Raw genomic sequence first — 57671 nt, 5'->3', positions numbered from 1 at the left:
GCGCGCATCGCTTGGGACTCACTCACCCCATAGAACCACTATGGAGTTCGCTCCGTCCGGGCGCGCTGCACGTCCTCGACGTACGGCCATCACTCGATCCCCCTGTGAGAAATGCGGGCTAGTGCGCGCCCAGGTGCCGGTGCCGGAGCACCGGGAAGCTGGCGCGCAGCTCGGTCGCACGCGCGCGATCCACTTCGGCGGCGACTACCGCGTCGCCCTGCGCCTGGCAGGCCAGCACCTCGCCCCACGGCCCCACCACCATCGAGTGGCCCCAGGTGGAGCGGCCGCCCGGGTGCCCGCCGAACTGGCCCGGAGCAATGACATGACACTGGTTTTCCACGGCGCGGGCGCGCAGCAGCAGTTCCCAATGCGCCTCGCCGGTGCGGGCGGTGAAGGCGGCCGGCACGCTCAACAGGTCCACCTCCCGTTCGGCCAGCGCGCGATAAAGCTCGGGAAAGCGCAGGTCGTAGCACACCGACAAGCCGAGCCGGCCTGCGGGTGTCGCCACCACCACCGGATTCCAGCGGCCGGGCGCGATGCTGGCGGATTCGCGATAACGTTCGGCGCCGCCGCTGCCGGCGACCTCCACGTCGAACAGATGGATCTTGTCGTAGCGCGCCGCCCGCGCGCCGCTCGCGTCGTAGACCAGACAAGCGGCGGCAACGCGACCCGGATCGTCGGCCAGCGCCAGGGGCACGGTCCCGGCCACCAGCCAGATGCGGTGGCGCTGCGCGGCCTGCGCCAGCGCATCCTGGATCGGTCCGGCGCCATCGGCCTCGGCATGCGCCAGCTTGTCGCGCTCGCGTGCGCCCATGAAGGCAAAATTCTCGGGCAGTATTGCCAGTGACACCCCCTGTTCCGCGGCCTGCCCGACCAGGCGTGCGGCGGTGGCGAGGTTGCGCGCGACGTCGTCGCCGGAGTTCATCTGCAAGGCGGCAATGATCGGATTCATTGGGTTCCCTGAGGATTGAACGGCCGCCCCCCGACCGCGGGTTCGGAGGCAGTGCGATTGACGCTGGCTACTTGCGGATCGTCCCAGCTTCCGGTGAGGTGGTAGCGCAACTGGCCGACCTGGTCCAGCGGCTGGTCCAGCACTTCCTGCGCAATCAGCGCCAATACGCCCGCCGCCGGACCGCCCAGCAGCAGCGCACCCAGCGTGACGCCCGCAGACACGTCGGGAATGACCTTGACCCGCTGGTCGTAGTTGCGCGCCAGCAAGCCCACCTGGCCGCGCACTTCCATGTTCAGCGACGGCGCGTCGAGGTCGAGATCGTCGGTGCTGGCGACGCCCTCGGCAATCTGGAAGCTCCCCTGCATGCGGTCGAAGCTCAGGCCCTTGGACAGCACATCGCCGAAATCCAGGTTCAGGCGTCGCGGGATCGCCCAGAAGTTGATGAGCCCCAGCACGCGGCCGGCGCCGGGCTCCACCGTGCGCAGCGCGCCGTCTTCCAGGTCCAGATCGAGCCGCCCCCGGGCCAGCGCCCAGTTCAAACCCTGGATCGCGGTGGGCGCCTGTTCCGGCCACGTCAGGGCGGCGGTGAAGCGGCTGTCGTGCGCGCTGACGCTGGGCGCATAACCCAGCCCTTTGAGCAGATCGTCCACCCCCTTGCTCTGCAGATCGAAGTTCAGCTCGGCGGAGGAGCGCGCATCGCGACGACGCCAATGACCTTGAGCTTCGAACTGGCCGTCGGGGCCGGCGCTGCGCAGTGCCGCCAGGCGCTGACCGTGGTCGATGCGCTCGGTGCGCAGTTCCAAGGCGCCCAGTTCGGCCTCGCCGACGCGCAGATCGTCGATCCGCAGAATCACCTGCGGCAACGCCGCGGGGTCGATCCGCTGCGTCGTCGGTGGCTTGGGTGCAGCTTCGGCAGCCCCGTTGCCGCGCGCGCGCCACGCGATCTGCGCGCGCGCCAGGCGCGCCTCGATCGCGCCACCGCTGGCATCGTTACGAAAATCGATATTGCCCTGGGCGCCTTCACCGCTGATCCGCGTCGACCAGCCACCCGCGGCAGGCATATGTTGCAGACGCAGGTTTTCGCTCGACAGATTGCCCAGCCACAGCCGCCCGACATCCAGATCGACAGTCAGGGGCAGTGCGCCTGCTGCTGCCATCGACCCGTCGACGTCGGCACCCTCTTCGACCGGCGGCTTGATCGCGGCCAGCCAGCGCAGCGGATCCAGCTCTTCTGCCCTGCCGTCCACCTGGATGCCGTAATCCTCGGCGTCAGGCTGCGCCCCCGGCCCGGTCCGGAAGTGGGCACGCTCCAGCAACAGCGGGCTCCGATCGTCGCCCTGGCGCAGAAATGCCAGATCGGCGCCCAGGCGATCGGAAACCTGCAGCGACAGGCGCAGCGGAAACTGCGCGCCCGTCGTCACCGTCAGCGTCGTCGGCCAGGGCTCGTCCGCCGCTTTCTGCAGCGGTGGCGGCAGGCTCACCGCGGTGCCCTGCAGGTCCGAAGCCAGGCTCAGGCGGCCGCTGTCGGCACCGCGCAACGGCAGTTCGGCGCGCCACTGGCTGGCCCCCTGCAAATGGCTGCGCAGGAATCGCGGCAGCAACCGGTTGACGCCCTTGCCGGACGCATCGGGCTGGAATTGGAACCGGCCTAGCAGACGCATCCGGTCGGTGGCATCGCGTTCGATCGAGGCCAGCACCTGGGTGTTGTAGACCTCGCCATGCAGTTCTTGCGCCTCCGCGCCGCGATTGTCGAACCTGAGATCCCCGTAGACCCCGACCACCGGCTCGGGCACGCCGACGATATCGATGCGCGCGTCGCGCAGCCGCACCTGCCCACGCGCCTGGGTCTGCTTGACGTCGCGCAGCGGCACGTCCAGGCCCAGCTGTACCACCGCCTCGCCCGTGGCCGCGGTGCGCGTGAGCAGGTCCGCAAGGCGCGGCGCCAGCGGCGAAGCGCGCAGATAGTCGTAGAACCGCGCGATTTCGCCCTCGGCCTCGCCTTCCACCCGCAGGTCGGCCTGCCGGAAACTTTCCAGCCGCGCGCTTCCAGTCTCGATGCGGTTGCCCATGATCTGGCCGCCGGTGGCAGTCGCCGACAGGCCCTTGCCGCTGATCTCGATGCGGCCGGCCAGGTCGGTCAGCGGCGGCCAATCCGGCGCGAAAGCCAACTGCCCACCCGCAGCATCGAGATTCAGGACCAGCGTGCCGGGCGCATCGGTAAACGGAAATCCGGCCAGATCGCCCTTGATCCGCAGGCGACCGTCGGGGATGCGCCCTCGCACCACCGCGCGGTCCAGCCATTGGCGCAGAGGATCAGGCCAGAACCGCGGGATATAGGGCTTGAAGCGGGTGACGTCCTGAGCGCTCAAACGCAGGTCCAGATCGATCTGGGGGGCGCGGTCGAACTGCGGCGGCAGGCGCAGCGACAATGCCCCCTCAGCGCGCCCATCGAGCAGCGTGGCCACCACCTCCGGCGCTTGCAACTGCCAGCCTTGATCGGCCGCCAGACGTGTCCATTCGATCTCGGCGTCGACACCGTCCAGTCTCACCGGCGCGGCAAACGCGTGCGGATAGTCGATGACCAGCGGCGCCTGAACCACACTCAGGCGGCCGCCGGCCTCGGTGGCAGACAAGGCCCCGGACAGGCCGGCAACGCCCGGCCGGCGGGCCTCGCCCCGCATCGACACCGCGTCCAGGTCGGCGCGCAGGCTGTAGCGGGCGCCGTCGTCGGCCGGATCCCAGCGCAGCACCAGGCCGCGTACGGCGCCGTCGAGCCCCTGCAACAGCGGTCGCTCGGGCGCGGCGCCCCGGGCCAGACCGGCCCAGGGCGCGAGGTCGCCGATGCGCAGGTACCCGGCGTCCGCCTGCAGGCGCGACGCGGCACCGGGTTCGCGCAGCAGGCGGATGCGCGCGCTCGATTGCGGCCAGGCGCCATGGGCACCGGAGAGGGCGATGCGACGCATCTCCAGCAACCAACCGTTTGCCTGCGGCGTCAGCAGGGCCTGTACCTCGATGTTCTGCAGGCGGGTGTCCAACTCGCCGCGCCGTCCGCTGATGGCGCCGGCGTCGAGCTGCACGCCGATGGTTGCCAGGGCGCCGCCGCTGACACGTCCGTCCAGATGCAGGAGGGTGTCGTCGAACACCACCTGTGCGTCGTCGGCCAGGTAGGTCTGCAGCCAGGGCAGGCTGCGCAGATCGTCCACCTGGGCCTGCCAGCGGCCCTTCCAGGTGTCGGGCTCTTCGAGGTCGCCTTCGATCTGCGCTTCCAGACCGACCGTGGACCCGATCTCCGGCGGCAGACTCAATTCGGCGGTGGCCTGGCCGCGGCCGTCGGCGAAGCGCACTTCGGCCTCGCGCAGACGGAACAGCGGATCGGGACCGGGCAGGCGCGCGTCGTCCAGCCGCAACTCGCAACGGCTCAGGCGCACGCTCTCGAAACGACCCAGCTGTCGCAGCCATTCCTGGCGGCCCCGCGCGGGGCCGCCGGCGGTATCCAGCCCGCGCAGGCTGAAGCGACCATCGGCATCGATGCGCGCGAACAGCGCCAGGCCGGACAGCTCCACCCGCTGCGGCGTGGTGTCGCCGCGCAACAGGCGCATCAGCCCGAAGCCCAGACGCAGACGATCAGCGATCAGCGCCGGGTTGTTGCCATCCTCGCCGTAAAGGGTGATGTCGGTCAGGTCCAGCCGTGGGGCCAGGCCGCGCCAGCCCAGGCCGACGCCGCCGATGTCGACCGGCTGGCGCGCCACCCGCGACACGTACTCCGCCAGATCCTGCCGATAGCCGGGCGCCATCAGCATCACCACCTGGAACAGGCCGGTCAGCAATGCGCCCAGCACCAGCACGCTGGCCACCAGCGTCACTGCCGCCGTCCACCAGCGACGTTTTACGCGCTCCATGCGCGCCCTCGCGGCATCGCGGCTGAGTTGAGAGGTAAAAAGGGCATAAGAACCGGCATTTTAGGCGCGGCGTCCGGCGTCGTGCTGAACGCGGCCAGAGCACCATTGAAACGCGTCACAACGGCACGACGTCGAAGCTCTCCGGGTGATAGGCCGCTTCGACCTGCAGCCGGATCGGCCGGTGCAGGCTGGCTTCCAGTTCGGCCAGGCCCATCGAGGCGTCCTCGGTCAGGCGCTGGATCACCGCCGCCGGCCCCAGCACCAGGAACTGCTTGGCCTCGAACTGCCGCGCGGCACGGCTGACCTCGCGCACAATGTCGTGGCACAGCGTCTCCACCGACTTGATCGATCCGCGCCCCTCGCAGGTCGGACAGGGCATGCACAGAATGTGTCCGAGCGACTCGCGCACTCGTTTGCGCGTCATCTCCACCAGACCCAGCGGCGAAAAATCGTAGGCGTGCGTGCGCGCGGTATCGCGCTTGAGTTCCTTTTCCAGCGCGCGCAGCACCTGCGCGCGGTGGTCGGCATTCCGCATGTCGATGAAGTCCAGCACGATGATGCCGCCCAGGTTGCGCAGGCGCAGTTGCCGCGCGATGGCCTGCGCCGCTTCCAGGTTGGTCTTGAGGATGGTCTCCTCCAGGGTGCGATGCCCGGTGAAGCCGCCGGTGTTGACGTCGATGGTGGTCATCGCCTCGGTCTGATCGATCACCACGTGCCCGCCGGACTTGAGGTCCACCTTGCGGCTCAGCGCACGGTCGATGTCGTCCTCCACACCGTACAGATCGAAGATCGGCGCGGCGCCGGTGTAATGCTCGATCAGCGCCGCCGCGTGGGGCACGAACACGCGGGCGAACTGCTGCACGCGCTTGAACTCCTCGGCGCTGTCGATGCGGATGCGCTCCACATCGGTACCGAGCAGATCGCGCAGGATGCGCATCGATAGCGGCAGATCGCCGTGGATCAGCGTCCGCGGCGGCGACACCCGCGCCTGTTCGCTGATCGCCGTCCACAGCCGCAGCAGGAAGCGCAGGTCATTGGCCAGCGGCTCGCCCTCCTGGCCCTCGGCGGCAGTGCGCGCGATCACCCCGAACGCGGGACTCAGTTCGGCGGCGATACGCGTCACTTCCTGCTTCAGCCTTGCGCGTTCGGCCTCGTCCTCGATGCGTGCCGAGGCGCCGCAGTGCGGCTCGAACGGCAGCAGGACCAAATAGCGCGAGGGCACCGACAACAGCGTGGTCAGGCGCGCACCCTTGCTGCCGAGCGGATCCTTGAGAATCTGCACCAGCACGTCCTGGCCTTCGCGCAGCAGCGTCTGGATTGGCGGCAGTTCGCGCGGGGCATCGCCGTTGACCGGCAGCGGCACCATGTCCGCCACGTGCAGGAACGCCGTACGTTCCAGTCCGACCTCCACGAACGCCGCCTGCATGCCCGGCAGCACCCGCTGCACCACGCCCTTGTAGATGTTGCCGACCAGCCCGTGCCGGGACGCACGTTGAACATAGATTTCCTGCGCCGCGCCGCCCTCCACCAGCGCCACCCGGGTCTCCTGCTGCCCGATGTTGACCAGGATTTCCGTGCTCATGCGGCCACCCTGCGAAGTGCAACCAGCAGGCAGAACGCACGAGTAAAGCGCGTGCGAGTAAGTCCCTTCGCCATCAACCCTTCAGCGAAACACGCGCTCATGCGGCCGCCCCGCGAAGTGCAAGGCAGGCCGTGCGAGCGGGGGGCGCGCCCGAGCGCGGCGGACCGGGCGACGCGGAACCGAACGGGGCGCTCATCGACGCGCGCAGATGCCGTGCCGCGCCAGCAGCTCCAGCGTCTCGTACAGCGGCAAGCCCACCACGCCGCTGTAGCTACCGCGAATCTCGCGCACCCAGCGGCCCGCCAGACCCTGGATGGCATAGGCACCGGCCTTGTCGGCGGGCTCTCCGCTGTCCCAGTAGGCTTCGGCTTCGGTCCGGCAGATGCGTCCGAACAAAACCTCGGTGCGGGTGGCGATCACCTCGCACTGGCCCCTGCGCACCAGCGCCACCGCGCTGTGCACCTCATGGATGCGACCGGACAGTTGCAGCAGCATGTCGATGGCCTCCATGCGGTTGCTCGGCTTGCCCAGGATGCGCTCGCCCAGCGCCACGTCGGTGTCGGCACCCAGTGCCGGCAACCCACCGCCCTCGGCGAACACTGTGCACGCCTTTTCCAGCGCCATGCGCTGCGCGAAGGCGGCCGGGGCTTCCTGCGCCCGCGCCTGCTCGTCCAGGTCTGCCGGCGCACTGGCAAAGCGCAGCCCGGCCTCGCGCAGCATCTGCATGCGGCGGGGCGAACGCGAGGCGAGGTAGAAATCCGGTTCCATGTCGTCGATGCGCCAGCGGGCTCTTATGTGAATGACTGTGTCCGCCGACAGTAGGCGGCATGCTAGCAGCCCGCCACCGGCTTGCCGCCTTGCGACGATTCGCCTAGAAACAGAACTGATCGGTACACTAAATGCCCGGCCCGTCCCTCGGAGCTTCCTTGCGCACCTTGGCCCCGCACGAATTTCGCACCTTGATGCAGCAGCCGCAGGCCTATCTGCTCGATGTGCGCCTGCCCGACGAGGTGGCGCACGTCGCCTTGCCCAACGCCGTCAACATTCTCTTGCACGAGCTGGCGGCGCACGCCGGAGAAATCCCGCAGAACCGCGCCATCGCCATCTACTGTCATCACGGGGTACGCAGCGCCCAGGCCGGATGGATGCTGGAACGCCTCGGTCATCGCGATGTCTCGCATCTCGAAGGCGGCATCCACGCCTGGGCCGATACCATCGACCCTACCCTGCCGCGCTACTGAACCCCTCGTCCGACCATGATCACGCGCCGACTCCTAGCCGCCTGCCTGCTCGTCACCGCAATGCCGGTGGCCTCCGCCAACGAACTGCTGCGGGTCTACGAACTGGCGCTGCAGCAGGACATGCGTCTGCAGGCCGCGCGCCATGCGCGCGATGCCGCGATCGAGGCGCGGCCGCAGGCCCGCGCCGCGCTGCTGCCGCAGATCAATGCCAGCTACGGTTACGAGGATTCCAGCGAAACCGGCACCGAAGGTTTCGCTGGTCAGCCCGAGGCACGGGTGGATCGCGACAGCACCGCACGCGCACTCACGGTGCGGCTGGACCAGACCCTGTTCGACTGGGCCGCCTTCAAGCGCTACGACCAGGCCGGCGACGAGGCGGCGCTGGCACAGGCCGATTTCCGCCGCGCCGAACAGGATCTGGTGCTGCGCATCACGCAGGCCTATTTCGGTGCGCTGTCGGCGGCCGACAACCTGCGCTTCTCGCAATCGGAAAAAGCTGCGGTGGAGCGCCAGCTGGAACAGGCGCAGCGCCGCTTCGACGTGGGGCTGTCGGCCATCACCGACGTGCAGGAAGCACAGGCGCGCTTCGACCTCACCGTGGCTCAGGAGATCACCGCCGAACAGCAGCTCGCCGCCGCACGCGAGGCGCTGCGGGAGATCACCGGCGCCGGCCCCAATCGCGAAGTACCGCTGCAGGAGGAAATTCCGCTGCGCCTGCCCGAACCGGCCGACAGCGAGCGCTGGCTGGATACCGCCCGCGACCACAACCTGGATCTGGTGATCGCCAACCTGCAGGCGGAAATCGCGCGCACCGGGATCGACATCGCGCGCGCCGGGCACCTGCCGCGCGTTGGCGCGCTGGCGCAGTACCAGGACCTGCAAACCGATGGTGGCCGCTTCACCGGCGAATCCGAGATCGAGACCGTCGGCGTGGAAGTGAGCCTGCCCATCTTCGCCGGTCTGGCCACCCGCTCGCGGGTATCCCAGGCACGCTCGACCCACGAGCAGTTCGAATCCCTGTTTCAGCTCACTCGCCGCGGCGTGGAGCGCAGCACGCGCGACGCCTACCTGGCGGTCAATGCCGGTGCGGCGCGCGTGCGCGCGCTGCGCCAGGCGGTGCTGTCCAGCACCACCGCGCTGGAAGCCAGCGAAACCGGGCTGGAGGTCGGCACCCGCACCGCGGTGGATGTACTCAACGCCCAGCGCGATCTTTACAGCGCGCAGCGCGATTACGCGCGCGCGCGCTACGACTACCTGCTGTCGATACTGCTGCTCAAGGCCGCGGCCGGCACCCTCGACGTCACCGATCTGGAGCAGATCGACGCGCTGCTGGTGGTCGGCGGATAGCTGCGCCACTCGCCTCAGCGCGGCGCCATGGCGCGCCTGCACGTCCTCGACATACGGCCATCGCCCGATCCCCCCGCGAGAAATGCGGGCTAGGCGCGACCGACCCGGCGGCGTGCACCGACCGACCGTTGGCATCCGGATCGCGAGTTTGCTCGTCTATAGTCATTCATCACTTTTTGACGGGTGTCGGCATGCGCCGTTTTCTGCAACTAGCCAGCCTTGCGCTGCTCCTGACTCCGTTCTGCGCGTGGTCGCAGGCCTCGCCCTCGCGTCTGCTCGACGCCGTGCCGCTCAACCTGCTTGATCGCAGCGCGCTCGAACGCGTGCGCAGCGCCCTGCCCGAACGCGGCCCGCGCGACCCGGTACGGCTGGCGGTTTCGGTGCCGATATCGCTGGGCCTGGATCACGGCGCCTGGTCGGTCGAGGGCGATATCGCGGTGTGGCGCGCGCGGGTGCAGTCGGTCGGCGCCACCCTGCTGGTGGCAGCCTTCGATCGGCTCGCCTTGCCCGAGGGGGCGCAACTGCGCTGGTCCAGTCCGGACGGCGAGGTCGTGCAAGGACCCTATTCTGCCGCCGACCTCAACGACAGCGGCGGCCTGTGGACCGCGCTGGTGCCCGGCGACGAGGCCTTACTGGAACTGCGGGTGCCGCAGGCGCAGCGTTCGAACGTGGAGTTGCATCTGGGCAGCCTGGGTCACGGCGTCCATGCGCTGGAACGTGGCGGCGTTTCCGCTAAATCCGGCAGCTGCAACATCGACGTGGTGTGCCCGCAGGGCGACAACTGGCGCGACCAGATCCGCTCGGTCGTTCACGTGCAGATTCCGGTACGAGGCGGCCTGTTGGGTGGCGACAGCATCACCCTGTGCTCGGGCCAGTTGATCAACAACACCGCGCAGAACGGCGATCCGCTGTTGCTCACCGCCACCCACTGCGGCATCACCGCTGCCAACGCCTCCAACGTGATGGTCTATTACAACTTCCAGACCTCCAGTTGCGGCGGCACCCCCAATGGCTCGTTCACGCAGACCCAGCGCGCACAGAGCCGGCTGTTTTCGCACGCGCGCTCGGATCACACCCTGCTGCGCCTCAATGGCGCGCCCAATGCCGGCTTCAATGCCTACTTCACCGGCTTCAACGCCACCCCGCAGTTGCCGCAGAACGGCGTGGCCATTCATCACCCTTCCGGCGACGAAAAGCGCATCAGCGTCTACAACAGCGGCAGCGCCTATCAACAGGTGGTCCTGAGCCCCGGCACCACCGTCGTCGACGCCTACCGCGTACGCTGGGCCGAGGGCACCACCGAAGGCGGCTCCTCCGGCGGCGGATTGTGGAATCAGGATCGTTCGCTGGTCGGCGTGCTGTCGGCCGGCAACGCCTCGTGTGGCAACATCAACGGCGACGATTTCTTCGGCCGCCTGGACCTGGCCTGGAACGCCGGACTGGACGCGCATCTGGACCCCAACGACAGCGGCGTACGCAGCGTGCCGGGCCGCAATGCCGGCGGTTCCGGCTCGGGTGGCGGCAGTGGCGGCGGCGTCCCGATCCCGCCGAGCGCACCGGGCTCACCCAATAGCACCGTTAGCGATAGCGGCGGAGGTGGCGCGCTTGGCCTCGCGAGCTTGATGCTGCTTCTCGCCGTTGGCGTTTTCCGCAACAGCGAGCGCTAACTGGAGCGCGCGATCAACGGGTAATTTCCAGGCTTTTCGATCGACTCCACCGCAAGATCGATATCCAGGCCAGGCCAGTATAGGTGTCGCGGGTGGGGCCAGGTCACGTCCTGAATGTTGCCGACCGTGGCCTCGCGGAACCAGGGGAAGTCCTCGAACGACATGAACAGCTCGCGCTCTCCAAGCAACAGCCAGATGCCGTGCTTCGAGATGTGCGTCACCTCAACTTCCGAAGTGTTCGGTCCACGCCGAGCGGATGCGGGTTTCATGGGTTCTCACCAACTTTTCAGCCTGACGAAGCTGCTGTGCAGAAAGGCCGAAATTCTGCGCCAGCGAGATCATGGGCTCCAACCAGAACTTGGCCTCGCCGTCGGCGTGGCTGACATGGACGTGAATCCGCGTCTCTTCACGCGAGAAGAAGAACAAGCGGAACGCGCCATCTTTGACGACGGTGGGGGCCATGGCGTGATTGTAGATTCCACGTCGCCTCAGCGTGAGCTGATCCCCCGCTTGAGCCACGGCGTCAGCAGCAGCACAAACACACCGCAACCCAGCCCGATCCAGCCGAGGTCGGCGAACAAGCTGGCATACTTGTCCAGGGCTTCGGCGGTATCGAAGGCACCGGTGGCATCAAGTTCCACCGACGACAGCTTGCCCAGCCAGGCCGCCACCACCTCGGCGTAGGCCGAAGCCAGGAACCACGCGCCCATCATCAGGCTCACCACGCGCGCCACGGATAATTGCGTGACCGCAGACAAGCCGATCGGCGACAGCAGCAGCTCGCCAATCTCGATCAGGAAATACGCTGCCACGAACCACCACAGCGCGGCCTTGCCATTGTCCTCGGGCGCTGCCGCAGACGCCGCCAGCACCGCAAAGGACAGCCCCGCAAAGGCAATACCGAGTCCGAACTTGGCCGGTGTGGACGGATTGAGCCCGGCGCGATCCAGCCGCGGCCACAGCCAGGCGAAGATCGGCGACAGGATGAAGATGAAGAACGCGCCCAGCGAGGCAAGCTGCGAGGCGGTCCATTCGATGCCGAACGCTTCGCGATTCATCACGCGGTCGGAGTACAGAATCCAGGACCCATAGCTCTGCTCGTACAGCGCCCAGAACACGATGCTGAAGACGATCAACGCGATCAGCACCAGCATGCGCTGAGACTCGACCCGGGTGCAGTGCTTCCACATGAACCAGCCGATCCCCAGGCTCAGCGCCAGCGCCGCGGCATGCATGGTCCAGTGCACCGCGGGCGGAAAGCGGATCAGCACCCACACCACGAAGACGCCGCCCACCACCGACAAATAGATGAACCACTCGCGATTCAGCGCGCCCGCCACGCGCTGGCGCAACAACGCTGGATCGCGCGGCTCGGCCTGGCCCAGCAGATGTTTCTGTCCATAGATGAAAACGCCCAGTCCCACCAGCATGCCCAGTCCGGCAGCGCCGAAGCCGTAATGCCAGCCATGGGTCTCGCCCAGCCAGCCGCACAGCAGCGCCGAGGCGAACGCGCCCAGGTTGATGCCCATGTAGAACAGCGTGAAGCCCGAGTCCCGGCGCGGATCGTGATCGGGATACAAGCGCCCGACGATGGTCGAGATGTTGGGTTTCAGAAACCCGACGCCCATCACGATCAAGGCCAGCGAAAAATAGAACACCTGCAGCGCAAAAGCGTCCTGCACCAGCGCGCCGTCCACCATGCGCGCCTGCTCGCCTTCAAACGCCATGCCCAGGTGCCCTGCGCACAGCAGCACGCCGCCCAGGATCACCGACTTGCGCATGCCCAGGTAACGGTCGGCAATCAGCCCGCCCAGCACCGGCATGGCGTAGACCAGGCCCGCGTAAGCGCCGAGCAGGTCATAGCCGTCGGCGTCGCTGAACAGGTGGTACTTGGTGAGGTACAGCAGCAGCAGCACCTTCATCCCGTAGAAGGAGAAGCGCTCCCACATCTCGGTGAAGAAGCAGACGTACAGGCCCTTGGGGTGACCCAGGAACTCCCCGGGAGCGGTTACCACGGCAGCATTGGTCACGGTCAGCCTCGGGGTGACGAGGCTGCAAGCATCAAGGCGCGCGCACGTTGGGTGCAAGCATCGCGCTCGGGAGAACCTGCCTCGGTCCGAAAAACGACCTGTCACCCTGAGCGAAGCAAAGGGTCTTCCCGCCCGGCCGTACTGTCAGGCGGGAATATCCTTTGCCCCGCTCAGAATGGCCATTCCAAGCTGGGCGCTGCTCTACACGCTACGGGGCTAGCGACGCCCGCCCGGACGCCGGCCGCCGGGACCGCCGCGGGTTTCCTTGCGCTCTTCATTGACGCGGATGAGGTTGCCGCGAAATTCCTTGCCGTTGAGTCCGGCGATGGCTGCACGCGCCTCGTGGCCTTCCATCTCGATGAAGCCGAAGCCCTTGCACTTGCCGCTGAAGACATCGTGCATGAGCTTGATCGAGCGCACGCGGCCATGGGTGGAAAACAGCTCGGTCAGATCTTTTTCGGTGGTGTCCTGGGGCAGGTTGCCGGCATAGATGCGTAGCACTGCATTCTCCTGATGGGTAAGTGAGTAATCGACGAAGGCTTGCGCGCCAGCGCGCCGGCCCTCGCCGGATATCGGGTGGCGGTGAACCTAGCGGGCGCCGCCAGATGCGCCCCGCGACGACGAACGCTGACCGCCGCCGGCATGGCGCGGCTTGCCGGGGGCATGGCGACCGCCGCCCGGCGACGCTGGCTTGCCGCTGCCCGAGCGATGGCGTGGCTGGCCCTGACGATGGCCGCCGCCATTGTTGTTGTGATGATTTGCGCGAGGGCTCTGCGGCGCCGACGCATTGCGCTCGCGCTCGGCGGCATCAGGCAGCGACCCCGGCTCGAAACCGGCCACCAGCGACGACGGAATTTCGCGCTTGAGCAGCTTCTGGATATCGCGCAGGTATTCGCGCTCGTCCGGGCACACCAATGAGATCGCCTCACCCGACATGCCCGCGCGACCGGTGCGGCCGATCCGATGCACGTAGTCCTCCGGCACGTTGGGCAGCTCGTGGTTGATCACGTGCGGAAGCTGGTCGATGTCGATGCCGCGCGCCGCGATATCGGTGGCCACCAGCACCCGCACGCTGCCGGCCTTGAACTCGGCGAGCGCCTTGGTGCGCGCGTTCTGCGATTTGTTGCCGTGGATCGCCGCGGTGCTGATGCCCTGCTTGGCGAGCTGATCGGCCAGGCGATTGGCGCCGTGCTTGGTCCGAGTGAAGATCAGCACCTGCTTCCAGTCGCCGGCCTGCACCAGGTGGGCGATCAGCGCAGTCTTGCGCGCCTTGTCCACCGGATGCACGCGCTGCTCGACCAGTTCGGTCGGCGTGTTGCGCGGCGCCACGTCCACGCTCACCGGATCGCGCAGGAAGGTCTGCGCCAGGCTGCGAATCTCGGGGTTGAAGGTGGCCGAGAACATCAGATTCTGGCGCTTGGCCGGCAAGGACTTGAGGATGCGGCGGATGTCGTGGATGAAGCCCATGTCCAGCATGCGGTCGGCTTCGTCCAGCACCAGGGTCTCGACGCCCGACAGGTTGGCCACGCGCTGCTGCACCAGGTCCAGCAGGCGACCCGGCGTGGCGACGACGATGTCGACCCCGCGACGAAACTGGTCGATCTGCGGATTCATGCCGACACCACCGAAGATCACCGCGGTGCGGAAACCCGGCAACTGCTTGCCGTAGGTGCGCACCGACTCGCCCACCTGGGCGGCCAGCTCGCGCGTGGGCACCAGCACCAGCACCCGCGGCAGCGGCCGCGGCGAGGTGCCGGACAGCTTGTGCAGGATCGGCAAGGTGAATGCCGCGGTCTTGCCGGTGCCGGTCTGGGCGGCGGCCAGCAGGTCGTGGCCGGCGATCACCAGCGGAATCGACTGCGCCTGGATCGGCGTGGGTAGTGTGTAGCCCTCTGCTTCGAGGGCGCGCAGCAGCTCGGGCACGAGGCCCAGCTCGGAAAAACTCATGAAAACATCACTCCTGAGGCCGCCACGCCGCGTAGTTGCGCGAGCCCGGTTCAGGCAGATTCGAAAATTGGCGGACGCCGGATGGCGCCAACGGGTTTGCTGCGGAGGAGATTCTCGCCAGCAGGGGCGCAACCGGAGCGCCTCGTCAAACGGCGCGCATTCTAACCGATTGCGAGCACTACGCGGATGGCTAGGATGACCCTCGTCCGTCCCGTGGCACCGCTCATGCCTCGCTCCCGCTCGCTTCGCCTCGTCCTTCCCCTGGGTTTCCTGATGCTGTCGACCGCCGCCATCGCCCTGGGTACCCAGCCGCTGACCCCGGCCACGCTGCTGCGTCTCGAGCGCCTGTCGGAACCGCAGCTCAGCCCCGACGGGCGGCACGTGGCCTACACCGTGTGCACCGGCGACACCGGCTCCAATCTGACGCTGCGGCAGGTGTGGCTGCTGGACCGCACCCGCCGCGAGCGGCGGCCGCTGACGCAGGGCCCGGCGCATGCGCACAGCCCGCGCTGGGGCGCCGATGGCTACCTGTATTTTCTTTCCCGCCGATCAGGCTCCACCCAGCTCTGGCGGATGGATCCTGCCGCCTCCGGCGAGGCGCAGGCGGTGAGCGCGTTCGAGCGGCCGGTCCAGAGCTACCGGCTGGCACCGGATGCCTCGCGCGTGGCGGTGTCGCTGGAGGTCTTCATCGACTGTGGCGCCGACCTGGCGTGCACGACGCAGCGTCTCGAGGCGGAGCGCGAGAGCGGCGGCCGCACTTACGATCAACTGTGGGTGCGCCACTGGGACCGCTGGAAGCGCGGCACGCGCCGGCAGCTGTTCGTGTCCGAACTGGTCCGGGGACGCGCGCAGGCGCCGCGCTGGATCAGTCGCGGGCTGGATGGCGATGTGCCGGCGCCGCCTTTTGGCGACGATCGCGAGTTCGCGTTCACGCCCGACGCACAGCACCTGGTTTTCGCCATGCGGGTGGCTGGCCGCGCCGAGGCCTGGAGCACCAACCTGGACCTGTGGCGCGCGCCGGTGGACGGTGGCCAGGCGCCGCAGAATCTGACTGCCGAAAACCCGGGCATCGACACCCATCCCTTGATCGCGCCGGACGGCCGCCACCTGCTGTGGCTGTCGACCCGCCGGCCGGGCTACGAATCGGACCGCATGCGCATCCTCATGCGCGATCTGGTCAGCGGCGCCACGCGGGAAATCGCCCCCGACTGGGACCGCTCACCGCAGCACATGGCCTTGACCACGGACGGGCGCCGGCTGCTCGTCGTCGCCGATGAAGACGGCCAGCGACCGCTGTTCTCGATCGATCTTGCGCGGGGCGAGGTCCAGCGCCTGACCGCGGCCGGCAGCGTCAGCGATTTCAGCGAATCGGCCGGCCAGCTGGTGTATGCGCACAACCGTCTCGACGCGCCTGACGAGCTGTATCAACTCGATGCGCAGGGCCAACCGGAGCGGCTCACGTTTCATCACCGGTCGGTGCTGGCGGACACGGCGTTTGCCCCCTACGAGAGCTTCCGCTTCCGTGGCTGGAACGACGAACCGGTGCAGGGCTGGCTGGTCAAGCCGGCCGGCTTCGATCCCGCGCGGCGTTATCCGGTGGTCCTGCTCATCCACGGCGGCCCGCACAGTTCGATGGGCAATCAGTTTCATTTCCGCTGGAACCCGCAGATCTATGCCGGTCGCGGCTATGCGGTGCTGTTCATCGACTTTCACGGCTCCAGCGGCTACGGACAGGAATTTGCCGATTCGGTCACCGGCGACTGGGGCGGCAAGCCGCTGCATGATCTGCAAAAAGGCTGGGCCCATGCGCTGCAGCAATTTCCCTGGCTGGACCGCCACCGCGCCTGTGCGCTGGGGGCGAGCTACGGCGGCTACATGGTCAACTGGATCGCCGGGCAGTGGCCGGATGCGTTCCGCTGTCTGGTCTCGCACAACGGCATCTTCGACCTGCGCAGCATGGCCTACGCGACCGAGGAGCTGTGGTTCACCGAGTGGGAGATGGGCGGCACGCCGTTCGACAGTCCAGAGGCCTACGAGCGCCACAACCCGGTCAACCACGTCGCCAAGTGGAAGACGCCGATGCTGGTGATACACGGTGGCCAGGACTTTCGCGTGCCGCTGGAACAGGGCCTGGCAACGTTCACCGCACTGCAGCGCCGCGGCATCGAATCCAAGTTCCTGCACTTTGCGCGCGAAAACCATTGGGTGCTGGGCCCGAGCAACAGCCTGCAGTGGTACGACGCCGTGCTGGACTGGCTGGACGCGCATCTGCACAACCAGCCGGCCCCGGCCGCATCGCCGGATGAAAGTCTTCCCGACTGACCCGCAGCCGCTATGCCGTCAGCGCCGCGTAACTTTCCTGATATTCCTGTTGCAAGCCTTCGAGTTCGAACACGTCGACCTCGGGATTGATGTCGAGCTTCCGAAACGCCGGAACCCGCTGGCGATCGATGCCCGCCAATCGGCCCTCGCGATGCTGGTGACTCTGCAGCGCCGCCACCGTCACCACGTCCACGAAGTCCGGAGGGCCGTCGTGACTGCGCGAAAAATCGATCCAGCGGCTGGGCACTTCCACCAATTCCTCCGGAAAATCCCAGGCCTGCAGCACCAGGCGCCCCACGCGCGGCTGCAAGTTGCGGATGACGCGATCCAGTGCCGCGGCGTCCGGCAAATCCTCGCCCAGATTTTCGGCCAGGCGGATCACCGGCAGGCTGCCGATCTCGTGGGTCAGCCCGGCCAGCATGGCCAGCTCCGGTCGCAGTACCGTGCAGTGCGAAGCCAGGACCTGCGACAGCGCGGCCACCTCCAGGCTCTGCGCCCAGGTCTGGCGCAGACGCGCCTTGAGCGTCGGCGAGCGTGAGAAGAACAACTGCTCCAACGCCACCCCGGTGACCAGGCTGCGCACCAGCCCCATGCCCATGCGGGTGATGGCCTGCTGCAGATTGTCGATGCGCCGACCGGCATTCAACGCCGAACTGTTGGCCACGCGCAGCACCCGCACGGCGATAGCCGGATCGCGTCCGATCTCGGCGGCCAGCCGCGAGGCGGTGACGCGATCGTCCTGGGTGGCCTGGCTCACGCGCATCGCCACCTCCGGCAAGGTCGGCAGGGTCAGCCGGTCCTGCGTGAGCGCATCGACCACCGCGCGGAACAGTCGTTCTTCCTGGAGCATGGGACGCGTCGCAAAGAGGCTTGCGTCGCCATCGGCCGCAGAACGCGGCACTTGAGGCAGCGCCGACGAGCGGTCGCTTGTCGGCCCGCAGCCCGAGGTCCTGATCCGACCCGGGTTTCACCCGGGCTACCGCTCTCCGATCAGGCCGCCAGCGGCTCCCCCGCTTCGTGTTTGGCATCCAGCAGCACACGGCCGTAGCGCTGCTGACCAAACTCGGCGCGGTATGCACCGTCCTGCCAGGCCATGCGGCCACCAATCATCACGCCGGTGACGATGCCATCGGGGCGGTTGACGATCTGATGGTGCGCAAAGCACTCGCGCCAGTGGTAGCGGTAGGTGTCTTCCGGGTTCCATGCGCGCAGGCGTTCGGGGTCGATCAGCACCAGGTCGGCGCGCGCACCCGGTTCCAGCCGACCGGCGTCGATGTTGAGAAACTGCGCCGGCTCTTGCGTGAGCCGGTGCACTGCGTGCGCCACCTGCGCATCGCCGTCTTCCTGCGCAATCTTCAAGGTGCGCAGGTTGACGTCGTAGAACGCCATGTTGGTCAGGTGCGCGCCGCTGTCGTTGAAGCCCGGCAGCAGCAGCGGATGGAACAGCAGGCGCTTGACGGTGGCCGGATCGCGGTTGGCGGTCACCGTCCACCAGCGCAGCCCGGTGTCGAACGTACGCAGCAGGTGCAGAAAGAAGTCCGCCTCGTCGCAGGTCTTGGGGAAGCTGCCGAACATCGTGCGCTCGGCATCGCTGCGCGCGCCCTCGCCCCCGGCCTGCCAGCGACGCAGCCGTTCCATCACCACCTGCAGCGACTCGCCGTTCCATTCGGGCTGCGGGCAGGTGTCGATGACCATGTCGCGCAGATCGCGCGACAGCACGTTATCGTCGATGCGCAGCCAGCGCTTGAGTCGCGCCAGATTGAAGCCGCGCTTGCCGTGAAACCACATGCGGCGGAATTCGGCGACCCAGGCCGGGTCGTGCATCAAGCGCATGCGCCCCTCGCGATCTTCCAGGTCCAGCTCGTTGATCTGCCGCAGACAGGGCACTTCCTCGGCCAGCGGCGTGATCACGCCGTCGCTCCAGGTGCGGAACGGCGCACCCAGCGCCTGCAGGCGGAAGCGCCCGTTCATGAAGCGCGAATTAAGCATGCGCGACATCAGCAGCGCCAGCTTCACCAGCGAGCGGTTCATGTGCAGGTCCAGCGCCGCCACCGCCGCCACGCGCAGCGGCTTGCCGTGCAGGCGGCCGGAGGTCAGCGAGAAATTGCGGAATACCTGCTTGGGACTGTCCTTGGGTGGCGTCGCCTGCCACAGGCGATCCCACTTGCGCAGAATCCCGGTGAGAAATTTCAGCTCCGAGAACGGCGCAAACTGCGTCGGAATCTGCTTGTGGGTGTTGGGCTGGTTAGCCAGGAAATGAAACGGCAGCGCATCGGTGGAGAACCCCACGTAGCCTTCCTGCATCCCCTTCTCAAGCAACGCGCCCATGCGCTGAAGTTCGTCCGACGTGGGCTCGCGCGTCACCGAAGCCTGCAGACCCATGACCTCGATGCGCAGCATCGAGTGCGGAATCATCGGCACGATGTTGGGCCCCAGCGCCAGGTCGCCCAGGTGCGCCAGATAGGCCTTGGAGTCGGTCCAGGTCGCCTGATTCGCAACCTGCGACAGCACATGCTTGGGCACGTTCTCCACCCGCGCAAAGCAGTCCACCACCGGATCGGCGCCGTCGCGCCGCTGGTTGCCGTATGCCAGACCCAGCGAGCAGTTGGCGACCAGCACGGTGGTGGTGCCGTGCCGCACCGCTTCGGGCAGGCCCGGTTCGATCTCCACCTCCAGATCGAAATGGGTGTGAATGTCGAGCAGGCCTGGCGTGAGCCAACGACCCTGCGCATCGATCACTTCCCGCGCCTGCGCGGCCGGCAGGTCTGCGGCCATCGTCGCCACGCGGCCATCGGCCACCGCCACGTCCACCCGCTGCGGTGCGCCACCGCTGCCGTCGAACACGATGGCGTTGCGTATCAGCACGTCCCACTGTCCGCGACTGCCGTCCATGGTGCTGCTCCTCAGAATGCCTGCGGCCGGCCGGTTGTCGGCGCCTCAGCGCAAGAGTAGGCCGGCCGCGCGCCCAAGATCACTAGCAAGATCACCCCATCGGCGCGCGACAATATCCCCGAATTCGCCATCATCCCTCCATGTCCTCGCCTTCCGACTCCCCGCAGACCTGGCGCAACTGGTCCGGTGCGCAGACCGCCGCCCCGCGGCAATGGCTGCGACCGCGCGACGAAGACGAGCTGATCGCGGATCTGAAGTCGGTGAAGGGCGCGCTCAGAGTCGTCGGATCCGGACATTCCTTCAGCCCGCTGTGCCTCAGCGATGACACGCTGATATCTCTGCAGCACCTGCAGGGGCTGGTCGATGTCGATCCGTCGCAGTTGCAGGCCACGGTCCGCGCCGGCACCAGCTTGCGGCAACTGGGACCGCTGCTGTGGCAGCACGGCCAGGCGCTGATCAACCAGGGCGACGTCGACCCGCAGACGGTGGCCGGCGCCTGCGCCACCAGCACGCACGGCACCGGCGTCGGCCTGGGCTCGTTGTCTTCGGTGGTGCGCGCGATCCGGTTGTTGACCGTGGACGGCGAGGCCCTGCATGCACACGCGCAGCAACATGCGGAGATCTATCAGGCCGCACGCACCTCGCTGGGCGCACTGGGTGTGGCCACGCAGCTGCGGCTGCAGAATCGCCCGACCTATCAGCTACGCGAGCGCGAGTTTTTGCTGCCACTCCGCCAGCTTCTTCCGGATATCGGGCAACTCTCCCGCCAGCATCGCCATTTCGAGTTCTGGGTGTTCTTTCAGGCCGACCATGCCATCGTCAAGACCCTTGACGAAACCGATCTGCCCGCGACTCCGCCCGCGCGCCTGCAGTTGCCGGTGACCACCGTGCTGAACCTGGCCTCCGAGATCGCGCATCGCATCCCCGGCATGGACGGCACGATGCAGCGCATGCTCACGGCCTTGCACAGCGCAAGCGACCGAGTCGGCCGCGCATACGAGATTTTTCCCAGCCCACGCGACGCCCGCTTCAACGAGATGGAATACGAGATTCCGATCGCGCAGGGTCCAGCCTGCCTGGACGAAATTCTTCACACCGTAAAGGCATCGGGCCTGCGCACACTGTTCCCGCTCGAATACCGCACTGTCGCCGCAGACGATGCCTGGCTGTCGCCGTTCTACGGTCGCGATAGTGCGTCGATCTCCTTGCATCAATATCACCGCTTTGACTGGCGCCCGCTGTTCAATCTCGTCGAACCCATTTTCTGGAAGTACCAGGGCCGCCCGCACTGGGGCAAGTTGCACACACTGCGCTACGCGCAACTCGCCGCGCTGTATCCGCGCTGGGACGATTTTCAGCGCGTGCGCTGCCAGCTCGATCCCCAGGACCGCCTGCTCAACGCGCACCTGCGCGAGCTGCTGATTCCATGAGACCGCGCGACCGCGGTGCGCCGCACGCACCCTACTTCGCCGCGCTCAACGCCGAGCTGCGCCGCAACGGCCCGATGCGACCCTGTCTGCTGATCGATTTGGACCGGCTGGATCACAACCTAGCCCGTGTTACTGAATCGGTCTGCCGCGGCGGCAAGCAATTACGCCTGGTGGAAAAGTCACTGCCCTGCCTGCCCTTGCTGGAATACGCTGCACGGCGCGCGGGCACACGTCGCTTGATGTCGTTCCACCAACCCTTTCTCAATCAGGACGCCGAGGCTTTCGCCGATGCCGACCTGCTGCTGGGAAAACCGCTGCCGGCCGGTTCTGCCGCACGTTTCTATGCGCAACTGCGGGGTCGTTTTGACCCCACCCGGCAGTTGCAGTGGCTGATCGATACGCCCGCGCGCCTGCAGCAGTATCTGGAGCTGGCGCGCGGGCTCGGGACCTGTCTGCGCATCAATATCGAGCTGGACATCGGTCTGCATCGCGGCGGTGTCAGCGAGCTTGCAGCACTGGATGCGCTGCTGAATCAGATTGCCGCGAATCCGCAGCACCTGCAGTGGTCCGGCTTCATGGGCTATGACCCGCATGTGGTCGCGGTGCCGCGCATCATTGCCACGCGACAACAATTGCTCGACCGTGCGCTGGCGCGTTACCTGCAATTCGTGGAACACGCACAGCAACATCATTCCAATCTCTGTCACGCCGGGCTGGTTTTCAACACCGCCGGCAGTCCCACCTATCGCCTGCACGAACCGGAAACGCTGTGCAACGAGCTTTCGGTGGGGAGCGCGCTGCTCAAACCTGCAGATTTCGACCTTGACACTCTGGCCGATCATCTGCCGGCGGTCTTCATCGCCACGCCGGTGCTCAAGTCCACTGGCGCAATTCAATTGCCGGGGCTGGACGCGCGCTCGAAATTTTTGGCGTGGTGGAACCCCAACCGGCGACAGACGCATTTCATTTACGGCGGCAACTGGATGGCGAACTACGTCTCGCCCGCCGGCCTGCAGCCCAACGCGCTGTACGGCCGCAGCGCTAACCAGGAATTGGTCAACGCTTCCCCCGCCGCGGGCCTGGATATTGACGACCACGTATTCCTGCGCCCACGCATCAGCGAATCGGTGCTGCTGCAGTTCGGCGATGTGCTGGCGGTGCGCAACGGCAGGATCGAGGCGCAGTGGCCGGTCTTCGAACAACGCGATTGAGGCGGCTGACCACGACACATGGACGCAACGAGGTCCCGGTATGGTCCAACGAGCCGCTTACCTGAATTCTCCATGCCATGACCCCTCACCGACTTTCCCATCCGCTGGCGGTGTTGCTCACGCTGCTCGTTACCGGCGTGAGCGCCCACCCGGACGAGCACCGGTCCGACCACAACGCGCGCTGGCTGGCCGGTGACCATCACATTCACAGCCGCTACAGCGTGGGCCTGAATCGCGAAACAGACCCACCGACGCCGATCCTCGGCGGTGATGCGGTCTACCCGATTGCGATGAACGCGGTGATGGCGCGCCAATACGGCCTGGACTGGACCGTGGCGACGGATCACGGCGGCCCCAATCACGCCAGAATCAATCTGGAATTTGCCTATCCCGAGCTGCTGGAATCGCGCAAAGCGGTGCCCGACCTGGTGCAGTTCTTCGGCATGGAGTTCGACACGCCCGGTGCCGATCACTCCAGCATCATCATGCCGCACTCGCATGACGAAGCCACCCATCTGCATCGCATCGAAAGCCGCTTCAACAAGCGCCAACCCTGGCCCGAAGATCCGTCATGGGACACCGAGCCACGCATGCTCGAAGCACTCGAAGCGATGAAGGCGCTGCCGCAGCTGCCGCTGGTGATCGCCCATCATCCCTCGCGCTCGGCGCCTGATCTGGGCGAATACGGGATGACCGCGCCCACCGAGCTACGCGCCTGGAACGACACCGCGCCACATATCGCCGTGGGGATGGAGGGTGCGCCTGGCCATCAAGCCACCGGCCAGATGCGCGAACACCTGGCGCCGTCGATGTACGAGCAGTACTTCAAGGGCAAGCGTCCACGCGGCGCTTACGGCCGGTACCCGACCCTGGGCGGCTACGACCAGATGACCGCGCGCCTCGGCGGTTTCTGGGATTCGATGCTCGGCGAAGGACGTCGCTGGTGGATCACCGCAACCTCCGACAGCCACATTCACTGGAGCGAAGGCGGCGCGGATTTCTGGCCTGGCGAGTATTCCAACACCTATGTACTGGCCGAGAAAAACCATGGATCCATCCTCGCCGCGCTACGCGCCGGCAGGATATTCGTCACCACCGGCGACCTGATCTCGGAACTATGGGTCACCGCGCGTGCGGGCGACGTTCAAGCCGACATCGGCGGCAGTCTGGCGGCGCAGCGCGGCGACGACGTCAATCTGCGCATCCGTTTCCTCGATCCGGACGCACCCAACCACAACGGCGATACACCATCGGTTTCGCGCGTGGACCTAATCGTCGGCGACATCACCGGCCCAGCCGCCCGGCCGGATGTGGACATCCACCCCTCGACCCGTGTCGCCGCACGTTTCACCCCCGAACAGTGGCATCGCGACGGCGCCTACCGGGTGATAGAACACACGCTCAAGAACGTTCGCGCGCCGATCTACCTGCGGGTACGGGGCACCAATACCGACGAACTGGAGCCACAACCGGACCGCGACAACGAAGACGCCTGGCAGGACCTGTGGTTCTACTCCAACCCGGTGTTCGTGGAACTGGCGGGATCCTGACCTGGCGGATCGCATCCAGTGTTTCCGTAAGTCTGCTCGGGTATCCGGGCACACCACCGTCAGCCAGCCCCAGCGGTTTTGACGCCAGGCATCAGCATAGTCAGAGTTATGGTCGTTTTTTGCGAGGCAATCGCATGCGCACCATCCAAGCATCCGTATTCAAGACCCACTGCCTGACACTGATGGACGAAGTCGCGACCAGTGGCGAGTCGCTGCTCATCACCAAGCACGGCAAGCCGGTGGCCGAACTCAAGGCGCACCGGCCGCCGCCTGTGAAGTCGCTGATCGGGCTGCACAAGGACCAGATCAAGATCCTCGGCGATATCATCTCGCCGGCCTACGACGGCGAGTGGAATGCGCTGAAGTGATCCTGCTGGACACTCATGCGCGGGTATGGGCCGACACCGACATCAAGAAGCTCGGCCGCAAGAGCCGGGCGCTGATCGAGCGCGGATCGTCACAAGGCGGTGTTGCGATCAGCGCCCTGAGCTTCTGGGAAGCGACACTGCTCCACGAGCGCGGACGAATCGCTTTGCAGCTACCGCCCACGCAGTGACGCCACGAGCTACTCGAAGGCGGCCTGCAGGAAATCCCCGTGGACGGCGCCATTGCCATCCGTGCTGCGGGCCTCGCCAACCTGCCCGGCGACCCCATCGACCGCCTGATCGTCGCCACCGCGCTGGAGCGCGGTGCCATTCTGATCACTGCGGATGCACCGCTGCTGCGCTGGAAGCACGCGCTGAAGCGGCATGACGCGCAAACCTGAACGATGAGCTTGCCGCTCGGCCTTTCGCGATCACGGCCTTCGTTGCCCTCAGGTGCTGCGAGGCGGCCGCATGAAATGAGGCGGCACTGCACCGCTCAGGTTCGCCAGAAACGCCGGTGACAGCCAGGACCGCGCCTGCAACGCTGCGCCAGGTCTGATCTTCTATCCAACGCATGGACGCCTCCAAGACGGAAGGTCGGTGCGCGCAGGTGTCCGGATCCTGCCAGCACGCTTGGGCTCATCCTTCCAGGTAGCGCGCCTTGAGTTGGGCGAGCTTGGCGTCGTCCACACCGAGCTCGCGCTCGAGGAAATTCTCGACGCTGCCGTAATCCTTCTCGATCTGCTCGAACATGGCCTCGATGAACTCCGGCTCGGAGCTGAGCAGCACCGCACGCGCCTCAGGCGACCACTGTTCCATCATCGCGCGGAACGGTGATTCTCTCTTCTGTGTGTTGCTGTTGCTGGCGGGTGCGGCAAACGCCTTCTCGAAATCCACCACGTCGTCGGACATCGCGTAGTCCGCCACCACCACCTCACGCGGTACGCCGAGCGCGCTGAGCAGCAGCGCCGCGATGCGGCCGGTGCGGTCCTTGCCAGCGGAGCAGTTGAACGCCAGCGGTGCCTTGCCCTGCGCAAGCTGATCGAACACCGCGGTGTACTGCTGCTTGAACTCGTAGGCGCCGTGCCGGTAGTTGTGCTTGAACGCCTCGCGGGTCAGCTCTGGGTCGGTCACCGGGCCCTTGCGCATCATGTCGGCCAGGCTGGGGCCGTCGCCGTCGACTTCGGCCCTGCGCGCTTCCATCAGCGGCTGCTCCCAGGCCAGGTACTGCAGCGCCGGGTCAATGCGCTGCCACTGCGTGGGCTCGAACTCACGCTCCTGCGGCGAGCGCAGGTCACACATCACGGCGATGTCCAGACTGCGCAGGTAGTCGTAATCGGCGTCGGTGAAGTTGGCCATGTTGCCGGAGCGATAAATCTTGCCCCAGGCCACACGCCGACCATCCACCGTTTCGTATCCACCCATGTCACGAAAGTTGCGACCGCCTTGCAGCGGCAGCACGCGCTCAGCGACCCACTGACCCTCGCCTTGTTTGGGTTGCAACCAGACGTAGGGACGTGCGTCGGTCTTCAACTCAAGGCGATGGACGCCGTCGGCGTCGGCCTTGGAAATCAGCTTGCGCTTGGCTGCGGGCGCATCGGGCGTATCGGCGAGATACACGTCCACCGTGGCCGGCGCCTGCCAGCGGATGTTCAGAGCCTGGCCGTCGCGGGACAGTTCGGCGGATTGCAGTTCGGCGTTCGCCGTGGTGGCGTGGGCCAAGCCGGCGAGCAGCAGCACGCTGGCGGCCAGAGCACGGGAAACCAGCAGGTGTTGCGGATTGGTTTTCATGAGTAGGTCTCTAGAGGCTGGCGCGAACGCCGAATAGATAGCGGCGGCCGAAGGCTTCCACTTCGGTGGGACGAGATTCGTCACCGGCGTAACGAATGCCCAGCTCGTCGGTGAGATTGTTGGCATCCATGTAGAGCGTGATCACGCGGGTCAGCTCGTAACGCACCGACAGATCCACGCGCTCGGTCGCTTCCCAGAAGGTGTCGGTCTGCGCGTCCACCGAGATGTCATCCAGCCAGTCGGTGCGGTGCTGATAACCCAGACGGATGGAGAAGTCATAGTTCTCGTAGAACATCGCCACGTTGGTGATGCGGTCTGAAGTCCCGGGAAAGTCCACTTTGCGTCCCTCAGGCGTCGTAAAGCTGCCCTCGAGGAAAGACACGCTGGCCTGCATGCCCAGACCTTCCAGTGCGGGCGGCACAAAAGTCCACGGCTGGTTGTAGGTGAATTCCACGCCGTAGAGTTCGCCGTCCTCGCCGTTGAGGGTGGTCTCGAATTCGTAAGCAGAACGATCCACGCTGCCAGTATTGAAACGGTCATCACCGACCACGGTGACCGAGTCGAACAGCACTTGATCGACATCGCGGTAGAACGCGTTGGCCGCCAGCAACGCGGCCTTGGCGAAGTACCACTCCAGCGAGGTGTCGGCACCGTAGGCGGTCTCCGGTTCGAGATCGGGATTGCCGCCGGTTACGCGCAGATTGGTGTCGTTGAGGCTGGCATTGGCGCGCAGCTCGTTGAAGCTGGGACGCGCCGCGCCGGTGACACCGGACAGCCGGTACTTGAGCGTGTCGGTGACATCGACATTCCAGTGCACGCTGGGAAACAGATCCGTAAAGCTGTTCTCCACTGCCAGCGGGCTGCGGATGGGTGCGCCACCGTCGACGCCGGGTTGGGTGACATTACCGGCGCTACGGATGTCCACGCGTTCCACTCGCACGCCGGCGAGCAGCCCGTGGCGTCCCCATTGCCATTTGTTCATCGCGTAGGCCGCCGAGATGTCCTCATCGACCTGATACGCCTGACCCGCATCGGCGGTCGGCACCGCAAAGTTGCCGGTGCCGGCGGCATTGGCTGCGCGCGCCGCGCTCAGCACGCCGTCGAGCTGACCACGCAGGCCACGATTGTCGATGTAATTCCAGTCGAAACCGCGCTGGAACTGCTCGTCGATCCGCTCGCCAGTGATGAAGTCGAACGGCGTCCATGCCACGCCCAGTGCCTCGGCGGTCTGGCGCAACGGCAGCGAGCCGACGGTGCCGTCCGGCCTAAGCAGTGCCACCGCACCGGGACTGACCGATTCGCGGGTGTCGTACTGGAAGCCGACGCTGAAGGTGGACGGCCCGCCGACCACGTTCAGCTCGCGCTCCAGATCGCCCTTGAGGGTGTAAGACTCGGACTCCGAGCCGCCACCGAAATACGCCAGCACTTCGGTATCGAATGCACGCTGATCGAGCCGGCTGGAGCCATCATCGCCAATGGTGACGGTCGGGAAATTCGGTCCGGCCTGATAGCCCAGATTAGGCCGCAGCCCCGCGTCAGCCGACACCTGGGCCACCAGCGGCAGGTCGGTAAGGTCCTCGGTCTCGGTATACGCAAGCTGCCACTCGGCGAGCCAGGGTCCCAGCGCGTGCTCGCCGCGCAGCACGTTGTAGAAGGTGTTGTTCTCATAGTCGCCTTCTTCGAACAACCCCTGCACCGGCACCCCCTGCAAATCCGCCGACCCGAAGTCGCGCGTACCGCCAGCGGCGCCGGCAAAATTGAAGGTGTACTGATTGCGAAGTTCGTCGTCCTTGAACTCGGTGTAGAGGCTGGTGAAGCTCAGGCGATGCCCCGGCGCGACCTCGAGCTCGAACTTGCCCGAGTAGGCGTTGGTTTCGCGGATGGTCACGTACTTGGCCGCGCGCAACGCGGAGATGCCCGTTGCGTCGTACGCAGGTTCGGCATTGTCGGCCTGCTGCTCGAACTCGAAGTGGGACGCCGCGAACACCGCGCCGATGCGACCATCGCTCCAGGCCACGCGACCGGAATAAGACTCCTGTGGCCCGTCGGCGAGATCGATGTAGCCATAGCCGGCTTCGAGCTGCGTATCCCAGCCCGGGTTGTCCAGCGCCGAGAAGGTATTGATGTTGACGCGCCCGGCCAGCGCTTCGGAGGACATGTCCGGCGTCAGGGTCTTGCTCAGCTCCACCGAGCCGATCAGCGCGGCGGGCACCGAGTCGAAGCGGAACACGCGATCCTGCGCGCCCAGCACGTTGATGCCGTCGAAGGACACCTGGGTCCAGCGCGCCGGACCGCCGCGCACCTGGATGAAACGCTCCTGGCCCTGGTCGCGCTGCACCGCGATGCCTGGCAGGCGCGCCAAGGCCGCCGCCGCCGTCTGGTCGGGGAAACGCCCAATGGTGTCAGAGGCGATGACGTTGACCACGTTGACGGCATCGCGCTGCGCGTTGATGGACGCCTCCAGGCTGTCGCGGATGGGCGTGGCGGTGACCGTGATCTCGGTGACTTCTGCGGTTGCATCGGTCGCCACGTCTGCCTGTTGCGGCGACTCTGGCGCCGGGGTCTGCGCCCCTTCCTGCGCCGCCAGTGATAACGGCAAGGTCGCCAGACCGATCAGATACAGCGGCCACCATGGGCCGCGCACCGGCGTGATCGCCTCGCCACGGCGCCGGAGGCGCAGTCGCTTGAACAACGGGTACTGCGATTCCATCCCCTGACTCCCATGCCCTTGAATCAGTCAAGGATGGCCGGGGTGGTTGACGCGTTAATGAAGCAACGATGAAAACTGGACGGCGGCTGCGCGTCAGCAGACATGCTTTCGTCATCTTGCCGTCATCAGACGATGCGCCGATCGCGTCGGCGCCGGCATGCTGTTCTCTCCATGAACTCGGCACGGACACGGGGAACCGTCACGCTCAACGAAGTGACCGCGAAGCGGCGGACGAAGCACTTGCATCCACTCACAGAGCGGCGCACCGATCGGCCACAAGACCCTTCGCAATGCTCAGAATGACAGGCCTCCAGTTCATCGGGCACAGCGCGCGCCACCGCGCGGGCGGAAGCCTCACACCGACGCGCTGCGCGCCAGCATGCCGGTGGTGGAATAACCCTGGTGGAAGTCCAGCACCACCACCTCGCCGCCATTGGCCTTGACCGCGTCGAAGCCGGCGATCTGCTCGGGCAGATAGTCGCCGCCCTTGACCAGCACGTCGGGCAGCACCTGACCGATCAGGCGTGCAGGGGTGTCTTCGGAAAACGCAACCACGTGATCGACGCAGCGCAACGCGGCGAGCACGCGCATGCGGTCGGCGCAGGTGTTGACGGGCCGGTTCGCACCTTTCAGGCGTCGCACGGAATCATCTTCGTTGACGGCGACGATCAGGGTATCGCCAAGACGTCGTGCCGCTTCCAGGTAGCGCACATGGCCGACATGCAGCAGATCGAAACAGCCGTTGGTCATCACCACTCGCTGGCCGCGTTCGCGCAGGCGCTGCACGCGCAGCAATAGTTGTGCCTCGCTGACCAGGGCTTCTTCGCCGGCGGCGGGTTGGTGCAGCGCCGCTTCCAGCTCCAGACGTGAGGCACTGGCGGTGCCGAGCTTGCCGACCACGATGCCGGCGGCGAGATTGGCCAGGCGCACGGCGTCGGCGAGGTCTTCGCCGACCGCGATGGCGGCGGCGAGCGCGGCGATGACGGTGTCGCCAGCGCCGGTGACGTCGAACACTTCACGCGCCACCGTGGGCAGATGCAGCGGCGGATGCCCGGGTCGCAGCAGGGTCATGCCGCGCTCGCTGCGGGTGATCAGCAGGGCCTGCAGTTGCAGGTCGGTGAGCAGGCGTGCGCCCCTGCCGACCACATCGTTGTCGTCCGCGCAGGCGCCGACGATCGCTTCGAACTCGCCCATGTTGGGGGTGAGCAGGGTGGCGCCGCGATAGGGCGTGAAGTCGCGACCCTTGGGATCGACCACGACCGGCTTGTTCAGCGCACGTGCCTGCGCGATCAGGGCCGGCGCGTCGCGCAAAGTGCCCTTGGCGTAGTCCGACAGCACCGCGGCCTGCACGTCGGCGAGCTGCAGCGTGAAGCGTTCGATCAGTTGCGCGCGATCGAACGCGCCATCGGTGGCGTAGGACTCTTCGAAATCCAGGCGGATCACCTGCTGATTGCGCGACAGCACGCGCAGCTTGGTGATGGTGGGCAGCTTGGGCGATTCGAGAAACCTGGGTTCCACGCCCACCTGCCGCAATTGCGCGGCCAGACTCGCAGCCGGCGCATCGCGGCCGACCACGCCGATCAGGTCCACGCGCGCGCCCAGCGCCGCCAGGTTGAGTGCGACGTTGGCGGCGCCGCCGGGACGGGATTCGTCCTTGCCCACGCGCACCACCGGCACCGGCGCTTCCGGCGAGATGCGCTGGGTGGGGCCGGACCAGTAGCGGTCCAGCATGACGTCGCCCGCGACCAGCAGGCGGATTTCTGAGAAATCGGGAACCTGGTTCACGAACTTGCGGGCGGTGCCGGCATGGCGGCAGCTTCCACGTCCACATTCACGTCCACGCCGTCGTAGATGTCGGCCAGCGCGATCTCCACTCCACCGGTGCTCAGGCGCAGCACCTGGTCCAGGCCTTCGATCAGTTCGTACGCCCAGTGCCCCTGGCCGCGGCGGAACACTTCGACCTGCGGCGCGGTTTGCGAGAGCAGCACGTACTCGGCCAGCGACTCGATGCGCTGGTAGTGCCGGAACTTGCCGCCGCGATCCCAGGATTCGGTGGACGGCGACAACACTTCGAAGATCGCCGACGGGTTGGTCAGGGTGTCGTGTTCGCCGTCGATGAACTGCGGCGAGCCGCACACGATCAGCACGTCGGGATACGTGTAGAGGCGGCTCTGGTCCACGCGCGTGCGCAGGTCTTGCGATACCACCCGACAAGGCTTGCCACGCAGGCGGGCATGGACCGCGGCGGCCAGATTGGCGGTGACGACGTTATGGGGATAGCTCGCGCCGGTCATGGCGTACATCTCGCCATTGACCCATTCGCACTTGCGCTCGCGCGAGGCGCGCTCCAGCGCGAGGTATTCGGTTTCGCTCGTTCGCGGCTTGGGCACGGCAGTCATGGCGTGTTCCGGGACGACTCCGGGCCCAAGCTTAGCGCGCGCTCAGGTATGGCTGAGCCATTCCGCGTACTTCTCGTTGCGTCCCTTGACCAGATCCAGATAGGCCGCCTGCAGCTTGGCGGTGATCGGACCCCGGCCACCGTCGCCGACCGGTCGATTGTCTACTTCGCGGATGGGCGTGACCTCGGCGGCGGTACCGGTGAAGAAGGCCTCGTCGCAGCAATACAGCTCGTCGCGGGTGATGCGGCGCTCGGTGACCTTGTAGCCGTGATCGGCCGCCAGCTGCATCACGGTGCGGCGGGTAATGCCGTCCAGACAGGCGTTCAGGTCCGGCGTGTGGATCTCGCCGCGCTGGATGATGAAGATGTTCTCGGCACTGCCCTCGGCAACGTGGCCACTGGTGTCCAGGGTGATCGCCTCGTCGTAGCCGTCGCGCAGCACTTCGTTGAGCGCCAGCATGGAGTTGATGTAGTTGCCGTTGGCCTTGGCGCGCGCCATCGAGCTGTTGACGTAGTTGCGCTGGAAGCTGGAGGTCTTGACGCGGATGCCGCGTTCCATGTTGTCCGCACCCAGGTAGGCGCCCCAGGTCCAGGCGGCGACGATCACGTGGGTCCTCAGATTGTCCGCACGCAGGCCCATGCCCTCGGCCCCGTAGAACACCATGGGACGCAGGTACGCTTCCTTCAGACCATTGCGGCGCAGCACTTCGAGCTGCGCTTCGTTGAGCTCACCCTGGCTGAAGGGCATCTTCATGCCCAGGATCTTGGCCGAGTTGAACAGCCGCTGGGTATGTTCCTGCAGGCGGAAAATGGCGGTGCCCTGTGGGGTCTGGTAAGCGCGCACGCCCTCAAAACAGCCGACGCCGTAATGCAGGGTGTAGGTCAGGACATGGGTCGTGCAGTCGCGCCAGGGGCGCATCTCGCCGTCGTACCAGATCCAGCCGTCGCGGTCGGCCATCGTTGTCATAAAGGGTGTTCCTTGGCTCTAGCTGGAGTAAACAAAGCCCGCCGGGAGAGGCGGGCGAACCCTATTATATGTTGGATGAAGCTCGCTTCCCCGCCCCCGCGGCGCATCCTGATCGTCCGCATCTCGGCACTGGGCGACGTGGTGTTCTGCACCTCGCTGCTGGCCGGCCTGAGACAGGCATACCCGCAAGCGCATATCGCCTGGCTGCTGCAGTCGCGCTGGGCCGATCTGCTGCAGGGCGATGCACGCGTGGATCAACTCATCCGGCTGCCAGCCGGCGCTACCGACTCGCTGGCCGGGGCGCGGGCGACACACCGGCTGCTGCGCGCAGAACCGAGGTTCGACTGGGTGATCGATGCCCAGGGCCTGCTCAAGACGCGCGTGCTCGCGCGGATGGCACCGGCCGATATCCGCATCGGCCTGCGCTCCAGGGAGCCCGGTGCGTTCCTGGTCCACCGCCTGTTCGACAAGGGCGGCAACGTCGACGACATCAGCTCCGAGTATCGTGATCTGGCGCAGCAACTGACCGGCCAGGATCCCGGCCCGCCACACCTGCAGCCCACAGCCGAACAGCGCGCGCGCGCGCTGAGTCTGCTGGCACAGCAAGGTCTGCCCGGCCCCTACATTGCGTTCTGCCCCTACACCACGCGCCCGCAGAAACACTGGATGCCAGAGCACTGGCCGCAACTCGCACAAGCGCTGGTGCCCTTGCAGCGGGGTCCCTGCGTGATTTTTGGCGGCCCGGCCGAGCGCGACGATGCCCAGCTGCTACACGCGCAACTGCCAGCGGGCTCGGTAAACCTGGCGGGCCGCACGCCGCTGGAGTTGCTGCCGGCGCTGCTCGAACGCGCCGCCCTGATCGTCGGTGTCGACACCGGCCTGACTCATATCGGCATCGCCGTGCAACGACCGACCTTGGCGCTGTTCGGCTCCACCTGTCCTTACACCCGCGGCGCCGACAGCCCCTTGCGGGTGATGTACGACGCCCTGCCCTGCGCGCCCTGCCGGCGCCATCCGACCTGCGGCGGAACCTGGGACTGCCTGCGCGGCCTGACGCCGGCGCGCGTCGCCGCCGCGGCGCGCGAACTACTCCAGCACCGATGAAGATCGTTCACGTCGAAACCGGCCGCCATCTCTACGGCGGCGCGCAGCAAGTGGCCTATCTGCTCGACGGGCTGCAACAGCGCGGCGTGGACAACCTGCTGGTGTGCACCCCGGGCGCTGTTATCGGCCAGCACTTTGCCGGCAGCACTGTGCGGGTGCGTGCGCTGCGCTGCTGGGCCGGCGACATCGACGTCGGTTTCGCCTTCGGCCTGCGCCGGCTGCTGGCCGAAGAAAAGCCCGATCTGGTGCATCTGCACTCGCGCCGCGGCGCCGACGTCATGGGCGCCTGGGGTGTGCAGATGGCCGGCCTGCCCTGTGTGCTGTCGCGGCGAGTCGACAACCCCGAACCGCGTTGGTGGTCCGCACTCAAGTACCGCCTGCATGATCGGATCATCGCGATCTCGCACGGCATTGCCGAAGTCCTTGCGGCGCAGGGTGTGCCCGCCGGCAAGCTGTGCGTAGTGCGCTCCAGCCTGGACCCCAGGGCCTGGCAGCAGCCGCAGACACGCGCGGACTTCGCCGTACAGTTCGGCGTCCCCGAGGATGCGGTGCTGATCGGCGTGATCGCGCAGCTGATCGAGCGCAAGGGACATCGCGTGCTGTTCCGCGCGCTGCGTCAGTTGCCGCAGCGCGAGCGCGTGCGGGTGATCTGCTTCGGCCAGGGCGCCCTGCGCGAAAAGCTCGAGCGCGAGGCTGCCGAACTGGATGGCATCGTGCGCTTCGCTGGCTTTCGTGCGGATCTGCCGCGCTGGCTCGGCTGCCTGGATCTGGTGGCGCATCCGGCGTGGATGGAAGGCCTGGGCGTGTCCCTGCTGCAGGCCGCCGCCGCCAGCGTGCCGGTGATCGCCAGCCGTGCCGGCGGCTTGCCCGAGGCGGTGCGCGACGGTGTCACCGGCGTGCTGGTGGAACCCGGCGACGTCGACGCCTGGACGGCCGCCCTGGCCACACTGGTCGCCGATCCGGACCGTCGGCGCCAGCTTGGCGCGCAGGGCCGCGACCGCATCGAGCAGGAGTTTTCGGTGGACGCGATGGTCGACGGCAATCTGGCGGTGTATCGGGAGTTGCTCGGCGGCGGGTAGCGTCGCCAGGCCAGGATCGGCCTCAATGCCGCAGCCGCGTAGCCGGTGTCATGCCTTGTAGACGCCGGTAGAAATCCAGCGTCGATTCCAAGGTCTTGCGCTCTCCGTAGCGATGCCGGTAGTGGTGCAGGCCGTTGCCGGCCAGTGCGGCGCGCAGCGATGCATCGCCGAGCACGCGCTGCATCGCGGCAGCCATGCGCGGCACGTCCTGAGTCGGACACAACAGGCCGGTGTCGCCGCTGTGGATCAGCTCGGTGCCGCCGGCGGTCTCGGTACACACCACCGCCACGCCCTGGCTCCAGGCTTCCAGCACCACGTTGCCGAGCGGCTCCACCCGCGACGGACACACGAACAGGTCGGCCATCGCGATCACCGGCAGCGGCTGCTCCAGCCAGCCGGTGAAGTGCACACGCGGCTCCAGGGCGCTGCTGCCCGCACGCAGCTCCGCCATCATCGGGCCGTCGCCGATCAGCAGCAGGTGCACCGGCCGATCGCGGATACGGGCCGGCAGCCGTGCGAACGCGGCCAGCAGGTCCGGAAAACCCTTCTTGTCGATGAAGCGTCCCATCGACACCACCAGCAGCGCCTCCACCGGAATGCCCAGCGACTCGTGGCTCACCGAGGGCACTGTGCCGGCTGGTAGTTCGGGCACGAAGTTGTTGATCCATTCCACCCGGTTGGGCGGAAAGCCCTTGCCGACCATCCAGTCGCGCAGTCCGCGGGTGTTGGCAATCCAGCCGTCGGCGTGGCGGAAATAGCGCAACTTGTAGTAGCCGCCCAGGCGCGCGACGTGGACGACTCCCGGCGGCGCGCGGGTCAGCCAGGTGGCGCGCGAGGCCCAGCTCTGGATCACCTGCGCACCGTGCGCCAGGGCGGCCTGGCGGATCGCACGGATGCTGGCGAGGTCCACGAAATTGCGCATCGGCAGACTGCATAGCGGCAGTTCGCCGTCGAGCAGGCGCGCCAGTTCCGAGCCCTGGCGGACCGCCGCCATGACCGGGTTGCCCGCGTGCTGCAAGGCCGTGGCAATACGCTGGAAGCTGGTTTCGGCGCCGCCCATGCGCGGACTGGCGATGACCTGCAAACTGCGGACGGCGTGCATCATCGGCGGTGGAAAGGAACCAGGCCCATGTGCGCAAGGTAACGCTGCGCGCTCCAGTCTGCGCGGTATTCGCTCACCGCCTGTCGCAGCAGGTCAGTCGGCAGCGGGTCCGCCAGGGTGTCCGCCATGGCGCGCGCCATGCCCGCATGGTCGCCCACCGTCACCAGAGCGCCGTAGCGGCCGCCGTCCAGAATCTCGGCCGGTCCGCTGGGACAGTCGGTGGACACGCAGGGAATACCCAGCGCCAGGGCCTCGGTCAGCGCGTTGGGCGAACCCTCCCAGGCCGAGGACAGCACGAACAGGTCGGCGCGCGCGAGCCAGGCGTAAGGATTGGTCTGGAAGCCGGGTAATAGCAGACGCTGGCTGACGCCCAGCTCGGCGGCGCACCGTTGCAGGCGCTGCCGGTACTCTGGGTTGGGCGCATCGCCGAGCAGGATCAGCCGCGAAGGCACGGCGTCCTGCAGCGCGGCGAACGCGCGCAGCAGGGTGAGGAAATCCTTCTGCCGGGTCAGCCGCCCCATGCCGACAATCACCGGCAGCGTCTTGTCGGCCAGCCAGGGATGCGGCGCTGACTGCGCCGCCTGTTCGGCCAGTTGCGCGGTGATCACCGGATTGCGGATCACCTGCACGCGATCGGCCGGCATTCCGGTGACCGCGATGGTGTCCTGGCGCACGCCCTCGGATACCGCGATGACGCCATCGGCCTCGGGATAGCGTTTGCGCATCGGCCGCGTCCGCAACCAGCGGCTGAAGGCATCCTTGCGGCTTAGCGCGGCCGACAGGTTGGTGCCCAGGCGGATGAACACCGGCACCGGCACCCCGGCACGGCGACGCGCCGCCAGCGCCGCACGGCCGGCGCGGTCCTTGGCCACCAGCAGCGCATCGGGCTGCACCTGGCGTAGATAGCGCGCGACCTCGCCCACGCTGGTCCAGGCATGGCGCGCATCCAGGCGCATCAGATTCACCGCGGTGGGGATGCGCTGTGCGTGGCCGCCTTCGATCTTCAGGGCCAGCAGATCCACATCCACGTGGTGCACGAATTCCGCGCACAACTGGGTGACCATACGCTCGACACCGCCGTCGCCGGAGAACGAGATCATCACGCCCACGCGCGGCCGCCGGGCTCCGACATCGGCCCTGGTTTCAGCCCAGGCTTCAGTTTTGGTTTCAGACATAGTCCAGCGGATCAGCCTCGGAGGCGGGCACGCCAGCGCCCTCGATGGTCAGGCGATGCCAGATGGCGAACTGCAGCAGGCTCCAGACCTCGCGGGTGACGTCATGGTGCGCGGCCTGGCGTTGCAGCAGCACGTGCACCGCCTGCGGCCGGCACCAGCGCCGGATCGCCGGGTTGCGCGGTAGCTCTGTCGCAAGCCGGCTCAGGAAATCCCCGCGCAGCCATTCACCCACCGGCACGTGAAATCCGGCCTTGCGCTGCCACAGGTGATCGGCTGGCAGGAACGATTCTGCCCAGCGCTTCAGAAAAACCTTGCCCGCGTCGCGGCGTACTTTCAGCGCGTCAGGCAGCGACAAGCCGAACTCGATCACGCGGTGATCGCAAAACGGTACACGGCCTTCGACGCTGCAGGCCATCAGCATGCGGTCGGACTTCACCAGCAGGTCGTCGGCCAGATTGGTGGCGATGTCCACATACTGGCGTCGCTGCAGGTCGGACCACGCGGCAGGGGTGTCCGACCAAGCCTGGATGTACGGCTTGCGATGGGCCGCCAGCGCGGCGCTCAGTTCGGTACCGAACAGCTTGCGCACCCACGTGCCCTTCAATTCGCCGCGCGCGCGAAAGCCGCCGCTGCCCGGATAACGCAAGGACTTGTAGCCGCGCTCAACCGCGCCCGGTCTATAGCGGCCATACCCGGCAAAGGCCTCGTCGCCGCCCTCGCCGCTGAACACCACTTTGAGGTCGCGGCCCGCCGCTTCGGCCAGGGCCAGGGTCGGCAGGCAGGCGTAGTCGCGCATCAGGTCGTCTGCCGCCCACGCCATGCGCGGCAGGCGCCGCAGCACCTGTTGCGAGGACAGCACGATCGCCTGGTGATCGGAATCGAAAAGCCTTGCCATGCGCTGCGCGCCGTCGAGTTCGTCCTTTTGCCGTGCGTCCGACCAGCCGATGGAATACGTTCTGATGCGCTGCGCTTGCAGGCCTTGCAACTGCGCCAGCAGCACGGCCGAATCCACCCCGCCGGACAGGAACAATCCCAGCGGCACGTCGGCGCGCAGGTGCTCGCGCATCACCTGCTCGAACAGCGGCGTCCACGCCTCCGCAGCCTGCTCGAAGCTCAGGCGCTGCGGCTGCACGTCGGTGGCTCGCCAGTAGCGCAGAGACTCGATCTGCAGGTCGCTGCCGATGCGCAGCGCCTCGCCCGGCAGCACGCGATGGATGTCCCGAAAAATGGTGTCGCGACCGCTGCAGTGCTGGTTCTGGAAATACTGGGCCAGCGCCACCGGATCGATCTGCGGCTGCTGCGGAAGCGCTGGCAGCAGGGCCTTGAGTTCGGAGGCGAACAGCAGGCGGTCCGGCAGGAGCGCGTAGTACAGCGGCTTGATGCCCAGACGGTCTCGCACCAGCCACAGCTCGCGCTGCGCATGATCGAACAGCGCAAACGCGTACATGCCGTTGAGGCGGGTCAGCGACTGGCGCCCCCAATGCGCCCAGCCGTGCAGCGCGACCTCGCTGTCGGAGCGCGTGAGCGGGCGCGCGCCGCACGCTTCGAGCTCCTGGCGCAGCTCGACGTAGTTGTAGATCTCGCCGTTGGCGACCAGCGCATAACGGCGCTCGGCATCGAACAGCGGCTGATGCCCGCCGGGCAGGTCGATGATGGCCAGGCGTGTGTGCGCGATGCCGAAGCCCTGCGAGCAGTAGACGCCACTGTCTTCCGGGCCGCGATGCGTAAGCGTGGCCGCCATGCGCTGCAGCAGCGCCTCGTCGGCAGATTCGTGACGCGTCACCATGCCGGCGATTCCGCACATGACCTAGTGTCTTGTGGCGCTGGTACAGTCGCGGTGACCGCATCTGCCGCGGCCCGGGAGCGCAACGACGGTGGGGCGCGAAGTGCCCGGCACACCCGAGTGACGACGCGGGGGTGGAGACACTGCCAGCGGCCAGCGCGAGCACTGGCGAGCCTGAGATAGACGGCATTGCGGCTCGCTCATTCGGGATCGAATCGGTAGCCCAGCAGCTCGATATCGCGCCGAAAGAATTCGCCGACCAGCGCGGCGAGGTCGTCGCTGTAGTAGCTGCGATAATCGGCCCGCCTGTCGATAGCCTGACGCTTGTGCGGCAACGCCGGAGTGGCGACGCCGATGCGCTTGCACACGCGGTCCCAATCGTCGGCCAGACGTTCGTAGCGGCCGATGAAGTCGGGCAGCAGCTTACCGCGCAGATCGATCAGGTAATCGGTCAGCGGGGTGATGGCGGTATCCAGGTGGTACTGGTAGGGACGCGCGGGGTCGAGCTTCCAGCGCGTGAAAGCCTCGAAACTGTCGCGACCTTCGAGCAGGTGCGGGCGCTCGCGCCTGAGATGGTGGTAGCTGGACACCTGCAGGTCCCAGGGGTTGCGCACGAATGCGAACTTGAACAGGCCGTCGAAAAACTCCTTCGGCAACATCTCCTGCGCACACACGATCTTGGCGTGGCGCGGCAGCTTGGCGGCAATGCGGTGGCTGGTGGCGTGCGACAGCCGCGAGCACAGGAATTGCGCCAGGTAGTAAGGGTCTTTCCACTGCAGGGACTTCAGCACCGCGCGCACGCTGGTACCGCCGGTTTTGGCGATATGCACATACAGGAAGTTGTAACGGTTGGACAGAATCACGAACGCTGCGCTTGCAGGCCCGGAGCGAGCCGGCTGCGATTATGCCGGACGCTCCCGGTCGTCCCGATGAAGGTCTTGCAGGTATTCCGACGGCGACATGCGCGGGAAGATCGATGCCGGCACGGCTGAATCCGGCGAAGCGTTGTGTACCGCGATGCCCAGATCGGCGAGCGTCTGCGCCGCCAGCCTCAGGTGCGGCAGGATGCAGCGCTGCAGGTCCCGCTGCAGCATCGATTGTTCGGGCTGCGCTTCGTCGTAATAGCGCCGCGCGCCGCCCAGGTCCAGCCCGAACAGCACGATGCGCGCCGGCCGCTGGCTCGCCGCCATCTGCAGCGCCAGGTAGGCGACGGTGCAGGAAGGGAAATAGCCGAACGCAGGATCGACGGAGAACGCCGCGGTGCGGTCGCGCCGACGCACCGTGGCCGGTATCGCCCCGGACCACCAGCGCGCGCTGCGTCCATAGGGGCGCAACAGATTGTCGAACAGGCGCAGTTGTTTGCCGGCGAGCGCTTCCGGGTCCCGCCGCAACACTTCGAGCAGCACGCGATGGTCCAGCGCCAGCGCCCGCGAGGCACGCACTCCGGCGACGAAGCGCGACCATTGCCGGCGCACGAACCCGACGTCGGAGACCACATACAGATCGGCGCTGCAACCGGCATCGAGCAGCACCCGGAACGAGCCGTTGACCACCACGGTCGGGCGCATCGCCAAACGCGTGGGCTCGGCAATGGTGGCGATGGACGGACCGGACAGGACGATGTGCACGCTGCCGCCGGGCGGCAGCCAGCCGCCAAGGTCGGCGCAGTCCAGTCGGTGCCCCAGCGCCCGCACCTGCCAGCAACCATCGCGGTGTCGCGCCTGGTAGTCGTGGCCGTAATAACGCCAGTGCCAGTACGCCGGCCCCCGCCAGGCGATGCCCAGCCGATACAGACTATCCGCGAGCTTCAGGGGTCTTTCCTTGCCAGCCCCAGTGCCGCGCCAGCAGGCTCAGCGGCCAGCGGCGAAAGCGCTTCCAGGCTTTCTGGAACTGGCGGTGCCGCCACATCGAATTGCGATAGACCTCCAGCATCCACTCGGTCTCGCGAGCACCGCCGTCGAGCCCGGTCTTGGGGTCGCGGCACACTGCAATCAGGCATTCGGCGGTGCCCTCACGCAGTTCGGCCAACGGCCCGATACCCGCTTGCCGCGAATAGCCGCGACGACTGCCGGAGTTGTTGTAGTAGAGCTCCCAGCGTTCGAAGCTGACGCCCAGCAGTCGCTCGAACATGGCCTGATCGATGTCGAAGAAGTGATCCTTGGTGTAGCCCCAGCCGTTGGGGGTGGACACGATCAGACAGCCGTCCGGCCGCAGCAGGCGCGCAAACTCGCGCAGCGTGGCGGCCGGTGCCAGGGTGTGCTCCAGCGTTTCGAACGACACGATGGTGGAGAACGCGCCCGTGTCGAACGGCGTGTACTCCACCGGCGACTGCACATAACGGGTGTTGGCGCTGGCATAGGTGACCTGCGCGTAACCGATCGCATCGGCGGAGATGTCTACGCCGGTCACGCTGGCCGCCCACTGCGCCAGCAGTTCACTGCCGTAACCGGTGCCGCAGGCGGCATCCAGCACCTCCTGCCCGGCGACACGCTCGGCGGCGAAGCGATAACGGCTCAGGTGCAGCTCGCGACGGTCCTGCGCCCACGCGGTGCTGTTGGCGTCCATGCGCAGGCCATGGTTGGCCTTCAGCCATTGCTGCCAGTCGGGATCGGGTTTGTTCATGAGCAACGTAAGAGTGACCGCATGTGCACTCGGAACGCTATCGCGCCAGTGGCCAGGATGAAAAGGCCCGGTTCAGTTTTTTGGGCAGGCTCACGGCGTACAGCCCCGCCCGCCACGATTCAGACAAGGCTCAGGCCGCCACCGTAGCTTTGCCGTACGACCCTGTCTTCCTCGACACTGCGGTCGCTCCATCCCACTGTTGTCCAGACCCCAATCTGCCATGCCGCTGTTACGGTTTTTGCGCTGCTGCACCGGTCGAACGCCCGCCGCGGCTAGGCGCGCCTTGTCGCTTGCGTTGCTGTGGGGCCTGAGCGCGTGCGGCGGCGGCAGTGGCGCGCCACCCGCACCGCTGCCGACGGTGGCGCCGCGCATCGACAGTTTTCAGGCCTCGTCGACAGCGGTGGCCAGGGGCGGCGAAGTAACCCTGAGCTGGAGCACCTCCGGCGCCGATGTAGTGGACCTGGAACCGCTGGCGCAGGGTCTGCCACCCGACGGCGAGCGCCGCGTGCGGGTCCAGGACAGCAGCTTCTACACCCTGTCCGCACGCAACGCGATCGGCACCACCACGCAGAATCTGAATGTGGCTGCAGTGGATTACGACTGGACCGCGCTGCAAGCCGAACTCGACAGCCTGATCCCCGAAGCGGTGGTGGACGCCTACGTGTTCGAGCTGCGCGTAGACGATGTCACCGTGTTTCGCAGCAACGGCGGCGACCTGCAACCCGACTCCGCGGTGTTCGTCGCCTCTGCCAGCAAGGCGCTGGCTTCCGCCGCGCTGCTGACGCTGGTACGCGACGGTCTGCTCGATCTCGACGAACCGGTCGCGACCTACCTGGAGCCGGAAATCGACTGGCCGTCGCCGAAGTCCGCCATCACCACGCGCATGCTGCTCAATCACACCTCCGGACTGGCCACCGACATCGACTGCATTTCAGACCCGGCGTCGGACCTGCGCGAGTGCGTACAGAGCATCGCCGATGCGCCGCTGCAATCGGTGCCCGGCAATGCGTTTGCCTATGGCGGCAACAGCTACCAGGTGGCCGGTCTGATCGCCGAGATACTTAGCGGACAGTCGTTCAACACTTTCTTCATCGAGCGTCTGGCCGACCCGCTGGACATGCCGCAGACGCGCTTCTTCGGTACCAACCCGCGCGTGGCCGGCGGCGCCACCACATCGGCGCCGGACTACCTGCGTTTCATGCAGATGCTGCTGTCCGAAGGCCGCGTCGGCGACGAGCCGTTCCTGCCGCAGGCGCTGGCACGCGAGGTCCGCAGCAGCCAGATTCAGGGCCGTCCGCGCCGCCAGCTGCCGCCGGGTGCCAGCGCCTTCTTCGACGGTTACGCGCTGGGCTGGTGGCACACCCGTAGCAACGCGCTGCAGGGTTTGAGCGACGGCCCCGAGATCAGCGATCCGGGCCTGTTCGGCACCGTGCCCTGGATGGACTTCGACCGCCGCTACGCCGCCATCCTGCTGCTGCGCAGCGAGGGCGTCGTCGTGGGCGTACAAATCTGGGACGATCTGCGCCCGCTGATCCTGGCGCAACTGGCGGGGCAGAGCTGAGGGCTCAACTGACAGTCTGAAGGTTTGCCACGGACTCACACGGATAAACCAGGCAGATAAAGACGAGCGATGTATCGCTGTCGATCCGTATTCGTCCGTGATCGAACCTGAAGGTCCGCGGCCGACAAATGCCTCGACCCTCCGCCGGACACACTCGCTCTAGAAGACCGCCAAAACCGCCAGCAACTGGCCCTGCGTGCGCACGTACCGCCCCTGCGTTTGCAACCCTTGAAACGCTTTCTCCGCCGCAGCAGACGCCGGGCGCGGCGTAAAGCTTCCTGCTACCGGATCGACCTCGATCCACACATCCTGAAAATCCAGCCAGGCGCCGCGCAAGGGATGAATGGCCTTGTGTACGCATTCCTTGGCGCAGAACAGCAGGCGGTCGGCGCCTGCATGGGCGCCGGCCAGGCCCGCCAACCAAAGTCGTTCTTCATCGCGCAGGATCAGGCCATCGGTATCCGGCGGCAGCGGCAGGTCGGGTTCCACGTCGATGCCCAGCGCCTTGCAATGGCGGTCGCGCGCAACCACCGCCGCAGCGTAGGACTCGGTGTGACTGAGACTGCCGACGAACCCTGCGGGCCAGACCGGATCGCCGGCCGGCCCCTTGCCGATGGCATCGGTGACACAACCCTGCGCAGCGAGCAGATCGATGGCCAGGGCTCGCGCGCAGCGGCTCTGATGCACCCGGCGCATGGCCGGCGGCAGACGCGAGTCCTCACCGCCGATGCGGTCGCCGATAGACATCAATCCGACGTCGACGGCGGGCCACCACGCGGGCAATGCGATGCGGTGCATACGGGCGGACCGGCTGGCGCGCGTGGCTTAGGGCCTGTTCACACTACGTCGGTCGCTGCGTTGCGAGTCCAAAATCCCGCCAGGCAAGGCGCGACCGGCGACGCTTGGTGATTCCAAGCGAGCCGGGCGCAACGCCGCATGGCGGGATTCTGGCCGCAACCCGAAGGGGCGGGGCCGCTTTTGCGCATCGCGGCGTCAGTCGCTCCTCGTGTATTCCAATACATCTCGTCACTCCTTCCTTGCGCTGCGCAAAAGCGACCTCCGCCGCAGCGATCGCCGTAGTGTGAACAGGCCCTAGTCGGTCACCGCGCCCTTGGATGCGCTGGACACGATGCGGGCGAACTTGGCCAGCACGCCGCGGGTGTAGCGCGGCGCTGGCTGCTTCCACTTGGCGCGCCGCGCGGCCAGCACCTCGTCGCTGACATTGACCTGGATCAACAGCTTTTTCGCATCGATGGTGATGGAGTCACCCTCCTCGATCAGCGCGATGGCACCGCCGTCGTAGGCCTCGGGCGCGACATGGCCCACCACCATGCCCCAGGTGCCGCCGGAGAAACGGCCGTCGGTGATGAAACCTACGCTCTCGCCCAGACCCTTGCCGATGATGGCGCTGGTTGGCGCCAACATCTCGCGCATGCCGGGGCCGCCCTTGGGACCTTCGTAGCGGATGATCAGCACATCGCCCGGCTTGATCTGGTCGCCCAGGATCGCGGCCATGGATTCCTCTTCGGAATTGAACACGCGCGCCGGCCCGGTGATGACTGGATTCTTCAGACCGGTGATCTTGGCCACCGCACCTTCGGGCGCCAGATTGCCCTTGAGAATGGCCAGATGGCCCTGCTTGTACATGGGCTGCGCGAACGGGCGAATCACGTCCTGATCCGCGCGCGGTTCAGCCGGCACATGCGCCAGCGCCTCGGCCATGGTCTGACCCGAGATGGTGAGCGCGTCACCGTGCAGCAGGCCGTTGACCAGCAGCATCTTCAGCACCTGCGGCACGCCGCCGGCCTGGTGGAAATCCACTGCCACGTACTTGCCGCTGGGCTTGAGGTCGCACAGCACCGGCGTGCGCAGACGGATGGTCTCGATGTCGTCGATGGTGAACGGCACGTGCGCGGCATGCGCGATGGCCAGAAAATGCAGCACCGCGTTGGTCGATCCGCCGGTGGCCATCACCAGCGCCATGGCGTTCTCGATGGCCTTGCGCGTGACGATGTCGCGCGGCTTGAGGTCCTGCTTGATCGCCTCGATCAGCACGCGGCCGGACTCGGCAGCGGAATCGGCCTTCTCGCCGTCGGGCGAGGCCATCTGCGAAGAGCCCAGCAGGCTCATACCCAGGGCTTCAAAGGCGCTGGACATGGTGTTGGCGGTGTACATGCCGCCGCAGGCGCCGACACTGGGGCAGGCGTTGCGCTCGATGCCGTCCAGATCTTCTTGGCTCATGGTGCCGCCGTTGAACGCACCCACCGCCTCGAACGAGGACACGATGGTCAGCGGCACGCCCTTCCAGCTACCCGGCTTGATGGTGCCGGCGTAGACGAACACGCCGGGGATATTCATGCGCAGCATGCCGATCATCGCGCCTGGCATGTTCTTGTCGCAGCCGCCCACCACCAGCACGCCGTCCATGCACTGGCTGGACGCGGCGGTTTCGATGGCGTCGGCAATCACCTCGCGCGAGATCAGCGAGAACTTCATGCCCTCGGTGCCCATGGAGATGCCGTCGGTGACGGTGGGAAAGCCAAAGCTCTGCGGCATGCCGCCCGCTGCCTTGATCGCCGCACCTGCGCGATCGGCCAGCGGCTGGATGCCGGCATTGCAGGGGTTCATGGTGGAGTGGCCGTTGGCCACGCCGACGATAGGCTTTTCAAAGTCGCCGTCGCCGAAGCCCACGGCACGCAGCATCGCGCGATTGGGGCTGCGTGCCACGCCCGCCGTTATGGTGCGGCTGTGACGGTTCTGGGGAGTGCTCATAGTCTGCCTTTGTCGGGTGAATACGCGGGCACGGCAGGCACCGGAACCATAAAGTTCGGGGCGTGCCGGGTCGCGGGGGGCGAAAGCTTAGCCCCCGGTCGGCATCAGGTGAAGGGATTGCAGTCCTTGGACGCGGGACCCAGCAGCCCGCGCGACGAAGACGCAGGCGACACCATCGAGACACCGGGGCGAAATGCGCGGCACCGGAACCGGTCAGCGCTTGCAGCCTCGCGGGGCCTGATTGATCGTCCTAACGTGCGCCAGTGTCTTTGCGCACCACGCCGATACCGCGACCAGCGCGCCGCTTCGGGGATCAGTTCCAGCGCGGGAAACGCTTGGGGTCGAGCGCGGCAAACAGTTCCTTGACGATCCAGCCGCCGCCGAAGAACTCGCGCGCGGCTTCCAGCGAGTCCACCGTGGCGCGACGTACATCCAGCGGTGCCGGCCCGCGCACTTTCTCGCAGAGGTAGTCGCCGCCGTCCTGCTCGGTGATGCGCACGCGCGTCCAGCGGCGACCATCGGCGTGCGCGGGTTCGGGCTCGGTGGAAAATTCCACGCTCATCGGCTGCCGCGGACGACTGCGGACAGACGGAAAGCTCAGTAGTTGGGTGTGGCCGGAGGTCATGCGGGTATCGTTACCTGGGCAAAGCCTGGGACTTTACGGCCGGTGAGCCAGATTCGTGCCCGCCCCGGCGCGGGCTGAATGCGGACCGCGACAAAACCTGCCGGAGCGGACATAACTTATTAAATTCAATATCGATTTGTTCAAGAATCGCGACGCTTGTCGCGATACTGGCCGGGATCCGCGGCTGACAAAAAATGCGCACCGCCGGGCATTACGCAGCCTAACCGCGTCACCCGCGAAAGAAAGCGCCAAATGTGACGGAGTTCTCGCCTCGCCGGTCAAAGCACCGAGCCGACCTGCTGGGCGGGATGGGCGCGCTGGAACGCCGACAGCTCGCGACAGCGCGCGTCGATGGCGCGCAAGATCGGATACGGCGCCATGTCGGTATCCACCCGGGCGGCGTTGAGGATCTGCGGCACCAGACAGATGTCGGCCAGGGTCGGCGTATCGCCGAAGCAGAAGTCGCCGCGCTGCGGCAGGGCTGCCAGGCGGGCTTCCAGCGCCGCGAAGCCCAGCCCGATCCAGTGACGCGCCCAGGCGTTCTTCGCGCCCTCACCGACGTCCAGCGGACCAATCAGGTAATTCAGTACGCGCAGGTTGTTCAGCGGATGGATATCGCAGGCGATGGACAGCGCCAGTGCGCGCACCAGCGCGCGATCCCCCGCATCGCCACGCGGCAGCAAGGGCGGTTCGGGATAACGCTCGTCCAGATACTCGATGATGGCCAGGCTCTGCGTCAGCGTGTGCGGCGGGTCCTCCAGCACCGGGACCAGCCCGGCGCTGCTGAGCTGTCGGAACGCCTCGCTGTGCTGCTCGCCCTGGCGCAAGTGGACCGACACGGCCTGGTAATCCAGACCCTTGAGGTTGAGTGCGATGCGCACGCGATAAGAGGCCGAACTCGGCGCGAAGTGATGCAGTTTCAAGGCGACGTACTCAGATCCGGACGTACTCAGATCGGATAGATCAGCGCGTTGGGAATCATCTCGCTGTCGTACACGCACAGGCGCGAGCGCAGCTTCAATCCCTGCGACGTGCGTACGACGGTGTCCACGTAACGGCCCACATTGAACACGGTGCTTAGCTCGCCCAGCTTGGTGCGGAACACCGCATAGTTGGCCTCGGACTCGATCCCGGCATCGCTGGCCGACAGGACGCGCGGCAGCCCGACGACATGGCGCTGGTAATAGGGGTCGTGAAACAGGGTTTCGCGAATGCCGTAAGCGCGGTCGCGCAGCATGCCGTGGCTGGTCAGGCGCAGCGTCGCCAGCGGCAGGCCGCGTTCGAAGTTCTCGCGCGGCTGCACCACGTAGCGACATGCGTCCTCGACGAACAACTGTGTCCAGCGCTCCCAGTCGGCAGCATCAACCGCGGCGGCGTAGTCGCTGTAGAGCTGCGCCAGTTCCAGATATTCCTGTGCCGGGATCATCGGCTCAAACTCCCATGACCTTGCGCCAGTAGGCGTACATGCCGCGGATGAGGGTCTCGGACGCCACCGTGTCTGCTTCCCCCGTCTGGCGTCCGCCCATCTCCACGCAGGTGCTGCGGCGCTGGCTGTCGGCGAAGCCCATCTGCGAGAACTCGATGACTTCGCCGTCGTCGGCCGACACGTAACCTGCAGGCCCGAACAGATTGGCCTGCACCAGGCGGCGCTCGGTCATCTCCTCGCTGTCATCTTCAAACCCGAAATGGGTCCACACGAAATCGAAGGCACCCGGTCCGCGCGGCTGGATATGCCGCGTGGACAGCGAGTTCACCTGCTGCTGAACGATGAGACTGGGAAACAGCGTCAGCATGGTCACCGTGGGGCCCTTCCACCAGGGCTCGGGCACGATGTCGAGCTGGCGCATGTCGTGCAGTTGCATCTTCTCCTTGTAGCTGGCCACGCCGGTGGTGACCTCGGCGGTGGGTTTGGCGGCGCTGCGCACGCCCACCATCACCGCGTGGCGCTGCTGCGCATCCATCTTCAGCGAGGTCTTGTTGTCGGCGCGCCACAGGCCGAAGTTGACGAACCAGGTGTGCAGCAGGCCCGGGTGATAGGGGTCCTTGATGTTCTCCTGCATCAGCTTCCAGTTGCCGGGGATGCGCTGGCGGTTGTACCCGAGGATCACCAGCTTGCTCCCATCGAAGATGCGGTCGAAGTAGGCCAACACCGTCGGGCCGAGAAAGTCTTCGAACGATTCCACGCCATGATCGAAGCTGCCGAACACCACGCCGCCGCGCGTGGCCACTTTGAGCTTGGTCAGACCGTGGTCGGCGAGGGCAAAATCTTCCGGCATGCCGCCGTGCAGCGCGTCGTCCTGGCGGATGCCCTTGCGATACGGCAGGCCGCGCAGATTGCCCTCCAGGTCGTAATTCCAGTGGTGATACGGACAGTGAAAGCCAGCAGCGTTGCCGCTGCGCTCGCGACAGAACTGTGCGCCGCGATGAGCGCACACGTTCTCGAACGCACTCACGGCCCCGCCCCGGTTGCGCACCATGATCACCGAGCGTTCGCCAACCACGGTGCGTCGGTAGTCGCCGATGTTGGGAATTTCTGCTTCCAGTCCCAGGTAACACCAGTGCGCGCGATAGAACAGCTTCTGCAACTCCTGGCGGTACAGCTCCGGATCGGTGTAGGCAGCAAACGGAATCCGGTGTGTGCCCGGCTCGGCCCAGGACATCTTGGCCTGCAGATCGTGGATGGCGTCGTTCATGTGCGGCTCCCGTTCTCCTCCTGCGCGCGGCTCAGCCGCCCACGCTGACCCGGATGTCGTCGAGTCCCGCAATCTGCCCATCCATCACGTCACCCGCGACCACCGGACCCACGCCTTCCGGTGTGCCGGTCATGATCAGATCGCCCGGCTGCAGGGCCTCGTAGCGCGACAGATAGGCCAGCGCCTCGGCGACGCTCCAGATCATCAGCTTGAGGTCCGAGGACTGCCTGATCGCGCCGTTGACGCTGAGCGTGATGGCGCCTGCGGCGAGATGACCGACCTGCGCCACCGTCGAAATCGCACCGACCGGCGCGGACCCCGTGAACGCCTTGCCGAACTCCCACGGGCGCCCCTTGTCGCGAGCGGCGAGCTGCAGATCGCGCCGGGTCATGTCCAGGCCCACCGCGTAACCGAACACCACGTCCAGTGCGGTCTCCACATCCAGATTCGTGCCGGCCTTGCCGATGGCCACCACCAGCTCGATCTCATGGTGAAAGTTGCTGGTCATCGGCGGATACGCGATGTGCGCGGTGCTGCTGGCGTCCACCGCCGCGCAGGCCGGCTTCATGAAGAAGAAAGGCGGGTCGCGTTCGTCGCCGCCCATCTCGCGCACGTGAGCGGCGTAGTTGCGGCCCACGCAGAATATGCGGTTGACCGGGAAATGTTCCCCGGTGCCGTTGATGCGCAGGCTGTGTGTCGGTGCAGCCGGGACGGCGTACTTCACGTTGCTTTCCTTTCGTTCTGGATAAACGAGTTCTGGATAAACAAGCTTCGGTCGCGGACGATCCAGGTGTGCATCCGTGCCGTCCATCTCGAAACCAAAAACTATTCCCGCTGCTCACGCCACAACCCCAACACCTGCTGCACCGGACGGTCGGAATAGCTGAACAGGGTGCAGGCGCGGCCCGCCTGCAGCTGCAGCGGCTGCCACGAGGGCACTACGAAAATATCGTTGAGACCGAAGTTCAGGGTGGTGTCGCCGACCTGCGCCGCACCCTCGCCCTCCAGGCACAGATAGATGCTGGAGTCGGTGCATCGATAGCTGCGCGTCTCGAAGCCCGCCGGCAGCTGCTGCGCATAGGCACCGATGGTCGGCATCGGTGATGCGCCGGTGGCGGGATTCACGTAACGCAGCTTGAACCCCAGATGCGGGTCCGGCGTGCCGCCGGCGATGCCGTCCAGTGCCGCCCGGGTCTGCGTGTAGGGATAGACGAACACGCGCGTGGGGTCGCTGGCGGTCTGCGCAAAATCCACCGGCAGCATGTTGTGGCCATAACGCGCCAGCGCGTCGCCCTCGGGGCGGGCCACGTTTTGCACCTCAGCGCCGGCCTTCTCCTGGAAGCCGGCTCCCAGAAATTCCACCAGCGGAATGTCCAGGCCATCCAGCCAGATCACCGGTTCGTCGCCTTCGTTGCCGTGATCGTGGAAGGTCCAGGCCGGCGTGATGATGAAGTCGCCGCGACGCATGGTGGTGCGCTCGCCGTCCACGGCGGTGTAGGCGCCCTGCCCGTCCACGACCAGGCGCAGGGCCGACTGCGTGTGTCGGTGCGCCGGCGCCACTTCGCCGGGCAGGATCAATTGCAGACCCGCGTACAGGCTTTGCGTGATGCGCGACTGCCCGCGCAAACCCGGGTTTTCAAGAATCAACACGCGACGCTCGGCCTCTGCGGCGCTGATCAGCCGGCCGGCCTCCATCAGATAATCGCGCAGCTGCGGGTAGGACCACAACGCGGCTTGCGCGCGCGTGGACGGCGTCTTCGGCACCAGCGCCGACAGCACCTCCCACAACGGGGTGAGATGATGCGGGTCGATGCGCTGGTAGAACGCACGGCGCTCGGCCTGGGCCGGCACGGCGTCATGGGTCATGCGGTTCATCGGCACTCCGGCTGCGTACTGCTATTGCCACCAGCTTAGGCAGTCAGGTCGATCATGAAAACCGTATAAAGGCGTAGAAGCGTTATCGGGTTTGTAAATAGCTGACCCGGCACCCGATCAGTGCCATCTCAGTTGGCTTTGCTCTCCGCAAACAGCTCCACGATCTGCCGACGCAGCCATTGGTGGCCGGGATCACGGTGACAGCGCGCGTGCCAGAACAGATCGATGCTGGTCTGCGGCAGGCGCGCCGGATGCGCGGCGCAATGCAGTCCGAACGGCGCCAGCATGCGTTGCGCCACCCGCTCCGGCAGCGTCGCAACCAGCTTTGAATCCGCCAGGATGTGCCCCACCGCAACGAAATGCGGCACGCTCAAGCGCACCTTGCGCTGGATACCGCGACGCTCGAGCAGGCGATCCACCTCGCCATGCCCGGTACCCGGCGACACCACCCGAACGTGCTCCGCCTCGGTGAAATCGCGCAGGCTCAGCCGCTGGCGTAGCGCCAGCGGATGGTCGGCACGCATCGCCAGCACATAGCGCTGGCGGAACAGGCGCTGGCGGAAAACACTGCCCTGCAACTGCGGCAGCAGGCCGATCGCCGCATCGACCCGGCCGCTTTCCAGGTCCTCGCGCAGGCTGCCGTGGTCGATGCGCACCGTGCTCAGGCTGATGCCCGGCGCCTGCGCATCGAGCCGCGCGAGCAGCGGCGGCAGGAAATAGATCTCGCCGATGTCGGTCAGGCTGAGCCGGAAGCCACCCTCCGCGGTGGCCGGATCGAATCTTCCCGGCCGCCGCAGCGCGTCGCGCAAGGTTTCGATGGCCAAGGCCACCGGCGCCTGCAGGGCCTCGGCCAGAACCGTGGGCTGCATGCCGCGCGCGGTGCGCAGGAACAGCTCGTCGTGCAGCAGCGCGCGCAGCCGCTTGAGCGCAGCGCTCACCGCAGGCTGCGACATGCCCAAGGCCACGGCCGCAGCAGACACGCTGCGATCGATCATCACCCGATGAAAGACCCGCAGCAGGTTCAGATCGACTTCATTGAGGTCCATGTGCGGCGATGCTATCCGACACCGAAACCGGGGCGCCCGACGGTTGAACCCTCACCGCAGTTATCGAAGACGCCGATCAATTGCCGACGGAGTGAAAGGGATCGGCATGAAGACGATCCTCGTGAATCTCGTTGCGGCGCAACATCTGCACCGTGGCGTCTACCGCGAACGGCGACCCGAACACGTGCGCATGCCAGTCCCGCAGCTTGCCCAGGTCGGACTCGATGGCCTCGGTCAGCAGGCCGCGCCGCAGGCCGCGCTCGATCCTCCCTGAGGCCACCATGACGTGCGACGAGCGCAGGCCTGGCACGCGCGCCAGCAGCCCGGACAGGGCTTCGAGGTCATACACCTCTTCGCGCGACATGAAGCCGACATACACATGCACCGGATTCATCATGCGCAGCTCGATCATGCCGCGCAGCAGCGATTTCAATGGTGCCAGGCCGGTGCCGGCGGACACGCACAGAATCGGTGCATCGTGGAACTGCCGCAGATACGACACGCCGTATGGACCGCGCACGCGTACCGTGTCGCCGGGCTTGAGGGTCTTTCCAATCACGTGGGACGCGCGACCGTGCGGATGGATACGCACGTGGAACTGCAATTCTCCGTCCTCGGCCAAGCCGGCCATGGAATACATGCGATTGAGTCCGCGGCCGAGTTCCACCTCCACGAACTGTCCCGGCGAATACGACAAGCTGCCCTCCGGATTCAGCCGCAACAGGCGCACGTTGTGGGTCAGAGGCTCAATGCCCAGCACCTTGGCACGCATGCGCCGCGCCGGGTGGATGACGACGTCCCGAGGATCGGGAATCTCGATCACGCTGTCCTCGGCCATGGTGCTTTGGCAAGCCAGCACGTAGCGCCCGGCACAACCGAACAACTGCCGCGGCGGCCGCCCCGTTTCGACCACGCGCCCGCGCAACAGACGGCAGCGGCACAGGCCACAACGACCGTCTTCGCAGCTGTAGGAAATGGGCACCTCGCCAGCGCGCAGCGCGCGCAGCAGCGTCTGGTCCGGTTGCGGACTCAGCACCTGCCCAAAAGGTCGAACGAGTAATTCCAAGAGGATTCCCAAATCCTGTTCATGGGGAAAGGCGACCGATCAGTTCAGTTCATTGCCTGAGCCGCCGGTCCTGATCGGCCGGAGTTTTGTCTGCATCACGCAGGGACAGGCTACTCCGAGAACAGATCGAAGATCATCCGCCGCAGCCATTGATTGGCCGGATCGCGGTGCAGCTTGGCATGCCAGAAAATATCGATGGAGACCTCCGGCAGCGCCACCGGGTGCGGTGCATGGATCAGACCGAAAGGCTCGGCAATCACCTCGGCCATGCGCGCCGGCAAGGTCGCCACCAGGTCGGTGCCGTGCAGGATATGGCCCAGCGCGCTGAAATGCGGCACGGTCAGTCGCACCTTGCGCTCGATGCCCTTGCGCTCAAGCAGGCGGTCCACCTCGCCGTGACCGGTCCCTGGCGACACCACCACCACATGATCGGCGGCGATGAAATCATCCAAGGTCAGCGATTTCTTGCGCGTCAGCGGGTGATTCTTGCTGAACGCCCACACGAAGCGCTGTCGGAACAGGCGCTGACGGAAGAAGCTGCCCTGCAACTGCGGCAACAAGCCCATCGACACGTCCACCCGGCCGCTTTCCATGTCCTCCTTGAGACTCAGATTGTTGTTGCGCACGGTGGTGATGGTCACGCCCGGCGCCTGTTCGCTCAAGCGCGACAACAGCGGCGGCAGGAAATAGCTCTCCCCCAGATCGTTCAGGCCCAGCAGGAAATTGCGCTGTGCGGTCGCCGGCTCGAACGTCACCTGCTGGTTCATCGCCGCGCGGATGGTATCGATCGCATAGGCGATCGGCTCGGCCAACTGCTCGGCCAACGGGGTCGGCTGCATGCCCTGCGCGGTGCGCAGGAACAGTTCGTCTCCCAGCAGGCCGCGCAGGCGCTTGAGCGCATTGCTGACCGCCGGCTGCGAGACGCCCAGGGATTCGGCGACGCTGGACACGCGCCGCTCGATCATGAGCTGGTTGAAAACCCGCAGTAAATTGAGATCTAGGTCGTTGAGATTCATGGCACTCCCATCGGCGAGTCTGTCGCGCCATATGAGGGACTCGCATTCAGGGGTGTGATGACCGTCATCATTCCGATTCTATTGAATGATGCGCTCGGCTTTCTGATCCTGCCCAGGCGTAAGGGCATGCCGATCACCGATAGGAGCGCGGGCAAACAGATGAGCGAGCGGTTCGAGCGGTGCGCGGCAATCGACGCCACTGAAAAAAGCGCTGCGACCGGATACGGACAGGCCGATGCGCCGTTCGCCTGCACAACTGCGCCCAAGGCCGACAACGACGTCGCCACCCGATAAATCCCTCAGCCTGCGACGCACAGGGCAAACGAGAACCGGACCCCGATTTCCTCAAGATGAACGAATACACCATCCGGCTCGCGGGCGGCGACAGCGAATTCCGCTGCGCGGCCGACGACACCCTGTTGCGTGCGGCGTTGCGGGCCGGCATCGGCCTGCCGTACGAGTGCAATTCCGGCGGCTGCGGCGCCTGCCGCTATCAAGTCGTCGAAGGCAGCGCGAACGAGGTGTGGCCACAGGCGCCCGGCATTCCCCAACAGCAGCGCGACCGCGGTTTCCGTCTGGCCTGCCAGTCGCGTCCGGGTTCGGACTGCACCATCCGCGTGCGCGGACGCTTGCGCCACGACACCACCCCGCGGCCGCAGCGTCGGCTGGCGCGCCTGTCGGAGCGCATCGACTTGACTGCCGACATGGCGGAATTCGTCTTCCGCACCGAAGACGCCGCGAAGTTCGAGGCCGGCCAGTTCGCCCTGCTGAGTCTGCCGGGCGTGCGGGGTGATCGCGCCTACTCGATGTCCAACCTGCCGAACGAAGAAGGCCTGTGGCGTTTCGTGGTCAAGCGCATGGTCAACGGCCAGGGCTCGAACACCCTGTTCAGTCTCCCGCTCGGCAGCGAAGTGACGCTCGACGGACCTTACGGCCTGGCCTACCTGCGCCACGACAGCCCGCGCGACATCATCTGCATCGCCGGGGGCTCCGGCCTGTCGCCGGTGCTGGCGATCCTGGCCGGGGCGGCGCAGAGCCCGCAGCAACCGCAACGCGGCCTGCAGCTGTTCTACGGCGGACGGCGGCCCTGCGACGTGTGCGTGCCCGACGTGATCGAGCGCGATCCGAGTCTGCGCGGTCGCGTTGCCTGCGTGACCGCCGTTTCGGATCCCTTGAACACCGACGCCTGGGACGGCGAACGCGGCTTCATCCATGAAGTGGTCCAACGCCGACTCGCCGCGGCCGGCAATCCTGCCGACTACGACTACTACTTCTGTGGCCCGCCATCGATGACCGACGCGGTGCAACGCCTGCTGCTCGATTTGCGCGTGCCGACCTCGCAGGCGTTCTACGACCGCTTCGTATGAAACCGGAGAAGCGGTTTGCCACGGATGAAACGGATCAGCCCCGTAGATACCGTGTTTCCCGTCAAGCGGTTTTGGCGAGGATATTGGGGTTGAAGGGTTGATTGGATTTGAGGACGCCGAAGGCGATGTGGAGGAGTTTTCGCATTGCGGCGGCGAGGATGAGTTTTGGTGGTTTGCCGCTGTGACGTAGGCGTTCGGCAAAGGCTTTGAGCAGGGGGTTGTATCGGATTGCGCTCATGGCGGGGAAGTAGAGCAGCTTGCGCAGATCGGCATGGCCGATCTTCGACAGCCGGGTCTTGCTCCGCACGGAGCTACCGGACTCATGGCGTTTTGGCGTCAGTCCGGCGAAGGCGGCCAACTGGCGAGCACGGTCGAAGGTTTCGATACGGCTGATGAAGCTCAGCAGGGTGTGGCTGACCACCGTGCCGATGCCTGGGATGGTTTCCAGCAGCTGCTGTTTCTGCGGTAGGTCGGGGTCCTGGTCGATGTGATCCTCGATGCGCTGGCGCAGTGCGGCGATTTCCTGATCCAGATAGGCCAAGTGACGCTGGATGGAGTCCTGTACGCCCGCATCGGCCACCATCAGGCGGTTGTGCTCCTGCTGGCGGGTCTGCTGGAGTGCGGCAAGGCGCCGCACCAGGGCACGCAGCAGACGCACCGCCGGGGGTGGCGGGCGCCAGGCCGGTGGACTCATCGCCACGCCAAACCGCGCCAACACCGCTGCATCGACCGTGTCGGTCTTGTTGCGGGTCAGCAGGCTCTTGGCAAAGTCCTTGACCTGCGCGGGGTTGAGCACGCTGACGATATGGCCTGCATCGAACAGCCATTCCGACAGCGCCTCGCCATAAGGGCCGGTGGCCTCCAGACAGGCCTGCACCTGCGCCACGCCCAAGTCCTGCAACCACTGCCGTAGCTACTCGAACCCGGCTGGCTGGTTGTCGAAGGTCTTGAACTTGAGCTTGCCCTCCCGCCAGAGCGCCACATCAAACTTGGCCTTGGCGACATCAATTCCCAGCACGTGCATCAAACCGCCTCCTTGAGACAAAGATTTCGAGGCTTCGGCAAGACGACGGGCGATCCAGCTTGTGAGTGCGGGCTTCAATGCCCCAGATACCGTTCGATCTGTTCGTCGCAAAAACTTAAGGCGGAAGGAGGCTGATCTACGCAACAGGTTCAATGACCACAGCCCGGGTACAGCCTGCCCTCCCGCCCGCCAAAGTCTCCTTCAGCCGTCAGATTGCTCCGACTCGTCCAACATACAAGCCCGGGTGCAACCCGGGATTCCACGTACCTACCGGCGAAGGCAAACCCCGGGTTGCACCCCAATGGCACTACCTTAAGGGCGTTGCGTGGTCGGGCTGGGTTGGGGGGTCGTGAAGCGAGGGGCTGAGAGCCTGTGTCGTTATGATTCGGTTACCAAGCCAGCGTCATAACGGAGGATCAGCCCAATGGCAGGCTACCAAAAAAACACCTGAAACTAGCGATCGGACGTCATCGACGGGCATTGGCGCGCAGCGTCGATGACAAGCTGGGGCGGTTGGTGTCGGCTTCGCGGCTGGATGCGATTCTCCATGCCGACCGGGCCAAGTTGCGGGAACGGATCTTCACGCGGCGGGTGACGCTGGGCTTGTTCGTCGAACAGGTGATCAGCCATGACCCTGCCTGCCAGGATGCGGTGGGCCGGGCGCTGAGCCAGCGCGTGGCCTTGGGCCTGTCGCCGTGCAGCTTGAATACCGGACCTTACTGCAAGGCGCGCGAGCGTCTGCCGCTGGCGGTGATCGAGCATCTGCTGCTCGACATTGCGCACGATGCCCAGCCCTTGGCCGCATCCTGGAATGGGTGGAGACGCCCCATCAAGCTGGTGGATGGGACCGTGGTCTCGATGCCGGACACGCCCGCCAATCAGGCCGCGTTTCCCCAGAACCGCAGCCAGCAGCCGGGCCTGGGATTTCCGCTGGCGCGGATCGTGGGCGTGGTCAGTCTGAGCAGCGGCTGCGTGCTGGCCTATACCGTGAGTCCGTGCGAAGGCCAGGCCACGGCTGAGTGTCGGCAATTCCAGCGCCTGCTGGAGGCCTTCGAGCCCGGCGATCTGGTCATCGCCGATCGTGCCTATGCCAGCTATTTCCTGATCCAGGCAGTGCAGGACCGGGGTATCGATTTTCTGATCCGCGACCTGGGGCGTCGACATCCGCGCCAGCCGGTGTGCGGCCCGCCACAGGATCACCTCGTCGACTGGGTCAAACCCGCCCGGCCGCGCTGGATGGACCCGGCAACGTATCGGACCGCACGCCCGGCTTTGCGCCTGCGCGAAGTCCAGCAGGGCGACCGGCGCTTGCTGACCAACCTGCGAACGGGCTCACCCGAACAGCTGGATTCGCTTTACCAGCAGCGCTGGCACATCGAACTGGACTTCCGGGCCATCAAGAGCACGCTGCAGATGGACATCCTGCGCTGCCAAAGCCCGGCCATGATCCACAAGGAAAT

General features: G+C 66.4%; 50 protein-coding genes and 1 pseudogene (1 of these 51 running past the window's edge). 16 read left to right on the top strand and 35 right to left on the bottom strand.

Annotated elements, in window-relative coordinates; genetic code table 11:
• Positions 1–118: 118 nt before the first annotated feature.
• The 4 genes from ACOOHP_RS20300 to ACOOHP_RS20285 all read right to left on the bottom strand — a co-directional run bounded on the left by ACOOHP_RS20300 (position 119) and on the right by ACOOHP_RS20285 (position 7201).
• Positions 119–952 carry a carbon-nitrogen hydrolase family protein gene (locus ACOOHP_RS20300; protein WP_420468293.1) on the bottom strand — a complete coding sequence of 278 codons (834 nt, stop codon included), beginning with the start codon at positions 950–952 and terminating at the stop codon, positions 119–121.
• Positions 949–4851: a YhdP family protein gene (locus ACOOHP_RS20295; RefSeq protein WP_420468292.1), complete on the bottom strand. Its 3903-nt coding sequence runs from the start codon at positions 4849–4851 to the stop codon at positions 949–951. Before ACOOHP_RS20295 ends, ACOOHP_RS20300 begins: the two co-directional genes overlap by 4 nt.
• 115 nt (positions 4852–4966) lie before the next feature.
• The gene (rng, locus tag ACOOHP_RS20290) at positions 4967–6433 is read right to left on the bottom strand and encodes a ribonuclease G (protein WP_420468291.1); all 1467 of its coding nucleotides are present in this window, start codon (positions 6431–6433) and stop codon (positions 4967–4969) included.
• Between the two features lie 192 nt (positions 6434–6625).
• Positions 6626–7201, bottom strand: coding sequence for a Maf family protein (locus ACOOHP_RS20285; protein ID WP_420468290.1), 576 nt, complete (start codon positions 7199–7201; stop codon positions 6626–6628).
• 158 nt (positions 7202–7359) lie between these two features.
• On the opposite strand from ACOOHP_RS20285, the gene ACOOHP_RS20280 reads away from it, so the two are divergent.
• From ACOOHP_RS20280 to ACOOHP_RS20270, 3 genes are all read left to right on the top strand, one after another.
• Positions 7360–7674 (top strand): rhodanese-like domain-containing protein, encoded by a 315-nt coding sequence (locus ACOOHP_RS20280; protein ID WP_420468289.1) that lies wholly within the window; start codon positions 7360–7362, stop codon positions 7672–7674.
• Between the two features lie 15 nt (positions 7675–7689).
• Positions 7690–9021 (top strand): TolC family outer membrane protein, encoded by a 1332-nt coding sequence (locus ACOOHP_RS20275; RefSeq protein ID WP_420468288.1) that lies wholly within the window; start codon positions 7690–7692, stop codon positions 9019–9021.
• 191 nt (positions 9022–9212) lie between these two features.
• Positions 9213–10688 carry a trypsin-like peptidase domain-containing protein gene (locus ACOOHP_RS20270; RefSeq protein WP_420468287.1) on the top strand — a complete coding sequence of 492 codons (1476 nt, stop codon included), beginning with the start codon at positions 9213–9215 and terminating at the stop codon, positions 10686–10688.
• Here the strand turns inward: ACOOHP_RS20270 and ACOOHP_RS20265 are convergent.
• The 5 genes from ACOOHP_RS20265 to ACOOHP_RS20245 all read right to left on the bottom strand — a co-directional run bounded on the left by ACOOHP_RS20265 (position 10685) and on the right by ACOOHP_RS20245 (position 14665).
• A complete protein-coding gene (locus ACOOHP_RS20265; protein ID WP_420468286.1) occupies positions 10685–10909 on the bottom strand; it encodes a DUF2442 domain-containing protein in 225 nt (74 codons plus the stop codon). The two genes, ACOOHP_RS20270 and ACOOHP_RS20265, sit on opposite strands and share 4 nt — an antisense overlap.
• 1 nt (position 10910) lies before the next feature.
• On the bottom strand, positions 10911–11150 hold the full coding sequence (locus ACOOHP_RS20260) for a DUF4160 domain-containing protein (RefSeq protein ID WP_420468285.1): 240 nt from the start codon (positions 11148–11150) through the stop codon (positions 10911–10913).
• 26 nt (positions 11151–11176) lie between these two features.
• The gene (locus ACOOHP_RS20255) at positions 11177–12718 is read right to left on the bottom strand and encodes a peptide MFS transporter (protein ID WP_420468284.1); all 1542 of its coding nucleotides are present in this window, start codon (positions 12716–12718) and stop codon (positions 11177–11179) included.
• Positions 12719–12934: 216 nt separating this feature from the next.
• A complete protein-coding gene (locus tag ACOOHP_RS20250) occupies positions 12935–13219 on the bottom strand; it encodes an RNA recognition motif domain-containing protein (RefSeq protein ID WP_420468283.1) in 285 nt (94 codons plus the stop codon).
• Between the two features lie 87 nt (positions 13220–13306).
• The gene (locus tag ACOOHP_RS20245; RefSeq protein WP_420468282.1) at positions 13307–14665 is read right to left on the bottom strand and encodes a DEAD/DEAH box helicase; all 1359 of its coding nucleotides are present in this window, start codon (positions 14663–14665) and stop codon (positions 13307–13309) included.
• Between the two features lie 273 nt (positions 14666–14938).
• Here ACOOHP_RS20245 and ACOOHP_RS20240 point away from each other — a divergent pair, with 273 nt between their 5' ends.
• Positions 14939–16987, top strand: coding sequence for a prolyl oligopeptidase family serine peptidase (locus ACOOHP_RS20240; RefSeq protein ID WP_420468281.1), 2049 nt, complete (start codon positions 14939–14941; stop codon positions 16985–16987).
• A 10-nt stretch (positions 16988–16997) separates the two neighbouring features.
• Here ACOOHP_RS20240 and ACOOHP_RS20235 read toward each other — a convergent pair whose 3' ends face one another.
• Positions 16998–17837, bottom strand: a complete 840-nt coding sequence (locus tag ACOOHP_RS20235) for an HDOD domain-containing protein (RefSeq protein WP_420468280.1) — start codon at positions 17835–17837, stop codon at positions 16998–17000.
• A gap of 140 nt (positions 17838–17977) precedes the next feature.
• Positions 17978–19879, bottom strand: coding sequence for an N-acyl-D-amino-acid deacylase family protein (locus ACOOHP_RS20230; protein ID WP_420468279.1), 1902 nt, complete (start codon positions 19877–19879; stop codon positions 17978–17980).
• 140 nt (positions 19880–20019) lie between these two features.
• Here ACOOHP_RS20230 and ACOOHP_RS20225 point away from each other — a divergent pair, with 140 nt between their 5' ends.
• The 6 genes and pseudogenes from ACOOHP_RS20225 to ACOOHP_RS20200 form a co-directional block, all read left to right on the top strand.
• Positions 20020–21309, top strand: a complete 1290-nt coding sequence (locus ACOOHP_RS20225; RefSeq protein WP_420468278.1) for a D-arabinono-1,4-lactone oxidase — start codon at positions 20020–20022, stop codon at positions 21307–21309.
• Entirely contained in the window at positions 21306–22520 is a 1215-nt protein-coding gene (locus ACOOHP_RS20220) for a DSD1 family PLP-dependent enzyme (protein ID WP_420468277.1), read from the top strand. Before ACOOHP_RS20225 ends, ACOOHP_RS20220 begins: the two co-directional genes overlap by 4 nt.
• Positions 22521–22597: 77 nt before the next feature.
• Entirely contained in the window at positions 22598–24070 is a 1473-nt protein-coding gene (locus ACOOHP_RS20215) for a phosphoesterase (protein ID WP_420468276.1), read from the top strand.
• 134 nt (positions 24071–24204) lie between these two features.
• Positions 24205–24438, top strand: a complete 234-nt coding sequence (locus ACOOHP_RS20210) for a type II toxin-antitoxin system Phd/YefM family antitoxin (RefSeq protein ID WP_420468275.1) — start codon at positions 24205–24207, stop codon at positions 24436–24438.
• Positions 24435–24626, top strand: coding sequence for a hypothetical protein (locus ACOOHP_RS20205; RefSeq protein ID WP_420468274.1), 192 nt, complete (start codon positions 24435–24437; stop codon positions 24624–24626). The genes ACOOHP_RS20210 and ACOOHP_RS20205 overlap by 4 nt, the downstream gene beginning before the upstream one ends.
• Positions 24627–24644: 18 nt before the next feature.
• Positions 24645–24836: pseudogene (locus ACOOHP_RS20200) on the top strand (PIN domain-containing protein); the annotation flags it as partial.
• A gap of 238 nt (positions 24837–25074) precedes the next feature.
• Here ACOOHP_RS20200 and ACOOHP_RS20195 read toward each other — a convergent pair.
• The 5 genes from ACOOHP_RS20195 to ACOOHP_RS20175 form a co-directional block, all read right to left on the bottom strand.
• On the bottom strand, positions 25075–26226 hold the full coding sequence (locus tag ACOOHP_RS20195; protein ID WP_420468273.1) for a tyrosine-protein phosphatase: 1152 nt from the start codon (positions 26224–26226) through the stop codon (positions 25075–25077).
• A 10-nt stretch (positions 26227–26236) separates the two neighbouring features.
• Positions 26237–28936, bottom strand: a complete 2700-nt coding sequence (locus ACOOHP_RS20190) for a TonB-dependent receptor (RefSeq protein WP_420468272.1) — start codon at positions 28934–28936, stop codon at positions 26237–26239.
• A 354-nt stretch (positions 28937–29290) separates the two neighbouring features.
• Positions 29291–30667 (bottom strand): bifunctional D-glycero-beta-D-manno-heptose-7-phosphate kinase/D-glycero-beta-D-manno-heptose 1-phosphate adenylyltransferase HldE, encoded by a 1377-nt coding sequence (hldE, locus tag ACOOHP_RS20185; RefSeq protein WP_420468758.1) that lies wholly within the window; start codon positions 30665–30667, stop codon positions 29291–29293.
• A gap of 50 nt (positions 30668–30717) precedes the next feature.
• Positions 30718–31335: a Uma2 family endonuclease gene (locus ACOOHP_RS20180; protein ID WP_420468271.1), complete on the bottom strand. Its 618-nt coding sequence runs from the start codon at positions 31333–31335 to the stop codon at positions 30718–30720.
• 42 nt (positions 31336–31377) lie between these two features.
• Positions 31378–32301, bottom strand: coding sequence for a branched-chain amino acid transaminase (locus tag ACOOHP_RS20175; protein WP_420468270.1), 924 nt, complete (start codon positions 32299–32301; stop codon positions 31378–31380).
• Positions 32302–32376: 75 nt separating this feature from the next.
• Between ACOOHP_RS20175 and ACOOHP_RS20170 the strand changes: the two genes are divergently transcribed.
• Both ACOOHP_RS20170 and ACOOHP_RS20165 read left to right on the top strand, forming a co-directional pair.
• Positions 32377–33405 (top strand): glycosyltransferase family 9 protein, encoded by a 1029-nt coding sequence (locus tag ACOOHP_RS20170; protein ID WP_420468269.1) that lies wholly within the window; start codon positions 32377–32379, stop codon positions 33403–33405.
• Positions 33402–34484 carry a glycosyltransferase family 4 protein gene (locus ACOOHP_RS20165; RefSeq protein WP_420468268.1) on the top strand — a complete coding sequence of 361 codons (1083 nt, stop codon included), beginning with the start codon at positions 33402–33404 and terminating at the stop codon, positions 34482–34484. Before ACOOHP_RS20170 ends, ACOOHP_RS20165 begins: the two co-directional genes overlap by 4 nt.
• A 22-nt stretch (positions 34485–34506) precedes the next feature.
• Here the strand turns inward: ACOOHP_RS20165 and ACOOHP_RS20160 are convergent, their stop codons facing one another.
• From ACOOHP_RS20160 to ACOOHP_RS20135, 6 genes are all read right to left on the bottom strand, one after another.
• Positions 34507–35589 (bottom strand): glycosyltransferase family 4 protein, encoded by a 1083-nt coding sequence (locus ACOOHP_RS20160; protein WP_420468267.1) that lies wholly within the window; start codon positions 35587–35589, stop codon positions 34507–34509.
• A complete protein-coding gene (locus tag ACOOHP_RS20155; protein WP_420468266.1) occupies positions 35586–36761 on the bottom strand; it encodes a glycosyltransferase in 1176 nt (391 codons plus the stop codon). The genes ACOOHP_RS20160 and ACOOHP_RS20155 overlap by 4 nt, the downstream gene beginning before the upstream one ends.
• Positions 36754–38565, bottom strand: coding sequence for an asparagine synthase (glutamine-hydrolyzing) (gene asnB, locus ACOOHP_RS20150; RefSeq protein ID WP_420468265.1), 1812 nt, complete (start codon positions 38563–38565; stop codon positions 36754–36756). The genes ACOOHP_RS20155 and asnB overlap by 8 nt, the downstream gene beginning before the upstream one ends.
• 179 nt (positions 38566–38744) lie before the next feature.
• Positions 38745–39407, bottom strand: a complete 663-nt coding sequence (locus ACOOHP_RS20145; RefSeq protein ID WP_420468264.1) for a sulfotransferase family 2 domain-containing protein — start codon at positions 39405–39407, stop codon at positions 38745–38747.
• Positions 39408–39446: 39 nt separating this feature from the next.
• A complete protein-coding gene (locus ACOOHP_RS20140; protein ID WP_420468263.1) occupies positions 39447–40238 on the bottom strand; it encodes a hypothetical protein in 792 nt (263 codons plus the stop codon).
• A gap of 100 nt (positions 40239–40338) precedes the next feature.
• On the bottom strand, positions 40339–41166 hold the full coding sequence (locus tag ACOOHP_RS20135) for a class I SAM-dependent methyltransferase (protein WP_420468262.1): 828 nt from the start codon (positions 41164–41166) through the stop codon (positions 40339–40341).
• 283 nt (positions 41167–41449) lie between these two features.
• Here ACOOHP_RS20135 and ACOOHP_RS20130 point away from each other — a divergent pair, with 283 nt between their 5' ends.
• Entirely contained in the window at positions 41450–42727 is a 1278-nt protein-coding gene (locus tag ACOOHP_RS20130; protein ID WP_420468261.1) for a serine hydrolase domain-containing protein, read from the top strand.
• A gap of 159 nt (positions 42728–42886) precedes the next feature.
• Here ACOOHP_RS20130 and ACOOHP_RS20125 read toward each other — a convergent pair whose 3' ends face one another.
• From ACOOHP_RS20125 to ACOOHP_RS20075, 11 genes are all read right to left on the bottom strand, one after another.
• A complete protein-coding gene (locus tag ACOOHP_RS20125) occupies positions 42887–43474 on the bottom strand; it encodes a 4'-phosphopantetheinyl transferase family protein (protein WP_420468260.1) in 588 nt (195 codons plus the stop codon).
• 345 nt (positions 43475–43819) lie between these two features.
• Positions 43820–45499, bottom strand: a complete 1680-nt coding sequence (gene ilvD, locus ACOOHP_RS20120; RefSeq protein WP_420468259.1) for a dihydroxy-acid dehydratase — start codon at positions 45497–45499, stop codon at positions 43820–43822.
• Between the two features lie 313 nt (positions 45500–45812).
• A complete protein-coding gene (locus tag ACOOHP_RS20115) occupies positions 45813–46124 on the bottom strand; it encodes a hypothetical protein (protein ID WP_420468258.1) in 312 nt (103 codons plus the stop codon).
• A gap of 278 nt (positions 46125–46402) precedes the next feature.
• Complete coding sequence (gene maiA / locus ACOOHP_RS20110) at positions 46403–47047, bottom strand: maleylacetoacetate isomerase (RefSeq protein WP_420468257.1); 645 nt, start codon at positions 47045–47047, stop codon at positions 46403–46405.
• 26 nt (positions 47048–47073) lie between these two features.
• Positions 47074–47550 carry an aromatic-ring-hydroxylating dioxygenase subunit beta gene (locus ACOOHP_RS20105; RefSeq protein WP_420468256.1) on the bottom strand — a complete coding sequence of 159 codons (477 nt, stop codon included), beginning with the start codon at positions 47548–47550 and terminating at the stop codon, positions 47074–47076.
• A gap of 4 nt (positions 47551–47554) precedes the next feature.
• Positions 47555–48817, bottom strand: a complete 1263-nt coding sequence (locus tag ACOOHP_RS20100) for an aromatic ring-hydroxylating dioxygenase subunit alpha (protein WP_420468255.1) — start codon at positions 48815–48817, stop codon at positions 47555–47557.
• Positions 48818–48848: 31 nt separating this feature from the next.
• On the bottom strand, positions 48849–49541 hold the full coding sequence (locus tag ACOOHP_RS20095; protein WP_420468254.1) for a fumarylacetoacetate hydrolase family protein: 693 nt from the start codon (positions 49539–49541) through the stop codon (positions 48849–48851).
• Between the two features lie 101 nt (positions 49542–49642).
• The gene (gene gtdA, locus ACOOHP_RS20090; protein ID WP_420468253.1) at positions 49643–50692 is read right to left on the bottom strand and encodes a gentisate 1,2-dioxygenase; all 1050 of its coding nucleotides are present in this window, start codon (positions 50690–50692) and stop codon (positions 49643–49645) included.
• Positions 50693–50820: 128 nt separating this feature from the next.
• Entirely contained in the window at positions 50821–51738 is a 918-nt protein-coding gene (locus tag ACOOHP_RS20085; RefSeq protein WP_420468252.1) for a LysR family transcriptional regulator, read from the bottom strand.
• A 76-nt stretch (positions 51739–51814) separates the two neighbouring features.
• On the bottom strand, positions 51815–52804 hold the full coding sequence (locus ACOOHP_RS20080; RefSeq protein ID WP_420468251.1) for an FAD-binding oxidoreductase: 990 nt from the start codon (positions 52802–52804) through the stop codon (positions 51815–51817).
• A gap of 110 nt (positions 52805–52914) precedes the next feature.
• On the bottom strand, positions 52915–53820 hold the full coding sequence (locus ACOOHP_RS20075) for a LysR family transcriptional regulator (protein WP_420468250.1): 906 nt from the start codon (positions 53818–53820) through the stop codon (positions 52915–52917).
• Positions 53821–53877: 57 nt separating this feature from the next.
• On the opposite strand from ACOOHP_RS20075, the gene ACOOHP_RS20070 reads away from it, so the two are divergent.
• The gene (locus ACOOHP_RS20070) at positions 53878–54114 is read left to right on the top strand and encodes a hypothetical protein (RefSeq protein ID WP_420468249.1); all 237 of its coding nucleotides are present in this window, start codon (positions 53878–53880) and stop codon (positions 54112–54114) included.
• 56 nt (positions 54115–54170) lie between these two features.
• Positions 54171–55187 carry a 2Fe-2S iron-sulfur cluster-binding protein gene (locus ACOOHP_RS20065; RefSeq protein WP_420468248.1) on the top strand — a complete coding sequence of 339 codons (1017 nt, stop codon included), beginning with the start codon at positions 54171–54173 and terminating at the stop codon, positions 55185–55187.
• A 61-nt stretch (positions 55188–55248) separates the two neighbouring features.
• On the opposite strand, the gene ACOOHP_RS20060 is transcribed toward ACOOHP_RS20065, so the two are convergent.
• Both ACOOHP_RS20060 and ACOOHP_RS20055 read right to left on the bottom strand, forming a co-directional pair.
• Positions 55249–56088, bottom strand: a complete 840-nt coding sequence (locus ACOOHP_RS20060) for an IS110 family transposase (RefSeq protein WP_420468247.1) — start codon at positions 56086–56088, stop codon at positions 55249–55251.
• 12 nt (positions 56089–56100) lie between these two features.
• Positions 56101–56289 carry a hypothetical protein gene (locus ACOOHP_RS20055; RefSeq protein ID WP_420468246.1) on the bottom strand — a complete coding sequence of 63 codons (189 nt, stop codon included), beginning with the start codon at positions 56287–56289 and terminating at the stop codon, positions 56101–56103.
• A 402-nt stretch (positions 56290–56691) separates the two neighbouring features.
• Here ACOOHP_RS20055 and ACOOHP_RS20050 point away from each other — a divergent pair, with 402 nt between their 5' ends.
• Positions 56692–57671, top strand: partial view of an IS4 family transposase gene (locus tag ACOOHP_RS20050; protein ID WP_420467169.1) — the 5' portion only. 334 nt of this gene lie beyond the right edge of the window; only the first 980 of its 1314 coding nucleotides appear in the window; its start codon is at positions 56692–56694; the stop codon falls past the right edge of the window.

It is taken from the genome of Panacagrimonas sp. (assembly GCF_965216805.1).
GTDB lineage: Bacteria > Pseudomonadota > Gammaproteobacteria > Nevskiales > Nevskiaceae > Panacagrimonas.
The sequence above is the reverse complement of the archived record's forward strand: the minus strand, read 5'-3'. Positions and strand labels throughout refer to the sequence as shown.

Bases quoted from the DNA above. Each gene is read 5' to 3' on its own strand.
- ACOOHP_RS20085 (WP_420468252.1), bottom strand. From the start codon at position 51,738: ATGGACCTCAATGAAGTCGATCTGAACCTGCTGCGGGTCTTTCATCGG.
- ACOOHP_RS20165 (WP_420468268.1), top strand. From the start codon at position 33,402: ATGAAGATCGTTCACGTCGAAACCGGCCGCCATCTCTACGGCGGCGCG.
- ACOOHP_RS20160 (WP_420468267.1), bottom strand. From the start codon at position 35,589: ATGATGCACGCCGTCCGCAGTTTGCAGGTCATCGCCAGTCCGCGCATG.
- ACOOHP_RS20170 (WP_420468269.1), top strand. From the start codon at position 32,377: ATGAAGCTCGCTTCCCCGCCCCCGCGGCGCATCCTGATCGTCCGCATC.
- gtdA (WP_420468253.1), bottom strand. From the start codon at position 50,692: ATGAACCGCATGACCCATGACGCCGTGCCGGCCCAGGCCGAGCGCCGT.
- ACOOHP_RS20155 (WP_420468266.1), bottom strand. From the start codon at position 36,761: ATGTCTGAAACCAAAACTGAAGCCTGGGCTGAAACCAGGGCCGATGTC.
- ACOOHP_RS20300 (WP_420468293.1), bottom strand. From the start codon at position 952: ATGAATCCGATCATTGCCGCCTTGCAGATGAACTCCGGCGACGACGTC.
- hldE (WP_420468758.1), bottom strand. From the start codon at position 30,667: ATGCTGGACCGCTACTGGTCCGGCCCCACCCAGCGCATCTCGCCGGAA.
- ACOOHP_RS20285 (WP_420468290.1), bottom strand. From the start codon at position 7,201: ATGGAACCGGATTTCTACCTCGCCTCGCGTTCGCCCCGCCGCATGCAG.
- ACOOHP_RS20230 (WP_420468279.1), bottom strand. From the start codon at position 19,879: ATGGACGGCAGTCGCGGACAGTGGGACGTGCTGATACGCAACGCCATC.
- ACOOHP_RS20135 (WP_420468262.1), bottom strand. From the start codon at position 41,166: ATGAACAAACCCGATCCCGACTGGCAGCAATGGCTGAAGGCCAACCAT.
- ACOOHP_RS20115 (WP_420468258.1), bottom strand. From the start codon at position 46,124: ATGACCTCCGGCCACACCCAACTACTGAGCTTTCCGTCTGTCCGCAGT.
- ACOOHP_RS20210 (WP_420468275.1), top strand. From the start codon at position 24,205: ATGCGCACCATCCAAGCATCCGTATTCAAGACCCACTGCCTGACACTG.
- ACOOHP_RS20270 (WP_420468287.1), top strand. From the start codon at position 9,213: ATGCGCCGTTTTCTGCAACTAGCCAGCCTTGCGCTGCTCCTGACTCCG.
- ACOOHP_RS20215 (WP_420468276.1), top strand. From the start codon at position 22,598: ATGACCCCTCACCGACTTTCCCATCCGCTGGCGGTGTTGCTCACGCTG.
- ACOOHP_RS20245 (WP_420468282.1), bottom strand. From the start codon at position 14,665: ATGAGTTTTTCCGAGCTGGGCCTCGTGCCCGAGCTGCTGCGCGCCCTC.
- ACOOHP_RS20295 (WP_420468292.1), bottom strand. From the start codon at position 4,851: ATGGAGCGCGTAAAACGTCGCTGGTGGACGGCGGCAGTGACGCTGGTG.
- asnB (WP_420468265.1), bottom strand. From the start codon at position 38,565: ATGTGCGGAATCGCCGGCATGGTGACGCGTCACGAATCTGCCGACGAG.
- ACOOHP_RS20075 (WP_420468250.1), bottom strand. From the start codon at position 53,820: ATGAATCTCAACGACCTAGATCTCAATTTACTGCGGGTTTTCAACCAG.
- ilvD (WP_420468259.1), bottom strand. From the start codon at position 45,499: ATGAGCACTCCCCAGAACCGTCACAGCCGCACCATAACGGCGGGCGTG.
- ACOOHP_RS20125 (WP_420468260.1), bottom strand. From the start codon at position 43,474: ATGTCTATCGGCGACCGCATCGGCGGTGAGGACTCGCGTCTGCCGCCG.
- ACOOHP_RS20070 (WP_420468249.1), top strand. From the start codon at position 53,878: ATGACCGTCATCATTCCGATTCTATTGAATGATGCGCTCGGCTTTCTG.
- ACOOHP_RS20275 (WP_420468288.1), top strand. From the start codon at position 7,690: ATGATCACGCGCCGACTCCTAGCCGCCTGCCTGCTCGTCACCGCAATG.
- ACOOHP_RS20225 (WP_420468278.1), top strand. From the start codon at position 20,020: ATGTCCTCGCCTTCCGACTCCCCGCAGACCTGGCGCAACTGGTCCGGT.
- ACOOHP_RS20105 (WP_420468256.1), bottom strand. From the start codon at position 47,550: ATGATCCCGGCACAGGAATATCTGGAACTGGCGCAGCTCTACAGCGAC.
- ACOOHP_RS20240 (WP_420468281.1), top strand. From the start codon at position 14,939: ATGCTGTCGACCGCCGCCATCGCCCTGGGTACCCAGCCGCTGACCCCG.
- ACOOHP_RS20260 (WP_420468285.1), bottom strand. From the start codon at position 11,150: ATGGCCCCCACCGTCGTCAAAGATGGCGCGTTCCGCTTGTTCTTCTTC.
- ACOOHP_RS20175 (WP_420468270.1), bottom strand. From the start codon at position 32,301: ATGACAACGATGGCCGACCGCGACGGCTGGATCTGGTACGACGGCGAG.
- ACOOHP_RS20235 (WP_420468280.1), bottom strand. From the start codon at position 17,837: ATGCTCCAGGAAGAACGACTGTTCCGCGCGGTGGTCGATGCGCTCACG.
- ACOOHP_RS20195 (WP_420468273.1), bottom strand. From the start codon at position 26,226: ATGAAAACCAATCCGCAACACCTGCTGGTTTCCCGTGCTCTGGCCGCC.
- ACOOHP_RS20180 (WP_420468271.1), bottom strand. From the start codon at position 31,335: ATGACTGCCGTGCCCAAGCCGCGAACGAGCGAAACCGAATACCTCGCG.
- ACOOHP_RS20220 (WP_420468277.1), top strand. From the start codon at position 21,306: ATGAGACCGCGCGACCGCGGTGCGCCGCACGCACCCTACTTCGCCGCG.
- ACOOHP_RS20065 (WP_420468248.1), top strand. From the start codon at position 54,171: ATGAACGAATACACCATCCGGCTCGCGGGCGGCGACAGCGAATTCCGC.
- rng (WP_420468291.1), bottom strand. From the start codon at position 6,433: ATGAGCACGGAAATCCTGGTCAACATCGGGCAGCAGGAGACCCGGGTG.
- ACOOHP_RS20190 (WP_420468272.1), bottom strand. From the start codon at position 28,936: ATGGAATCGCAGTACCCGTTGTTCAAGCGACTGCGCCTCCGGCGCCGT.
- ACOOHP_RS20100 (WP_420468255.1), bottom strand. From the start codon at position 48,817: ATGAACGACGCCATCCACGATCTGCAGGCCAAGATGTCCTGGGCCGAG.